Origin of the sequence: Burkholderia sp. Bp8992 (assembly GCF_003853705.1) — a bacterium.
Classification (GTDB): Bacteria; Pseudomonadota; Gammaproteobacteria; order Burkholderiales; family Burkholderiaceae; genus Burkholderia.
Genome location: NZ_QTQI01000002.1, coordinates 400,427 through 458,097 on the forward strand (window position 1 = coordinate 400,427; position 57,671 = coordinate 458,097).

Sequence of the window (57,671 nt, forward strand, 5' to 3'; positions counted from 1 at the left end):
TGTAGCTCGAGTGAAGATGAAGCATGTCTGTATCCCTTTTATTGTCCGCGCCGCGTGCAGCCGCAAGCACGGAACTCGTTATCGCGATGCGCGCCCGGACGTTGACAGTGGTTGCGGCCCACAACCCTGATTCCGACTGGTCATCGGCTTGTTATCGCCGGATCGAGTCGACGTCCCGTTTCGACGCGCGAATTCGAATAAGCGATTTACGTGCCAATACCCGTCCATCCTTAATATATGAATCACGCCTGATTTAGATCACCCGAATATTCGGCCTCGCCACATAAAAAACGTCTCATTTCCGGACACTCTGCCGGCGACGGACACAGCGCGTGATTTGACTGATCAATTCAGATGTAAGGAATCAGGGCAATGGAATCGGAACCATGAGGCTTATCGTTCAAATACTTACAGCCGTTTTTCAATTGTTTCCGTGATGTCCCGGGCCGCACTTCCCCGCGTGGCCGCGCCGCACACGCTCGTTTGAAACTGTCTCAAATTTGAATCGGCACACGCGCTTCCCGTTCTGTAACCCAGCGCACACATCGCTCCCACACCATTGATTCTCAAGGAAATTCAGGCGAGCCCCGTTTATTTGTCAAATAATGTTCAATGTTCGCCCGATGATTTTCACGTACGATGCGCAGCGCCATCCGATTGATTCCCGATCCACCTTGAATGTCCGATCCGGACAGCATTCCGTTTCCGAATGATTAATTTGACGCGAATGAATCATTAAATTCACGTGACGTTTCCGCTCTGGCAAAATCGTCAAACTTTGTGAAATGACGTAATGTGAAAACGATCGAACTAAATCGCGTGCTAGCCTTTTTGCCGCATTGTCATTCGATTTTCGATGAACACAAGTCCGCACGATCGTGCTAATTCCCGTTTACCCGGGATCGCCGCGACGACGCGCGACCGCCACCCTACGAGGATGTGCCGTGACTCTCCAGGCCAACGACGCCGTCGCCTATGCGAACGGCATGATCGAGCTTTCCCACAGCTTCGATGCCAACCGGTTTCTCGCGGCCATCGACCGCGACGAACTTGCCACGCTGGCGCCCCAGCTTCAGCTCGTCCACCTGAAATCGGGGCAAGTGCTGTGCGAACCCGGCGAGATGCTCACCGCGGTGTACCTGCCCGTCACGACGGCGATCTCGCTGCAGTACGTGTCGTCCGGCGGCATGACGCTGGAAGTTGCGGAGATCGGCAGCGAGAGCGTGGTCTGCGACGACGTGATCGGCGGCAGCGGCCGGATGCCGTGCCGTGCGGTGGCCTGTCGCGACGGCTTCGTCTACCGGCTCGACCGGCGCGTATTTTCCGCCGCGTTCGACGCATCGCCGGTGATCCGCCATCTCGTGTTCGTCTGCGTGCGGCTGCTGATGGCGCAGGTGGCGCAGATCACGTTCTGCAGTCGGCATCACGTGCTGAAACATCAGTTATGCAGATGGTTCCTGCTGGCGTACGACCGCACGCGCAGCATCGAGATCCAGGTGACGCACAGCATGCTCGCGCAGATGCTCGGCGTGCGCCGCGAAACCGTCACGGATGCCGCGGGCGAGATCCAGAAGCTCGGCCTGATCCGTCAATACCGCAGCTCGATCGAGCTCGCCGACCTCGCCGGCCTCGAAAAGATGTCGTGCGGCTGCCGCGCGATCGTGCGCGACGAAATGAAGCGCATTCTCTCCGCCGATTCGGGCGTGCCGGCCGCATCGCGCGCGTGATCGACGCAGCGGCCCGGCGCGGTGCTTCGGCACCGCGAGCACGCCGGGTCAGCGGTTTGTAGGGTGGCGAACAGAACGCCGTGCCTGCCAATGGTCTACTGATGCCGGACTGCCGGGGGGACGTCAGCGCACATCGCGCGTCTGCCCGAGCGGACGACACCACGCACGCCGGAGCAGCACGTGAAAAACGAAATCAGAACCATCCTCAAGCACGTCGCCCACCTCGAAGCCGCGATCGATTCGATCGGTGACGGGGACGACCTCTACGAAGCGGGCCTCTCCTCGCTCGACACGATCCAGCTGATGCTCGCGATCGAGAAGCAGTTCGACATCGAGATTCCCGACGAGATGCTGAACCGCAACCTGTTCCGCAGCATCGACGCACTCGCGGCCACGATCGCCACACTGCAACGCACCGAGCACTCCGCATGAGCGCGCTGCTTCCCGAACTCGCGGCCGACAGCGAATCGCATCGGCTCGACGAGGCCGCGCTCGCCGTCGCACAGATCGCCGCTCAGCATGCGGATGCGGTCGATCGCGACGCGCGCTGCCCCGTCGAGGCGATCGAGGCGATGCGCGCGCGCCGGCTGCTCGGCGCGATGGTGCCGACGCATCTCGGCGGCGCGGGCGCGTCGCTGGAAGACATCGCGTCGGCCTGCTCGATCCTCGGCCAGGCCTGCGCGTCGTCGGCCATGGTGTTCGCGATGCACCAGATCCAGGTCGCCTGCATCGTCGACCATGCCGCCGACCAGGGCTGGCACAAGCTGTTCCTGCAGCAGCTCGTGCGCCACCAGTGGCTGCTCGCGTCGGCCACGTCGGAAGACGGCGTCGGCGGCAACCTGCGCGCGAGCCAGTGCGCGCTCGAAACCGACGGCGGCGGGTTCCGGCTGCGCAAATCCGCGCCGACGATCTCGTACGGCGACTACGCGGACGGCATCCTCGCGACCGCGCGGCGCGACGCCGACGCACCGGCTTCCGAGCAGGTGCTCGTCACGCTGCTGCGCGACGGCTACACGCTCACGCGTCGCGGCGAATGGGACACGCTCGGGATGCGCGGCACCTGCAGCAACGGTTTCGTGCTCGATGCGCAAGGCGCCGCCGTCCAGTGCCTGCCGGTGCCGTTCGCGAAGATCGCCGAAGAAACGATGGTGCCGGTCTCGCACATCCTGTGGGCCGCGGTATGGATCGGCGTGGCCGGCGACGCGTTTCATCGCGCGCACCAGTTTTTCCGCGCACAGGCACGCCAGACCGACGGCGCACCGTCGCCCGCGGCGCGACGCATCGCCGAATCGCTCGCGCTGATGCAGGCGATGCAGGCCCGTGTCGACGCCGTGCTGCGCCTCCATGCGAACGCGTCGTCGAGCTCGTGGTCGGCCGGCATGGCCCGGGCCGCCGAAATCAACACGCTGAAGACCTACGTGTCGACGACCGCGCTCGAAGTCGCGCACCAGGCGATGATGATCTGCGGGATGGCCGGCTACAAGCAAGGCACGCCGTTCAGCATCGGCCGCCACCTGCGCGACCTGCTCGCGGCGCCGCTGATGATCAGCAACGACCGCATTGCCGCCAATACTGCGAGCCTGCTGCTCGCGCTGCGTCCTGCCACGCTGGAGAAACATTCGTGAACGACCGCCTCGCCGTGCCCTCCGCCGCCTCCCCTCCCGCCGACGCGCCGCTCGACCGCGCAGGCGTCAACCCGCTGCGCGACGAACTGATCGACGCGGGCCTGCTGGTCTCGACCGGCATCCAGGGCCTGTTCGGCCGCAGCGAGCGATTCGAGCGCGTGGTCGAAGCGCTCGACGCATTCGTCACGCGGCTCGGTGCCGACCAGCAGGCCGAAGTGCTGCGCTTCCCGCCGGCGATGAGCCGCACCGAGTTCGAGCGCAGCGAATACATGAAGAGCTTCCCGCAACTCGCCGGCAGCGTGCATGCGTTCTGCGGCGACGAACGCCAGCACCAGCGCGTGCTGCAATGCCTCGATCGCGGCGACGACTGGACCGAAAGCCAGAAGCCGACCTACGTGGTGATGACGCCGGCCGCGTGCTACCCCGTCTATCCGGTCGTCGCACGCGCGGGCGCGCTGCCCGCCGACGGCCGGATCGTCGACGTGTTCTCGTACTGCTTCCGTCACGAGCCGTCGCTCGACCCGACCCGCATGCAGCTGTTCAGGATGCGCGAGTACGTGCGGATCGGCACGCCCGAACAGATCGTCGCGTTCCGCGAAACGTGGATCGAGCGCGGCACGCGGATGATCGAGGCGTTGCACCTGCCGAATGCGATCGATCTCGCGAACGATCCGTTCTTCGGGCGCGGCGGCAAGATCGTCGCGAACAGCCAGCGCGAGCAGAACCTGAAGTTCGAGCTGCTGATCCCGATCGAGCACGACGGCCGCCAGACCGCATGCCTGAGCTTCAACTACCACATGGACCATTTCGGCCTGCTGTGGAACATCCGCACCGCGACGGACGACGTCGCGCACACCGGCTGCGTCGGCTTCGGCCTCGAACGGCTCACGCTCGCGCTGTTCCGCCATCACGGCTTCGACATCGATGCGTGGCCGCAAGCCGTGCGCGACGTACTGTGGGGCACGCGATGAGATTCGTCTCTCGCGACGGTGAAGACGCGTCGTTCGAGGAGGTGCGCCACCGCGCACGCCACTACCGGCCGCACCCGCTGCACAGTCAGGAGATGGTCTGGAAGCAGACCAACTGCTACGTCGACATGTGGCTCGAGGTGCTCCGCTGGTGGGGCCTGAATCCGTACGCGGCGCTGCCGTTTACGATCGCGCTCGATTTCGAGGGCGACCAGTTCACCTTCTTCAAGTTTCCGCACGACGAACTGGAGCGGCTCTACGGGATCGTCGTGCAGGAACACTCGATCTACGAGCCGCTCGACCGGCACATCGAGACGCAGGTCGCGCGCGGCCACCTGATGATCGTCGAGGTCGACGCGTGGTTCCTGCCCGACACGCGCGGCAGCAGCTACCGCACGCAACACACGAAGACGACGATCGGCATCGACGCCATCGACCGCGTGAAGCACCAGATCGGCTATTTCCACAACAGCGGCTACTACGTGGCCGAGGATTTCGACTACAACGGGCTCGTCGGCGGCAGTTCGCCGATGACGCTGCCGCCGTATGTCGAATGCGCGAAGCGGCGGTTTACGCCGCTCGACGAGCGCGCACTTTGCGACGCGTCGCTCGCCGCGCTGCAGCGTCACCTGCGGCGCCTGCCGGTCGTCAATCCGATCGCCGCCTTCCGGCGGCAGTTGCAGATCGACGCGCGCACCCTCGCCGATGCGCCGCTCGAGCACTTCCATGCGTACTCGTTCAATTCGGTGCGGCAGCTCGGCGCGAATTTCGAATTGTTCGGCCATTACGCGCGCTGGCTGCAGGCCAGCGGCTGCGTCGGGCCGTTCGCCGAGATCCGCGCCGCGTGCGATCGCATCGCGTCCGAAGCGATGGTGCTGGAATTCCGGCTCGCGCGTGCCTGTGCGCGCGGCAAGGAAGAACGCGGCGACTCGACGCTCGAGGCGATCGAGGCCGCGTATGCCGACCTCGTCGCCTGCGCGCGGCAGATCGGCTCGCCGCTGCGGCATGTCGCGCCGGCGCGCAGCGACGCGGCGCCAGTGCCGGCCATGCGGTGACGCGCGCGCGCGCCCTGCCCGCGTGGTCGATGCTCGCGACGGCCGCAGGCGCCGTACGGGAACCGCGCGACCTTCCGGCCGATGACGGCGGCTGGATCGCGGCGCCCGTGCCCGGCACGGTTGCGCAGGCGCTCGCGCTGGCCGGCCGGCTCGGCGACGCGCCGTCGCTCGACGAGCGCGACCACTGGTACACGATCGCACTGCGCGGGCACGGGCCGCGCGTGCTGCGCTTCCACGGCCTCGCGACGCTCGCGCAAGCCTGGCTCGACGACACGCCGATCCTCCGCTCCGACAGCATGTTCGTCGCGCACGACGTGCCCGTCTCGCTCGACGGCACGCACCGGTTGACGCTCTGCTTCCGTGCGCTCGCGCCGCACCTGCGCGACGCGCGCGCGCCGCGGCGGGCGCGCTGGCGTACGCGGCTCGCCGAGCCGGCCGCGCTGCGCACGGTCCGCTCGTCGCTGTTCGGACACATGCCGGGCTGGTTCCCGCCTTACGTCCCGGCCGGCCCGTGGCGGCCGGTCGACGTGCTCGATCCGGCCGACGGCCCCGTCCTGGCCGAATCCCGCCTGCAGGCGCGCGTCGAAGGCGACACGGGCTGGCTCGACGCGGAACTGACGTTCGCCGCGCCGCTGCCCGCGAACCTCGCCGCGCGGCTTTCATGCGGAGAACATCAAGCGACGCTCGAACGCGCCGGCGCCGACCGGCTGCGCGCGAGCGTCGCGGTCCCCAACGTGCGCCGCTGGTGGCCGCATACGCACGGCGAGCCCGCACTCTACGAGATCACGCTGCATATCGGCGACGAACGGCGGCCGCTCGGCTCGACCGGCTTCCGCACGATCGAGGTCGACGGCGGCGCCGACGGCAAGGGTTTCGGATTGCGCATCAACGGCGTACCGGTGTTCGCGCGCGGCGCCTGCTGGAGCAGCGCCGCCCCGCTCGCGCTGCACGCGGACGACACGACCTACGGCCGCCTGCTCGGGCTCGCACGCGACGCCGGCTTCAACATGGTCCGCGTCGGCGGCACGATGACCTACGAGTCCGACGCGTTCCACGCGTGGTGCGACCGGCTCGGACTGCTGGTCTGGCAGGACTTCATGTTCGCGAACTTCGACTACGCGCTCGACGATCCCGCGTTCGCCGACGACATCGATCGCGAAGCCGATCAGTTGCTTGCACGCCTCGGCGCCTCGCCTTCGCTTGCGGTGCTGTGCGGCGGGAGCGAGATCGCGCAACAGGCCGCGATGTCGGGGCTCGGGCCGAAGCAGCGCTTCCTCGAGCTGACGGCCGAGCGGCTGGCCGGCCATGCGGCCGCGCGCCGCCCCGACGTGCCGTACGTACCCGATTCGCCCGACGGCGGCGTGCTGCCGTTCACGCCGCGCGAACGCGTGTCGCACTACTACGGCGTCGGCGCGTACCTGCGTCCGCTCGACGACGCGCGGCGCGCGGATGTGCGTTTCGCGAGCGAATGCCTCGCATTCGCGAACCTGCCGTGCGATGCGACGCTCGCGGCGCTCGGCTGGCCCGGCGTGCATGAGCCGCGCTGGAAAGCCGCCGTGCCGCGCGACCCCGGCACGTCGTGGGATTTCGAGGATATCCGCGACCACTATCTGCAGACGCTGTACGACGTCGCGCCCGACCGGCTGCGGCGCGAGGATCCGGCCCGCTACTTCGAGCTGTCGCGTGCGGCGATCGCGGACCTGATGCGCGAGACGTTCTCCGAATGGCGTCGTAGCGGCTCGCGCTGCGCCGGTGCGCTCGTATGGCAGTTCCAGGACGTGATGCCCGGTGCCGGATGGGGGATGATCGACGCCGCGCACCGGCCGAAATCGGCGTGGTACGCGCTGCGCCAGGTGCTGCAGCCGGTCCAGGTGCTGCTCGTCGACGAAGGCCTGAACGGGCTCGACGTGCACGTGGTCAACGAACGCCCGGTGCCGCTGTCGGCGGCGGTCGAGCTGGTCGCGCTGCGCGACGGCCGCACGCCGGTCGCGCGGGCCGGTTGCCCGGTGCGGATCGCCGCGCACGACGCGATACGGATCGGATCGGGCGACCTGCTCGGCCGCTTCTTCGACTGGACCTATGCGTACCGCTTCGGGCCCTGCGAACACGACACCGTCGTCGCGACATTGCGCGCCGACGACGGCACGCTGTTGTCGCAGGCGTTCCATTTCCCGTGCCGCACGCATCCGGCCGTGCTGGCGCGCCGCGAACTCGGGATCGAGGCGTGCGTGTCGCGCGCCGGTAACACGTGGCACGTCGACATCGACACGCGGCACGTCGCGCGCCACGTGCAGATCGACGCGCCGGGCTTCGTGCCGCGCGACGACTGGTTCCACCTCGCGCCCGGCACGCCGGCGCGTGTCGCGCTCGTTCCGTTGACCGCCTCCGGCAACAACCCGGCGACCGACGCCAACGTGCCGCCGGTGGTGGACATCCGTGCAGTGAATGCCGCGCGCGCGGTGCGCGCCACGCAGGCCGATTGACGTGACGCTCGCGGCCGCTTCAGGCCGCGAGCGTGTTCCACCCAGTCTCGATCCAGTCGCTCAGTCGGATGAACCCGTGCCGCGCGGCCGCTCGATGCCGTACGCCTCCATCCAGCGATACAGCGTCGCGCGCGACACGCCCAGCTCGCGCGCGGACGCCGCGACGCGGCCGCGCGTGCGCAGCAACGCGGTTTCGATCGCCTCGCGCTCGATCGACTTGCGGATGTCGGCCACCGACGGCGACGCCGCATCGAGGCAGTATTCGAGTTCGAGATCGCGCGCGGTGATCAGGCGCCCTTCCGTCATCACGACCGCACGGCGCACGCGGTTGATCAGCTCGCGGACATTGCCCGGCCAGTCGTGCTTGTACAGTGCAGTAATCGCATCGGTCGAGAACCCGCGCACGCGATGGCGCGCGTCGCCGCGGAAACGCTCGAGCATGTGGTGCGCGAGCAGTTCGATGTCCTTGCCGCGTGCCCGCAGCGGCGGCTGGTCGATGCGCATCACGCACAGACGGTGGAACAGGTCGGCACGAAAACGGCCTTCCTCCATCGCGTCGCGCAGGTCGACGTGCGTGGCCGACACGATCCGGACATCGACGGGCACCGGATCGCTGCCGCCGAGACGATGAATCGAGCGTTCCTGCAGAAACCGCAGCAGGCTCGCCTGGCTCTCGTGCGGCAGGTCGCCGATTTCGTCGAGCAGCAGCGTGCCGCCGTTCGCGGCTTCGACGTAGCCGATCTTGCGCGCGTTCGCGCCGGTAAATGCGCCGCGCTCGTAGCCGAACAACTCGGATTGCAGCAGGTGCGGCGGAATCGCGCCGCAGTTGACCGCGACAAACGGGCCGCTGCGCCGCTCCGAATGGCGATGGATCGCGACGGCCGTCAGTTCCTTGCCGGTGCCCGTTTCGCCGAACACGAATACCGGTGCGTCGGTGCGCGCGAACCGCCGCACCGTATCGAACAGCCGCAGCATCGCGCTGCACGTGCCGACGATGCCCTTCTCCTCCGATTCGAGCTGTTCGCGGTCGCGTGCGAACAGGCATTCCATGCCATACGCATGGCCGACCGTATCGGCGATCCGCTGATGCGACGCGGGCAACGTGACGTAGTCGAAGCAATAGTCGCGCAACAGCGCACGCACGTTCGGCGACGCGGTCTGGCCGACGTCGACGAGCGCGACCCACACGACGTCGCGCATCGACGCGCAGGTCGACGCGATGCTGCCGATCGCATCGGCATGGCCGCCGCTGAGATCGAGAATGCCGCAGGTGATTTCGCCGGACGTGTCGCGCAACTCGTTCGCATGCGCGACGACCGACACTTTCCAGTCGCGGCGCGACAGTTCCTTTCGCAGCATCACGGACGGCGACTGCGTCCAGTAAATCAGCGGACGCTGCCCGTTACCGCTCTCCGCGCCGGCGCTCTTATCGCGCGTTATTGGCATATTCATAACGAACCATCACTTTCTCCACTCCGCGCCCCGTTCGCGTGCGCTGCGGCCGGTGGCGCATGGCCGCCTTTCCGCGCTGCGTTGCCGCAGCCTTGGCGAAGATCGAATCTGCACACGGCGAGAACCCCCGGAGGTCGAGCCGGATGTCATCCGGCCTCGTTGTCATCGAACTCGAACGGAACGCGCGGCTGCGGGAGCCACGACATTCCGGCTTTGAAGCGACCCGCCGTCAGGCGGGGCACGTCGGCAAACGGAACATCCGTCCGCATGTGCGTCGCGTCGTACACGACAGTCGCGCCCGATGCCGAACCGAACGGCGGTCAACCTGCTCGCAGATTGACCGCCGCATTTCATCCGTTCTTGAATTTACACCCCGTTTCGAGATGGTCTTGTTACCAAAAGATAATCCTGAATCAACCGGTTACGCAGCCCGTCGGTGCGCGCGACACATGTTTGGCCACTGAGATTTGATTATCACCGAGCATTCCCGTCAATCAGTGGCAAATACTACTTTTCCGCAAGATAACCACGATCGATTGCGTGCAATTTTCACCGAAATCCGGGAAAAAGACCGGCACCGCATGCCGCGCGCCGCATAATCGGGCGCGCCGCCGGCCGGCTGCACCGTCTTGGGACGGCATGCCGGCCGTCCGACCGTTACACGCCGTAATCAACCGGCGCGAATACCGGTCAGGTTCGCAGCGCCGCCCGGCCCTGCCGGACCGGCCGATCGCGCATGCCGTCTGCGGCCGGCGCCTCGTCGTCCGGTGTAAAGCCGGCGGGACCGGCCATCTCCTCCTGCAACGCGGCATAGCCGTCCATCACGAAGCGGGTGAACTCGTCCCGAAAGCGCGCCGAACCAAAGCGTTCGGCGTTCGCGCGACACGCGTGCGGATCGATCGACCCGCGCGGCAGCGCTTCGAAACGGGCCAGCGCGTCGAGCAGCGCGTCGACCGTCTGCGCGCGATAGAACAGGCCCGTTGCACCGGCGGCCGGCCATGCGCGCACCGATTCGCGCACGCCGCCCTTCCCGTACGCGATCACGGGCGTGCCGCACGCCTGTGCTTCGACCGGCGAAATGCCGAAATCCTCTTCCGCCGCGAACACGAATGCGCGCGCACGCTGCAGGTGGTCGTGCAGCACGTCGAACGGCTGGTAGCCGAGCAGTGTGACGTTCGGCCCGGCCAGCGCGCGGATCTTCGCCATCTCCGGTCCGTCCCCGATCACGACGAGGCGGCGTTCGGGCGTACGCGAGAACGCGTCGACGATCAGGTCGATCCGCTTGTACGGCACGAGCCGCGATGCAGTCAGGTAGAACGCTTCCTTGTCCGGGCGCAGCGACAGGTGGTCGACATCGACCGGCGGATAGATCACCGTCGCATCGCGCCGGTAAGTCTTGCGGATCCGGCGTGCGATGAAGTTCGAATTCGCGGCCACACGATCAACGCCGTTCGCCGAGCGCGCATCCCAGTTGCGGATGTAATGCAGCAGCGCCCGCGCGATCGCCGATTTCGGCCCGCGTGCGAGCCCGGCTTCGTTCAGGTACTGGTGCTGCAGGTCCCAGGCATAGCGCACCGGCGAATGCACGTAGCTGGCGTGGAACTGGTCCGGGCCGCTCAGCACGCCCTTCGCGACCGCATACGAGCTCGACAGCACGACATCGTATGCCGACAGGTCGAACTGTTCGATCGCAAGCGGAAACAACGGCAGGTAGCTGCGGTAGCGCGTGCGCGCGAACGGCAGCTTCTGGATGAAGGACGTGCGCACCGCCCGGCCGCGCAGGCAGTCACGATCCTCGAGGAAATCGACGAGGCTGTAGACATCGGCCTGCGGAAAGCAGTCGATCATGTGGGCCAGCACGCGCTCGGCGCCGCCAGGCACGACCAGCCAGTCGTGAACGATCGCAATCTTCAAGTACCGCTCCCGATTCTTCATTGACGTTCGATATGAGTGAGCCGCGCAACGCGGCCACCATGCGGTGCCAATTATCGGGAAGCACCGGCGCGGCCGTTGTGTGCTACCGCACATTGCGCCGTTGTCGGTGCACCGCGACCGTCGCACCGCGCGCAGGCCCACAAACCGGAGCGTGAGTGCGCTTTCGAACAGACCGGCGCGCACGGCATCCGCATCATGATCATCGCCGCACCGCACAGGACGAATGCGTCCGTGCGGCATGGCGTGCTGAAGGTTTCACACGAGGACCGCATCATGGAATGGCATTGTTGTGAATTCGAACATCTGAGCGCCGTCGATCTCTATGCAATCCTGCGCGCGCGCAACGCCGTGCTGGTCGTCGAGGATGCGCATACCCATCTCGACATCGACGGCAAGGACGCAGGCGCATTGCACGTCTATGCAACCACGCGCGACGGCGATACGGCGGAAGTCGCGGCCTACGCGCGGATCCTGCCCGGCGACGACATCGACCCGGACGTCGTGATCGACAAGGTACTGACGAGCGAAGCGTGCCGCGACGGCGATACGCTCGAGCACCTGCTCGAACGTGCATTGACCGCCGCGCTGGCCGCATGGCCCGACGCCGCGCTGCGCATGCACGTCCCCGAGCCGCGCCAGGCGTTCTACAAACGTTTCGGATTCCGCAAGGCATACGGACCGTATCTCGAGCAGGGCGCGCCGTTCGTCGGCATGATCCGGCCGGCCGACCGCGCCGCCGGCGCGCTGCGCCAGCTGCTGTCCCGGACCGTTTCGACGGCCCGCTCGCGAAATGAAGACGCACGCGCCGACGCACGCGTACACAACCGGCTGCCCGCCGATACCGGAGCCAACCGATGACCCGCACCCTACGCCCGGTTCCCGAACCCGACCTGCCGCGCATCCTGCCGGTCATCCTCGCCGGCGGTTCCGGCACGCGTCTCTGGCCGCTGTCGCGCGAACAGTATCCGAAGCAGCTGATCGAGCTGACGTCGAACGAATCGCCGCTGTCCGCGACCGCGCGGCGCCTGAACGGCATCGCGAACGCCGCGCTGGGCGACACGCTGTTGCTGGTTTGCGGCGAACAGCATCGCTTCATGAGCGCCGCGCAAGTGGTCGACCGCGCGGCGCCCGCGCGCATCCTGCTCGAACCGGCCGCGCGCAACACCGCACCGGCGCTCACGCTCGCCGCGCTCGATGCCAGCGTGCTCGAGGACGACCCCGTGCTCGCAGTGATGCCGGCCGACCACGTGATCGCCGACGTCGGCGCGTTCCAGGACGCGATCGCCCGCGCGGCACGTTACGCGCAGGAAGGCGCGATCGTCACGCTCGGCGTGCTGCCGCGCCGCGCGGAAACGGGCTACGGCTATATCCGGGTCGGCGAGCCGCGTACGAGCCGCCACGGCGGACAAGGCGGCTATTCGATCGGACGCTTCGTCGAGAAACCCGACGCCGCGCTCGCCGAGCGCTACCTGCAGTCGGGCGATTACTGGTGGAACAGCGGCATTTTCGTCACGCGCGCATCGGTCTGGCTCAAGGCGATTCGCGCACTGGCGCCCGAGATTCATGCGGCCTGCGAGTCGGCATGGCGCGCGGGCGTTGCCGAGGACCCGTTCTTCCGGATCGATGCGGCGGCCTTCGACGCCTGCCCTTCCGACTCGATCGACTACGCGGTCATGGAGCGCCTCGCCGACAGCAGCGATCTCGGCATCGAAGGCATCGTGGTGCCGCTGTCGGCCGGCTGGTCGGACGTCGGCACGTGGGATGCGATCTGGGAAATCATGCCGAAGGACGATCACGGCAACGTCGCGCGCGGCCCGATCGTGTTCGAGGACACGCAGGACAGCCTGGTGCGTTCGGAAGGCCGCCTCATCGCGTGCGTCGGGATGAAGGATGTCGTCGTGATCGAGACGCCCGACGCGGTGCTCGTCGCGAACAAGCACGACGTGCAGCGCGTGAAGAACATCGTCGCGCGCCTGAAAAGCGACCGGCGACCGCAGGCGAGCGAGCACCGCAAGGTGCAGCGTCCGTGGGGCCATTACGATTCGATCGATCTCGGCGAGCGGTTCCAGGTGAAGCGGATCGTCGTCGAGCCGGGCAAGCGGCTGTCGCTGCAGATGCACTATCACCGGGCCGAGCACTGGATCGTCGTGCGCGGCACCGCGAAGGTGACGCGCGGCAACGAAACCTTCCTGCTCAGCGAGAACGAGTCGACGTATATCGCGGTCGGCGAAGTCCATCGTCTCGAGAATCCCGGCCGGATTCCGCTGGAGATCATCGAGGTGCAATCGGGCAACTATCTCGGCGAAGACGATATCGTGCGCTTCGACGATCAGTACGGGCGCGAGGTCGAGGCACTGCCTTTGCAGCAGGCATAGCGGTGCGGGATACCGTGCGCCCGGCCCGCCGTGCGCGCGAACACCGCGATGGCGATATCGAACGACCGGCGCGTCTCGCCTTCAGTCGATATCGCGCCGCGACCGGCCGGACTGCCTGACGAATTCGCGTACCTGCGGCAACGACGAGACACCCGCACCCACCACGTCCGGTGCGACTGACCGCGATTGGAGCACGGCCGCGCACGGCCCGGCTTTCGCGTCGACGGCGGCGCAATCCTGCCGGGGGCCGACTCGCACCGTCATGCCGTGGACCTCCGACAAGGAATTGTCCACGAGCTGGACGCCCGACACGTTTCCCCACAAGCGAATGCCGTCGAACCGCGCGTGCGACACACGGTTGCCGATCACGGCCACGCGCGTCACCGAGCCCGACCACGTGCTGACCTCGATCGCGGCCTGCTGAGTGAGCGGACGCGGGTCGGTCCGGCCGGCCGCGGTCTGGATGGCCGATACCACGTTGTGCTCGACCCGGACGTCGGACACGCCGTAGGTCCGGTAGCTGTCTTCCTGCGCAACGAGGATCCCCGCACTCACCTGCACGTCACGCACGGTGTTGTTCGAGATCGTCACCTCCGCGCCGCCGACCACCGTGATCCCGCGCCCCCACGTGTTGCCTTCGAGCACGTTGCCGGTAATCAGCACGTTGCGCGTCAGCGCCCCGTCGGCCAGGTAGCTCACCACGGCGATCATGTCGTCGCCGGCCCCGCGGACGACATTGCCCTGAACCAGTACATTGCGCGCGCCGTGCGTGATGTGAATGCCGTCGGCGAGTGTCGACAGCACCTGGTTGCCGACGATCGCGACGTCCGCTCCGCCGAACACGAATATGCCCGCGCTGGCGCCGCCGTCGATGACGTTGTCGAGCACCTGCACGTCACGCCCCGTCACCTCGACCTTGGTCGATTCCGGCGTGTCGAGACGCGTCGCGCCGGTTCCCGTGAGATGAAACCCGGCGAGCGTCGACCCGTCGCCCCGCATCTCGATCGTCTGATTGCCGGGAACGGTCGCAATCAGCGTCGCGCCGACACCCGACAGCACGACATGCCGCTGCCGCACGACCAGCGAACGGCCGACGACATACCGTCCCGGCATGAACACCAGCCGCTGGCCCGGCTGCAGCACGTCCAGCGCCCGCTGCAGTTCGTCCGCCTGATCGGCTGCATCGGGGTCGGGATGAACGTACGCAGCCGGTAGATCCACGTGAATCGCACTCGTTCCGGAAGTGCCGGATACTGCCGCGGCGAACCCCGGCCACGCCAGGCAGCCAGCCATCATCATGCCGGCGATACCGGCGCATACGCGACACAGGCACGGCGATCTGTGCATATCGAATCACTTCCAGGGAGCAACCCGGCGCACGCATCAGCCGGTCGCATCGCCGGACGCGAGCACACCACGCCCCCGACGCGACGTGAGCGTACGCGCAAGCTTCACGAACGGTGCTTCACACAGTCGGTAGCCGGCCCACGACAACGGGATCAAAGGCACCATCGGTACGATCATGTAAAGACCGAGCGGCCATCCGGCGATGTGGAAACGCTGACACAGCCAGTACGCCGCAAACAGCGGAAGACTGTGCAACAGGTACACCGAGTAACTGATCTTGCCGATCCATGACAGCAGGCGGATGCGAAGCTTCAGCACGGTCGCGAGCATCGCGAACGTCGCGATGCCGATCATGTAGGCAAGCGAAATCGGAAGGTGAAACGTGTTGTGATGCCGCCAATCATCGATGGCCCCCGCCAGCGCAACGCCGACGACCGGCACCGTTGCATAAGCGACCGCCGCCCGGTAAGTGACGGAGAGCCGAGACAGCGCACCGCCTCTGGCCAGTCCGACATGCAGCAGTCGCGTGGGGTTGTCGTACGCCTGGCGAAAGCATGCGCCCCAGAACATGATGCCAAGATGATATGGCATGGTCTTGTACTGACTGAGAAGATCAGCCGGGAACAGGTGCAATTTGAGCGTCAACACGAACAATCCGCATAACCCGACAGTGACCAGGCACAGGTGGAGCATCCGGTGAAGCGCCCCGCACCAGAACAAAATCAGGCACAACCCGTAAAAATACAACTCCGTTTCCAGCGTCCAGCCATGCGGCAGGATCAGGCTTTCCCCAAAGGCAACCGGGATCATGGTCACATTTGCCAGAATGCCACGCAGGTCCATCGTTTTATCGAACAAATACCAATGAACAAAATACCCTGCGGGCAGCGCCAGCCAATAGGCCGGATACAGTCGAAGAAATCGACGAACGAGGAACCGCTTCGTGCCCGCGCCGATCTCGCCGTGCAGGCTGGTTGGAATCAGCATGCCGCTGATCGCGAAGAAAATGACCACCCCGATTCTTCCGAAATTCACGGAGCGCTGCAGCGTGTCCAGCACCTGCTGTGAACCGGCAAGAGGGACGAACCGTTCTGCATAGTGCGTCCATATGACCAGTATCACCGCAACGGCACGCATGGCGTCGATATGCTGAAACCGCTCGGAACTCATCGCGTTTGACATGACTGGAATGGTGAAGACTCAAGGCACAAGGCGGCTGGCCGGGTTCATTTGGGATCCGAATGCCTCGCATCGACCCAGTACCACCAGGCGAGTGCGAGAACTGCATAAAAAGCCGTACGCGAGCCGAACATCATCCAGTATTCACCTTGCTGAACGGCGAAGGTTGCATATGAAAAGACCTTCGCCATCAGCCATAGCATCACGACCCCGCCGCGCATCGCCACCAGAATCTGCAGCGCACCGAGCGCGCCGTACACCAGGCCGGTCATCGCGATGAAGAGAGCGCCTCCGGCATAGCCGAACCAGTACACGGGCACGGCCATGTTCCCCATCGTGAAGGTCACGTCGTCGAACATGTAGGCCCTGAGCACGCTCGGCTCGGTGTACGACTTCATCAAGTCACGCAAGCCGCTCGGTTCGGAATCGTCGAAAAATGTCGGCATGGTCCAGGAACCGAGCGAGTTCACGAAGCGCCAGAAGGCGTCCGTGCCACCCAGCCTCGGCGCCGTGAACAGGTGTGCATCGTTGTCGACCACGTACCACGGCTGGCCCTGAAGCAGAAAGCGCGACGAAAGCATGTCGGCAACTTCGAGCCCCTGCCCGCGGTAGGAGTACACAATGGAAACGGCACCCAGCAACAGCGCCAGTCCCGCACCGATACCCAGAAAGCGGACAACCGGCTTGCCGTTCATCGCATGAATCGAAATGAACGGCGCCAGCGAGCACAACCCGATGTGCAGCACTGCCATGAATTGCTCGCCATGCATCACGTTGAGCGCCAGGTCGACAGCCATCGTCAGGATCGCCGCCGCTCGGATGCGCTTGTCGGGACTGGTGGCAATGGTGCCCAGCAGAAAACCCATGAAGGACTGATTGTTCAGGAACAGGTTGAACATCGTCCCGTTCGATGAATCATTCCGCAGCGCGTATCGATTGATGCCGGAAAACAACGAGAACCCGGACGTCAGACCCGCGATCACGCCGATCGCGATGATCGTGGCCGCGAGCCCGAACCCGATCACGATACTGATCGGTTGAAACGTGATCCGTGCCTTGATCGGCTCGCGCGCCGGGCGTTCGTCCAGAAACCGATCGAAGGCAACGAACGCACAGACGACGAAAATCAGATAGAACGAAAGGAGCCGGCTGAACGCCCCTGTCGCGTCACCGATGACGTCGGTTTCCGTCAGATAGCCGCCGTCCTCCAATCCCACGCCTGCAAGGAATGCGGTCATGCCGATCGCCAGTACGTAAAGCATCGAAATGGCAAACACCGGGCGCGATTTGACCAGGGCGACGAGCCCCAGTGTTGCCAGCAGAAACGTGCACAAGGCGCTCGACTCCTTCATGCCGAGCGCCGGCATCACCGCGTTGAACAGCAATGCGAGCGTGAACAGCGTCAACCCGATCAAGCTGTTCGCGGAAACAAAGCCTCCCGTGCCGCCCAATGCTCCCGTCGTTCTATCCATCGTGCCGCAACCCGAAATTCGCGCCATCCGTCATGCACCCGTACCCGGCGGCGCATGGCTGATCATCACGGGCGCTCAGGACCATGGCAAACCGCGTCCGGGAAGGCCGGATCAACCATGACCCGACGAACGGCGTGGCTCGTGCCGTATCCGTATCGACTTGAGGTGTTCGTTTCGCCATGATCCGATAATTCATTTTCTGCGCTCCGCTCTGCTCAACATCACGCAACGTTTCTGAGCAGTTCCTTTCTTACGCGCGTCCATGCCCTGAACCACAACGTATCGGATGCGACGTAGCGAGGATCGGCCTGCGCCCGGGTTTCCTTCGCGTGTCGGTTCCCGTTCGCGTAATAGCCGTGGCGCAACGGTGAAAGCGCGAAGCCGTTAAACACCAGGCCATCCACGTTCGCACCGACCTTGTTCAGGTTCTCGATCGCGTCCGCCACATCGACGTAGCTGACCGAACCTTGACGCGCCACCATCAACGTGATGTCGGCGAACCTCGACAACATGGCGACGTATGCTGCCGGACGAACCGGCGGCGCATCCACGATGATCACGTCATATTCGCCGCGCAGCGAGGCGAGCAGCGCCCCCAGCTTCTCGGTGCCGTACAGGTTCGGCACGCGATCGACCTGTTTTCCGGCAGACAGCATGTCGAGATTTTCCTGAACGCGCGCGATCGCCTTCCTGAGATCGATCGAGCCTTTCAGCACATCCGACAAACCCTTCTCGTATTTCGCCGGCACGCGTCGGTCGATGCTCCCTTGGCCCGCATCGGCGCGCACAAGCAGGGTCTTCAGGCCGCTGGCCGCAAACAGACCAGCAATATTGGCGGAGATCATCGACTTGCCCTGCCCCGGTTCGGGCGACGTCATCAGGACAGTCGTCGCCTTGCCCCGATCCGCGCTCATCCTGCAACGCAACAGCATGGCCAGATTCGCCATCGCCTCGGCGAGCGGCGTATCCGGGTGCTCGCTCACCGCCATGAAAGCCGACCTGTCGCTCGGGTCGGCCTCGATCTGCCGCGGCGACGACGGTAGTACACCGAGCATCGGCACGCCGGCCATCGCTTCCAGATACTTCGGATCACGAACACGCCTGAAAAACAATGCAAAGCCTTGTGCCACGGCAACGCCCAATATCAGCCCGACCACTGCACCCAGCACGATCACGAGCATGCGCTTCGGCCGAATCGGCTTGTCGCTCACATCGGCCTTGTCGATGATCGATGCATTACCGACCGTGCCCGCTTTCGCGATCTGCAACTGCTGCGTGTTGTTCAGCAAGCCGACATAGAGCTGGTTATTGACTTCGACGTCTCGCGCCAGACGCAAATAGGTCTGCTGCTGCGACGGCAAGTGCGCCACCTTGCTTTTCAATTCGGCCGCCTGCTGATCGAGCGTCTTCAGCTTGTTGACCACGGCCGCGATCTGAGGCTGTCCGGCTACATATTTGGACGACAAGTCCTGATACTCGAGCTTGGCTTCGAGCCGCGACTTGTCCACCAGCGCCAATTGGTCAATGAGCAGCCTGACGTCGCCCTGCGAATCGATCGAACCTTGCGAGTTGCGAAACGTGTTCAGCGCCTGCTCCGCCTGCTCCAGCCGTGCCTTCACCGCCGGCAGTTGCGCTTCAAGGAACGCCAGGCTGCGTTCCGCGTCGTCTGAACGCCGTCTCGCGTTGATATCCAGATAGGCCGCGGCTATCGCATTGAGCAGCCGCGCGGCAAACACAGGATCGGGATCCTCGAGACTGAGCTGCATGATGCCCGACTGGCGTTTCGTTTCAGCGCCGGCCAGCTTGGTCAGGACGGCGTCGAGTCGAACGGACGTGGCAACCCGCCGTACCCGGAACTCCGTACCGGGGCGCGCCACGATCCGCGACACCTCCACGCGATAGCCGTTGCCTTCGCTCGGCTGGCCGATGACGCCCTTCAACACCGTTTGGCCATCGCTGTCCTTCAACAGGAAACGGTTGCCCTCGAGATAATCAAACTCCAGTTTTTTGCCAAGCTGTGCATCCGGGACGTCGAATTTGCTGAATTCGACTCGTTCACCGCCCCACGCCCAGAACGGCGTATTGAACAACGGCTTGACGAGACCATCCGCATCCTTCGACAGGATCGAACCAAGAAAACCACCGACGAGCGGAATCCGATTACTGACTGAAACTTCCGCCTGCGCGACGGTTTTCTCGATCGCCTGGGTGACGACCGTGCGCGAGCGAGCGATATCGATTTCGCCGATGACGGCGGAGTTCTGAATATCGAGCGCATTCGAAATCTCCGAAAGCGAACCCAGCGCGCTATGCTTGTTTTCCTGGACCTGTATCAATGTGTCAACAGAATAAATCGGTGTCGCCGACATCGCATACACGATCGCCAACAGCAGGCACCCCAGAAAAACAGAAATAAATGCATTTCGATAATAAAACACATTTTCCAGCAATTCGGTCAGCGTAAAGCGAGTCGCGTCGCGGGAAATATTTCCCGCGCCGTCTCGGTACTCATTAGATGAACGCTTATCCAATGCCATGCATAAACTCCCAAATTGCCACCTTGCCAGGTTTCTCGTGGCGCCGCGTGCTCGTGGTCACGCGTGCCGCGCGACACCCTTGCCAGGCCGGGCCATCGTGGGCGCCTGCCCTGCATCCGACTGCAGGTCGGTAAAAAGTGCGCCACTGAACCCTTGCCCCAGGAACCCCAATGATTCTGTTTGTCCGGGCCACTATGCGATAAATACCCGACGCGCTAAGTGCGATGGCTTACATTAACAGGCACTGATGGCGCGAATCTCTCGGTTGCCCATCTGTCTCGTGCTATGTTAAGTGCCCGTCGCTTCCCCTTTCGACAATCCATGACAATTGCGGGCTTGATGGCGCAGCCGGACGCATGACCGCCGATATCAGGATGTCGAGACGAGAAACGCCAGAAACTCGAAGGCACGGCAAGTATTAAATTAATTTGAATTGTTTCTAAATACGGGTCATATCCGGCCGGCAGACCAGCCGGTTTACCATGCTGAATGACGACATGAACAACCACCAGCTGTTCGATACGCTCGCGCTGAAAAAGAACGACCATGCAGCGCGTCGAATGCGCGCCGCGCTGTCCGTGGCGATTTCCACCCTGCTTTCGGCGTGCGCGTTCGCGCCGGGCCAGCACATGGCAGACCAGGCTGCATTGCCGGTCACGACCGCCGACAATGGCGACGTGACCAGTGACATGAAGGTGCCGGTCAAGCAGATCGATCTGACGCTGATCAACCAGATTCACACGGAGCAGAAGCAGCGCACCTCGTCGCCGATTCCGGGCAATCTGCTCGGCAAGCCGAGTGGCTACAAGCTCGGCCCGGGCGACGTGCTGCAAATCACGGTGTGGGATCACCCCGAATTCGCTGCCGCTGTCGGCCAGCCCACGCAGAACACGAAATCGTCCGACGCAGCACCCGGTTTCGTGGTCGATAGCGACGGCAACGTGCAGTTCCCGTACGTGACGCGGCCGATCCGCGCGGCCGGGAAGACTTCGGCGCAGGTCCAGCGGGAACTCGATGCCGAACTCAGGAAAGTGTTTATCAAACCGCAAGTGACCGTTCGCGTCGCATCGTTCCGCGCCGAGCAAGTGTACGTAGACGGCGAAGTGCGCGCCCCCGGTTCGCAGGCGATCAACGACATTCCGATGACCCTGGTCGAAGCGGTCAATCGCGCGGGCGGCTTCGCGCCGAGCGCGGATCAGAGTCGCGTGACGATCAGTCGCAACGGCACGACTTATCCCGTAAACGTCGCGCAGATGATGAAGACGGGCAAGAGTCCCGCCGCCATCATGCTGCAGCCGGGGGACCTGTTGCATGTGGGTGCGCGCGATGACAATCCCGTCTATGTCATGGGAGAAGTGAACAAGCCGACGGCCGTGCCGCCCCAACGCGATGGCTCGCTCACATTGAGTGCGGCGCTTTCGGAGGCCGGCCAGCTCAACCAGCAGACGTCGAACGCCCAACAGGTTTTCGTGCTGCGCAAGGCCGCCGACAGCGAGCCGGTCATCTATCACCTCGACATGAAGTCGCCCGTCTCGATGCTGCTCGCGAATCAGTTCCCGCTCGCGTCGAAGGATATCGTGTATGTCGACAACACCGGGCTGGTCCGCGCGAGCCGCGTGCTGAACCTGCTGCTGCCCGCCATCAGCGCGGGGTTGACCGGGGCGCTCATCACCAAGTAAGCGGCTTGTCGGAGGGACGGCAACGGCGACGCCTGTCGACTCGCATCGCACAATGGCTGCCGTTCGGAAGGATGGCGAATCCGTTGCATCACGCTTCCATCGCCGCCTCCTCGCCGGCGGCGCACGAATCGCCTCAGCCCGAACGTGCCGACAGGTTGATCAGACCGACCCGCTCACGACAGAGGACATACGCGAGCGCGACGGCGACGGCCGTTTCGGCGAGCAACACCGCGATCGCCGCGCCGCGCTCCGCGAACAGCATGGCAAGCGGCGGCAGCAGCGTCACGTTCAGCACACCGGACGAGATCAGGATGATGCTGAAGGCGCGCTTCATGCCCATCGGCAGCATGGTTTGAACACCGAACAGATCCGTCATGCATGCCATGAACGGCACCAGTGCCAGGCAACGCAGCACGCCGACCGTCGGCGCAAACGAGCTGCCGTACAGGATCCGGACGACGAGCGGTGCGCATGCGTAGATCGTTGCCGACATGGCCAGCACCAACGCGCCCTGCAGCACGATCAGCTTTCGCAGGAATGCAAACGCGTCGTCACGCGCGTGATGCATCAGATACGTGACGTGCGGATAGGTTGCGGCTCTCAGCGGTTGCAGCAGGCCGACCGCAGCCCGGATCAACTTGTCGCCAGCGGAAAAATAACCGGCGGCGACACTGCCCGAGACGATGCTCAGCAGGATGGTATTGGTCGATGCATAGAACGAGATCGACGTCGATGCCAGAAACACCTGCGAGCCGCCTTTGAGCGCGGCGGCGATGTCGGCGAACCGCACGCGGACGCTGTCGATCTCGCGGCGGAGGAACAGGTAGGCAAGCAACGTCACTCCGCACAGCAACGGCACCGCCGCGTTGATGGCAACCGCGTGCAGGAGATCGTCCGGCGTGCGCACCCACAAGAAGAAGGCAACGACACTGCATGCACGGTACACGACCACCGTGACGCTGTAGACGCTCAGCTTCTGGATGCCCTGAAAGTACCAGCCCGGCGTCAGCGCGGCACCGACCGCCATCCCGAACCCGATCAGCAGCGCCGTGCGCTCCGCCGCGAAATGCGGGATGAGCAGGGTCAGCGCGACGAGCACGGCGAAGCCGGCGACCGTGATCGCCCACTGGGCACACACCGTTGCCCAGAAAATCCGTGATCGCTCCACCCTGCCGTCCGCCAGCGCGACACGCGGCGTTGCGGTCAGGTCGAAGCTGTAATTGGCCAGATTGATGAAATACGTTGTCACCGCCAGCACGAACGACAACCGCCCGTATTGCAGGGGGCCGAGCACGCGCGTCAGCAGCGGCAACGTGACGAGCGGCACGACGTACGTCGAGATTTGCAATGCGAACAACAACGTAAAATTTTTTCGGACAGCGGTCATCGTGCTTTACGGGCTGAGAGGAAACAGTGTGCCAACTGTCAATGTGCCCACGTTCGCGGTACATCCGTGCCGATGCCAAGTACGGCACACAGCGACGACGCGTAGCATTCGACCGAGTAACGCGACCAGTCGTAGTGACGATTGTCGCTATCGAGGTGCGCGCGCAGTTCGGTGAGCGCACGCGCGAAGCCTTCGGCCGTGCTCCGGTAGAGGATCTTGTTACCGATCTCGTCACCAAAGGTCGACAGGCTTCCGATGTCGTGCACGAGCGCCGGCAGGCCGAGCATCGCCGCCTCCACGATCACGAGGGGGGCGTTTTCCACCCAGATCGACGGTAACACGAGGGCATCGTGCGTCGGCAGCGCGGCGAACAACGTTGCATGATCGAGGCGCCCGGCAAAGCGCAGCCTCCCCGATTCGACGAGCATCGCGTAACGTTTTTCCAGGTCGGCCCGCTCGGCCCCGTCGCCGTAAACGGTAAGCGACGCAATCGCATCGCCGGCCGATTCGCTCATGAGCGCGAGAAACCGGCCGAGGCCTTTGTCCGCATCCACACGTCCGACGAACGCGAGATCAAGGCGATCGCTCCGGACGGGCTTGGGCGGACGAGGAACCAGCGTCGAGTCGATCGGGTTCGGCACCAGTGTGGCGGGAGTTCGGCCGCACTGCGCGATGAGATCTCGCATGAACGGGCTCGGGCAGAGGATCTCGTCGAACAGGCCAAGCGGATCGAAAAGCGCATCGACCGCATGCCAATGCAATTTCTTCGCGACGTCGTGAAGAATTCCGCGCGGGCTGGCCTTCAGCGCGACGCGCCGGCTGCGATGCAGCAGGTCGATCGACAACGGTTGCGCGCGTCCGCGGGGATAGACAAGCAGGCTCGGGTTGTAGAACAAAAGATGGTAATCGTGCGCGGTCATGAACAGGCCACATCCCGAGTGCCGCTTGTAGCGCGCGAGCACCGGCAGAATCGCGCTCGACAGTCGGTTGTGGTAGTTGTGCACGAGGATTCGTTGCGGTCGAAACCGATCGAGCAGCGCAACGAGCGCACGCGCGGCCGCAGGTGACCACGCACTTGCACGCCCGCCGCCTTCGACATCGGGTAGTGCACGCTCGTCGAAGGTTTCGACGACAACGCCGTCGCGGGCACGCAGCACGTCGACGGACACACGGTACACTTCCTCGGCACCGCCCTTGCGAGCGAAGTCGTTGATCACCAGCACACGCATCACGATCGGCCTCGGCGAACGCAATGCCGCGAGCGCGAGGCCGCGTCATCGCCTGCACGGCAGGGCCCGATCATTGCACGCGCGTTTCGCGAACCGGCGTCATCCCGTGTCGCATGCACCCGATCGTGCGCCACCCGCTCGCGGTGACGCAGATTCCACTTCCGATGTTCCCGGCACTCTGGCTTCATTGTCATTCCTGAACGGAGTCGCGATGGCGCCTGCGAAAAGGCAACCCCATGAAAATTCGACACTGTCAGGATAAGGCGACCGAAGCGGCGGAACTGTTCGCCCGGTTACGTTAGTCGGAGACTCCGGCAAAACCGCCGCCGGCGTGCTCCCTGGTGCCTCGCTGCCGAGGCGCCCGCACGGGAGAGACGCCACGATCGCCACCCGGCCGGGCCCGCGCGCGACGTCTGCCCGAACGTCATGAATGCGCGTGCTCCGGCTGCGCGGGTGCCGCGAATTCGGCCGGCGCGTACCAGCCGGCAAGCATTTCGGTACAACGCGTGACGACGTACTGCGCAGCGGCGTTGCCGTGCAACGAGTGATCGAGCGCGTCCTGCATATCGACGGATACGTTCGGCCAATGCGCGAACGCACGGGATGCGGGGCCGAAATGCCGGACGAGCGAGTCGACGCCCGCATCGAATGTGCCGTAGACGAGATGGGTACGGATGCCGCGCGCCGACATGTCTCGCAGCAATCCCCGAGGCGTCTCGCAACCCGGACACCAGCCGAAATGCTCGCCGACACGCTTGATGGGCACGGTCATGACGCCCGTGACGAAACGGAACGCGGCACGCAGGACCGGCCGCAGATCGCGCCCTTCGAGCATCAGCCGACGCAGCTTGTGGCGGCTGCGCAGCGACGCCCAATAGCCGCGCATCGAATTGGTCTGGTTATTGACGGCATTCGCGAGTGTTTCTCCCCGTGGCCATATGAAAACCGGAAGATTGACCGCAATCACGCCGGCGAAATGCTCGCGCGCAGCGGCATGAAGCGACGCGTACGCTCCGGAGCAAATCCCGAACGCCACGATCTCGCGATGTCCCTGTTCCTTCAGCCAGTCGGCTGCGGATGCAATATCGTCAATCACCTGGTCCGAGTACGGAACGTCCGACTGATCGTCTCTCGCACGCGGGCCGCTGTCGCCGACGCCGCTCGAATCGACGCGCAGGCTGCTGATACCCGATGCAGCGAGCGACCGGGCAAGTCGAACCGCAAACCGGCCGTCGGCAACATGCGGATTGGCCGCCGTATTGGTGATCAACAGCGTCGGCGCGGCAGCACGCCGGGTGCTGCCGGCCGGTTCGCACAACACGCCGACCAGCCGCCCTGGCCCCACGGAGATCACTCGCTCGATGCAGCCCTCGCCCGACAGGGTCATGGCTGACTCGGCACCCCGCACGGGAGCGCGCACGGCCGCATCGGAACCATCGTCGACCCAGTTCGCGATCGTATCGAGCAATCCTTCGGGCAGCCGCGACCAGACAGGCTCCCGCATGAGGCCGCCCCAGTCGGGACAGGTCCGCGTATCGACCGGCACACCGCGTGCCTGGAGCGCGTCCGACAGCGCAGGACCGTCGCCGTACGGCGTATCGACGAGCAGCGCGCGCGCCGGCAACGCCTGGAGTTGTCCGGCAGACTCACACAAGTTGATGCCCCGCAGTGCCGCGACGAGATCGTCGGGATACGCGTGCCCGAGCACGTGGAGAGGCCGTTCGTCTCGAACCGCCTCCCGCACGGCCGGCGGCACGTTGTCGAGCCAGCGTTGCGCGACGAGAGAAAGCTCGCGCAGGTAGCCGCGGCCGCGCACCACCGGCGCCAGCGCGACGAAGCGCGTGAATCCGGGGATGCCGTCCGCGGCGAGGAGCGCCAATGCGGCGCCGGCGCGCACGCCGACGAGCGTCAGCGTGTCCGACGCGACACGCTCGCGCAGCGCATCGGCGGCATGCCGAACGCTCTCGAGCATGTGGTTGAAGCGGTCGGCGTCATGTTCGTCGCCCAGCGAGTCGCCACTCGCGGGATAGTGGAATCGCAGCACCGGAAAGCCGCGCTCGGCGAGATGCTCGGCGAGCGCGCGTACGAGTTTGTGAAGCCAGAGCGCCTCGTGACCGAGCGGCTCGCAAATCACGATGCCATGTGGGCGATGGCCCGCGTGAAACCAGCCGACACATCCGTTGAACTGAATGGGTGTCATGATCCGGTCCTTTCGCCATACACCTGATGGTTCGTCGCGCCGCTGGATGCCTGCCGCATGCCGCGAAGCAGGCATCCGGGCACCGGAGACGGCTGCGCGTGCGTCCGGGTGAGCGTTAACTCGCGGCCGGAACGAGGCTGCATGTACGCCTGGCCGAATAAACCGAATCGGGAACGACTGACGTTGCGACGATGCGAGCCGGCTCCCCGTAACCGGCTCCGTCCTTGCGTATCGATTTGGGTTCCCACGGAAACGCCTGTATGTGAAAACACCCGCGTGACCGTCCGGGTCCGGCGAGTGCCTGTCGAGGATCGCCTGACCTGCAAGCGCCTCTGAGTTGAGATTGGTCTTGGTAATTTATTAGTTCGGACGACGTTACATTTCTGTTCGTTCCCCCGGATCAGCTTGACAGGCCAGACACGACAACCTGCTCGGATAGCGGCGATTAAGCCATCCAATCCCGACGCGTTCCGTACGTCACATTACATTTTCACAACACACCGTCTCGGACTTGCGGCGCCGCTTCCACGCAAGGCTCGCATTACCGGTCGCGCACGGTCGCCCCAACCGACCGCTCGGCACGCGTGAGCCATATTGGCGTTCGTCCGTCGACGTGCAGATCTGCGCCCGGTCGCGAACCCGCCCGGTCGATTGTCCCTGGCGGCATCATCGGCACTCGATCGCCATGGCGCTGTCGAGCCGGTCGTACTCCGGCGCGACAATGCGCGCCGGAGTACACGATTGAACACCGTCCGGCACCGTACGTATGTGAGGAACCTCACTCAACTCGTCACACGAATATCGGTCCGCCGCATCAGGCTCCGCACAACCGCTATTGCCCCAGTCTTGGAATCATCACGACCGTCGGGGCAGCGCTATAGGTGACCGTCATCGCATCGCCTGGCTTCAGATCGATGAGACCGTTCGTCAAGCCGGCGGCATAGGCCGCCTGCCCGTTTCGCGACACGGCGATCGACGATACGGTACCGCCGGTAACAGACATGCTGACCCCGCTGAGGTTGCGGTTCGCGAACGTCCATGGCGAAGGACCGACCGTCTGCGCGACCGGGTTGAGCTGCACCCCAAGACCGACAAATCCGTTCTGAGCGATGTTGTCCTCGCCCCACGCAGTAGAACTCCACGAACTCGAGGAAATCAGCGTGTCGATCGCCCGCGGATAATTGACGGGCTGAGCCATGTAATTGCCACGAACTTTGAGAGATGCGCCGGCGACAAGCGTTCCGATCGTTATGAAACGGGCGAGTCCATTGCAGCAGCCGATGTTTTCTCCGACGTTGTCGCTGATCTCCGTGACATTCGCGCAAGAGCCATCCACGTATATCCCGTCCTTTGATATGCCGGATAGCTGGTTTTTCGAAACGATGCAATTGCGAGTGTTGTACAAGGCAATTCCGGACACCGCGCTCAATCCCCCAGTCCCTGTGAACGTGATGGACGCGCCGTTTGCGATTCCGGTTCCAGTAATGTTGTTCGACAGAGTGACTGTCGGACCGTTGCCATTACCCGACACCGCGGTTACATACGTGCCTGTCGGAATGTTCGCTCCGGATACCCCCTGGCCGACTGCACAGCCACGCGCCGACGGATAAGGCGTAAACGTCAGCGTGTTGGTCCCTGCCGCCGACGCGGCCGAGGTCACGATGGTCTGCGACGCCATGCAGACCATCGGCGTGAATACGATGGCGGCACCATTTGCGACGGTGCCCGTCACGCCCTTGCTGAGCGTCACTGAAGTCGCCGTCACACCGGTCACGAAGGTTCCAGCCGCGATGTTGGGACCGCTGACGGTCTGCCCGATCGAGACGCCGGTCGTTTCATCGCCTGGCGATCCGAAACCGTAGAGATCGTTGCAAGTCACGCCCGTCGTCGTGGAGAACGTGAGCACGGTGGCGCCGCTCGCAGCAGAAGCCGTCGACGAAATCGTCGCCCCGAACAGGCCGACGCCCGAAAAGATCACGGCCGCACCACTGGGAACGGTCGCTTTCCTGTCCAGCGTGACCGTCGAAGTGCCCGCCGATACAACCATACCGATCTGTACGCTCGTCGATCCATTGAAATACCACGCGGTCATGCCGACCGCGACACCAGGCGTATTGGCAAAGTTCAGTGTCATCGATGCCGACGTCGCACCGATCGTCGTCAACGGGAATCCGTTCTTGTTGTTGGGATCCCATGCATTGCTGATCGTGTTCTGCGAGATGTTAACGTGAATGTTGTTTCCAGCTGGTTGCCACAGTCCGATCGGCGTTCCCGCAGCGTTCTTGATCGTGTTGTTGACGATCGTGATATGCGAGTTGTTGAATCCGGCAGTTGCGGTCACGACCAATGCCCCATAGCCGATCGGTCCATTCGGCGAATTGACGATTGCACCGATATTCGATTGAACGCCGCACGTATCCAGAACGTTGTTCGCGATCGTCACATTGTCGTTGCCGTACGACTGGTAAACACTCGTCAACTCCGATGCGACATATATGCCGGCCGCCATCGGGTTGTAGATCTGGTTGTCGGTCACCGTGATGTCTTGCGCCCCGACGATCGCTACGCCACGCGCATATTTGGTTCCGACGACCCGGTTGTTTGCGATCGTGACACGGCGGGGCCGGACGCCCTCGTTGAAATAACCCACCACCGCAAACGCGTCGTCGCCGCCGTTGATCACTTCGTTGTTCGTAATCGTGATATCAGCGCTTGCCTTCGTCACATGAATGCCGTCATGCCAGATGTTGAGCAGCGTATTGCCGAACACCTTGCCGTTGACACAACTGCGCATCAGCGCGCCGCCGCCGGCCGAATTATTGAACTTGCATCCCGAGATTTCGAACTGGCTGCAGCCCTGCAAGTTGATCGAACCGGCGTTCTCGTCGGGGTAATACGCGGTCGCATTCACTGAAAAGAATTGCAGATTCCGGATTTTGAAATTACTGGCGCCGCTCCAGTAGATCACCGAATTCTGTCCTTGCGACGTCGTGCATTGCAGGATCGAGTCCCACCCGGCTCCGACGATCGATGCCGTTGCCGTCAGCGTATTGCTGTACAGGTAAGTCCCCGGCGGGAAATACAGCGGGATCCCGGCATTGAGCGCCACCTGGAGTGCCGCCGTATCGTCAGTCACGCCGTCACCCTTCACCCCGAACCGCCTCACGCTCATCGGGAGGTCGACCAGTTCCTGCAGCAGTGGCCGGGCGGTCAGACCCGTCGCGTTACCCACAACGTATGTAGCCGGAAATTCTGCTGTCATTCAAGCGCTCCATATCGCCGCGATTCAATCGCGATGCAAAGAAGTCAAAAAATGGGGGAATCCGAATGGAATGGGCGAGCACGATCGTTTGTGCTCGCCCATTCCAGAATAGAGGCGACAATCTCGACAAACAGTGCGTGAAATGACCTAAGCCAGGTTCGATGCGCACGCAACAACCTGGAACGCATGCCTCGCCGTATCGCCCTCGAGAACGTGGCGCGCAGGCACTTCTTACACTGCTGCACAGCCGCAATCGGGAACGTTGACCACCTTTCCACCTCGCCGCCCCACCTCATCAAAAAAAGATCGTACGTATCGGTAGAAACACCGATGCTGTAGTCAAACTACATTCGTACGATTGGTCGCTGCGGAGAATCGCTACATCCGAATCGACCGTGCAGGACGGTCCGCGTCGCCGTCCTCGATGTTCGATCGGGCCCAACCGGCCGTAACGATTCCCCGCCTGGCCTGGCGTGCCGACGCGCAACCACCCTGCAGCGCCAGCCGAATACCTCCGGTGCGAATCCACCGGTCGTGCGCAGCTCCAGACATCATCCGAACAACCGGCAATACGATCATGGAGAACAACATGCGAGACAAACTCTGGCCGGCCGTCGTGCTGGCAGCGACCCTCTGCACCACCGCCTACGCCGGCGACGCCGATTTCAATTCGCAGGGCGACGCGACCGAGTCATTCGCGTCGGCCGCCGCGCAACGACGCGCCGACCTGCTCGTGCGCAAGATGACGCTCGACGAGAAGCTTCAGTTCATTCATTCGCAATACGAAATGTCCAAGGTGCCGGGCGGCGGCGCCGGCTACATCCAGGGCGTGCCGCGGCTCGGCATTCCCGATCTCAACATGGTCGATTCCGCGACCGGCTCCGGCAGCACGTCGCAGGCCAGCACGACGTTCCCCGCGACGATCGCCGTCGCCGCGAGCTGGGATCGCAGGCTGTCGTACGACTTCGGCAAGCAGGTCGCGATCCAGTTGCGCGCGCAAGGGTTCGGCATGGGTCTCGGCGGTGGCACCAACCTTGCGCGCGAGCCACGCGGCGGCCGCCTGTTCGAGTATCTCGGCGAAGACCCGCTGCTCGCCGGCGACCTGCTCGCCGAACGCACGCTCGCCACGCAGCGGCAAAAGGTCATCGCGACGATCAAGCACTACGCCGGCAACGAACAGGAGCACGGCCGGATGGGCGGCAACACGCAGATCGACGAGCGCACGCTGCGCGAGCTTTACCTGCTGCCGTTCGAGATCGCCGCGAAGCGCGGTCGACCCGGCAGCGTGATGTGCAGCTACAACCGCTTGAACGGCGCGTATGCGTGTGAAAACAATCACCTGCTGAACGACGTGCTGAAAAACGAATGGGGCTTCCAGGGCCAGGTGCAGTCGGACTGGGGCGCCACGCACAGCACCGCGGCCGCGATCAACGCGGGGCTCGACGAGGAAGAAGACGTCGGGCCGAGCGTGTACCTGACGCCGGCGGCGGTCAAGCAGGCGATCGCGAACGGCTCCGTGTCGACCGCGCGCCTCGACGACATGGTGCGCCGCAAGCTCGCCGTGATGATCCGCGTCGGCGTGATGGACGATCCGGCCAAGGGCGGCGGCACGATCGATTTCGCCGCTGCGAACCGGTTCGCGCAGGCGGCCTCCGAGCAGTCGATCGTCCTGCTGAAGAACGACGGCAACCAGTTGCCGCTGGCCGCGTCGGCGCTGTCGCGTATCGCCGTGATCGGCGGTCACGCGGACACGGCCGTGCTGTCCGGCGGCGGCTCCGGCAACACGCGCGATCCGGTCTCGGGTTCGTTCGCGGGCTGCGGCGGCCTGACGTTCGGGTCGTCGACGGGCTGCAGCTGGTGGCGCAATCCTTGGCTGAAGGTCGACGTGCCGATCGTCGCGGCGATCCGCGCGCTCGCGCCGGCCGCGCAGGTCACGTACGCGGGCAACAGCGACCAGCAGTCGCCGTTCCGCGCGTACACGCAGCAGGAGATCGACCAGGCCGCGGCGCTCGCGGGCCGCTCGGATGTCGCGATCGTCGTGGTCGCGCAGCCGGCCGGCGAGGATTTCGGCGACCTGCAGAGCCTGAGCCTTGCGAACCCGTCGAACCAGGATGCGCTCGTCGAAGCCGTCGCGCGTGCGAATCCGCACACGATCGTCGTCGTCCAGAGCGGCAATCCGGTGCTGATGCCGTGGAAGGACAACGTGTCCGCCATCGTCGAGGCGTGGTATCCGGGCGAAGCCGGAGGCAAGGCGATCGCGAACGTGCTGTTCGGCGCGGTCAATCCGTCGGGCAAGCTGCCCGTCACGTTCCCGGCGCGCGATCAGGATTCGCCGACCTGGGGGCAAAACGGTGCGTTCGACAACGATCCCGTCTACGCGGAAAAGCTGAACATGGGCTATCGCTGGTATGACGCGCGCAACATCAAGCCGATGTTCGAGTTCGGCCACGGGTTGTCGTATACCCACTTCGCGTATTCGGGGCTGTCGGTGTCGAAGCAATGGGACGGCACGCTGAGCGTCGCCTTCACCGTGCGCAACGACGGGCGCGTCGCCGGCGCGGAAACGCCGCAGGTCTATCTCGGCGTGCCGTACAAGGACGAACCGCCGAAGCGGCTGGTCGGCTGGGAAAAGATCCGGCTGAATCCGGGCGAGGCGCGGCATGTGCGCGTGAACGTATCGCCGCGCATGCAGAGCGTGTGGGACACGTCGCGTAACGGCTGGCGGGTCGTATCGGGCGGGACGGTGTATGTCGGTGCGTCGTCGCGCGATATCCGGCTGCAAGGCAACTGATCGCCGCCGGACCAGCGGGGAGCCGCGCGCCGCGTGCCCGGCTTCCCCGTGCCTGCCGATCATCCGAACGGCGCTACCGGAGCAGCAGCGCCAGCACCGTCGCGAGCGCGGCCATCACGACGATCGCCGCCGCCACGCCGGCCAGATGCGCGGCAACCACCAGGCCGGCCGGCAATCGCGATGCGATGCCGGCCATCACGCACCGCCCGCTTCCAGCGTGTCGAGCAGCGGCCGCGCCAGATGCAGGATCTGGTACACCGTGCCGGCCGCGCCGTCGTCCCGTTCGTGATCCGTGACGAGCGCACGCGTCAGCCGCCAGCGCAGCGGATCGAGACTGACGGCAGCCGCCACCACCCCCTGCCGTGCCGCGACTTCGCGATTACGCGCAATCTCTCGTGCAAGCGTCGCGTCGAGATCGGCATCCGCCGGAATATCGAGGGTTTCCAGACGCGCAAAGCGTCCCGTCGCTGCCGCGCCCTTGCGCGCATCGAGCGCGACCTGCGCGTCGATCGGCGCGCGCCCGAAGCTGTCCGTCACGACCCGATAGCGGCCGTCCGTCACGAAGCGGGCGAACGCCTGCTCGCTGCGCCACAGGTAGAACGACGCATAACCGTTTTCCGTCGCGCCGAAACGGCCTGCTTCGCGAAGCAGGAACCCCTTGAACAGCAATTCCGGCGTGTCGTCCCACAGCCTGCCGCGCTCGCGCACGCGATTCCGGATGATCTCGAGGTCGTAGTCCGCCGGCAGGCGGTGCACGTAGTACGCGGTCAGCATGATCGACTCCTGGCGAAAGAAACGGCGGGACATCACGACGGCTTGGGAACAGCGTAGAAGACCTTGAATCATTTGAAAAGACGATGGCATCATATTTCAATGATTCGTTTTTAAAATGGATGAGTGCGCGATGAAAACGCTCGACATCGAAGCCGTGCAGGCGTTCGTGCTGACCGCCGACCTCAAGAGCTTCACCCGGGCCGCCGAGGCAATGGACACGACGCAGTCGGCGGTGAGCCTGAAGATCAAGCGGCTCGAAGACGGTCTCGGCCGCCGCCTGCTGGAACGCACGCCGCGGCAGGTGCGCCTGTCGGCCGACGGCGCCGCGTTCCTGGAGCCGGCACGCGAACTGGTCGCCGCTCACCACGGTGCGGTCGGCGCATTCGGCACGGGGCAGCGGCGGCTGGTGATCGGCGTCAGCCACCATGTCGTCGGCGCCGATCTCCCGATGCTGCTGCGGCGCATGAGCGAAGCGGAACCGGCGCTCGTGCTCGAGATCCGCGTCGCGGCGTCACGCGACGTGCTCGATGCATTCGACCGCGGCCAGCTCGACGCGGCCGTCGCGCTGCAGCACGACAGCCGGCGGCTCGACGGCGAAACCATCCTGTCGGAGTCGTTCGGCTGGATGGCGGCGGCGGATTTCGAGTACCATCCGCCGCAACCGCTGCGGCTGGCCACGCAAGCCGAGCCGTGCAGCGTGCGCCGCATGGCGGTCGGCGCGCTGGACGAAGCCGGTGTCGCGTGGACGGAAGTCTTTGTCGGCGGCGGTGTCGCGACGATCGGCGCGGCGGTGTCCGCGGGGCTCGCCGTCGCGGCGCTCGGGCATCGCGTGGCGCCCGCCGGCACGGTCGACGTGGGCACGCAATACGGGCTGCCGCCATTGCCGGCGCGCGACGTGGTGCTTTACTCGAACCAGACCGATGCGCAGGCGAGGCAAGCATTGCGCACGCTGGGCGCGGCGCTGCGGGCGTCGGTCGGCGTGCGCTGACGCCGGGCGCGGTATGCTTCGACAGGCGCCGCGCATCCGCGACCGCCGAGACAGACAACATCCGGAATACGGGCAGGCGATTGCATCGAGCATGCTTGCCCCTGACGATCGACGTGACTTACACCCTATCCGCACCCCGTACGACCGAACTCGAGATCCGCAAGAGCCGCTTCATCGGGTTCGCGATCCCCGTCGACGACCGCGACGCCGCGATGCAGGTGCTGCAGCGCCTGCGCGACGAGCACCCGACGGCCACCCATGTGTGCTGGGCATTGCTGGCCGGCGGCCAGTCGGGCATGTCGGACGACGGCGAGCCGTCGGGCACGGCTGGCCGCCCCATTCTCGAAGTGCTGCGTCATCACGATCTCGACGGCGTGCTCGGCGCGGTCGTGCGTTACTACGGCGGTGTGAAGCTCGGTGCGGGTGGCCTGGTGCGCGCCTATACGGACGCGATCGCCTCGGCGCTGCTCGATGCGGAGCGTGTCGAGCGGATTCGCCAGACGCGCCTCGCGATCGAGATCGGCTACCCCGAGGAGGCGCGCGTGCGCCGCTGGATCGAACAGGCCGCGTACGAACTGGTGGACAGCGCGTACGGGATGACGGTGAAGCTGGTGATCAAGCTGCCGGAAACCGCCGAGGCCGATGCGAGAACCGCGCTGTTCGACCTGACGCAGGGGCGCGCGGGTTTCCCGGCGCTTTGACGCGCGGGCAAGGCACCCGCCTTCCCCGCTGTGCCCGATCAAGCCTGACGCATTCCGGCGTCAGTAAGTATCCGGCACGATCATGTCGTCCGGCGTCGGCCGGCGGATGTAATCCTCGTGATGCTCGCGCGGCGGCAGGTCGATCGACGGGTGCGGCACCTCGTGATACGGCACCTGGCTCAGCAGGTGGTGGATGCAGTTCAGCCGCGCGCGCTTCTTGTCGACGGCCTGCACGACCCACCACGGCGCTTCCGGAATGTGCGTGCGTTGCAGCATCTCTTCCTTCGCGGCCGTATAGGCCTCCCAGCGGCGGCGGCTTTCGAGGTCCATCGGGCTCAGCTTCCACTGCTTCAGCGGATCCTGGATCCGGGCCTGGAAGCGCACTTCCTGCTCGTGATCGGTGATCGAGAACCAGTACTTGACGATCTGGATGCCGCTGCGCACGAGCATCTTCTCGAACTCGGGCACCGACCGGAAGAACTCCTCGTACTCGTCGTCGGTGCAGAAATTCATCACGCGCTCGACGCCCGCGCGGTTGTACCAGCTGCGGTCGAACAGCACGATCTCGCCGCCTGCCGGCAGATGCGCGACGTAGCGCTGGAAGTACCATTGCGTGCGCTCGCGGTTGTTCGGCGCAGGCAGCGCAGCGACACGACACACGCGCGGGTTCAGACGCTGCGTGATGCGCTTGATCGCGCCGCCCTTGCCGGCCGCGTCGCGCCCTTCGAAAATGACGACGAGCCGATGCCCGGTGCTCACGACCCAGTCCTGCAGCTTCACGAGCTCGCCCTGCAGCCGGAACAGCTCGCGGAAATATTCCTTGCGCGCCTCGCGGCGCTCTTGCGAAAACAGCAATGCGTCGCCGTCGTCGAAGCGCCGGTCGTCGAGTTCCATCTCGAGCTCTTCGTCGTACGCGTCGACGAGATCCTCTTCGAAACGGCGCTGGCGCGCTTCCATCGAGTTCGTATCGAGGTTGTCGGTCTCGGTGCGGGTATCGTTGTCGCCCATGGGGCCTCCTTCCGTCATTGACGCAGCCAAACTCCACCATTATCCCAGTGTCGCGCGTCAAATTCATGAAAACGGGCGGCCACGCCCGTCAGAAGCGGAAGTTCAGCAGCACGCTGGCCAGCACGGGGTTCGCCGAAATGTCGAACGTGTTCGATGCGAGGGTCCGGTTCGGCTGGCTGATGTCGAGCGTGATCCTGGTCCGCAGCGGGACGTAGGTGACCATCCCGGTGAGCCAGAGCCGGCGCGTGATCTGGTAGCTCGCGCCGACGGTGAACACCGGCTCCCACACGCTCTTCACCTTCGCGGACACGTTGGTCTTCCCCGACAGCAGCAGGTCGCCGCCGGCATCCCAGATTCGCTGGAACAACGCCGGGTCGAGCAGCAGCGACTGCAGGCTGCCGATGTCCGCGCCCGCCGCGAGCAGCCCGCCGAGCGACGCCAGCTTGCGCTGGAACACGGGGTTCAGGTTCGTGTTCGTGAAGCGCGTGTAGCTGATGCCGATGCCCGCGAACGGGCGGAAACGATCGTCCCGCTCGCCCAGGTAGTACTTGAACACGACGGAGCCGAGCCACGCGCGCGTGGTCGCGAGCGGGTTGCTTTGCGTGTTCGCGAGATCGATCAGCGGAAAGCGCCCGTGGACGCCGGCAAAGATGCGATCGAGCGGCAGCGCGATGCTGCCGTGCCCGCGCAACGTCAGCACCGGCGGAATGCCGCCTCCGAGTTCGGCCGCCCAGTTCTCCGAGAAAAAGTGAGTGAACGTGAACGCCAGCGTGTTCGTATTGCTGAGCGACAGGCTCGAACCCTGGTTCTGGAAGCTGTTCAGTCCGAGCGCGTCGGTGCGCGTCGTCACCGGCGTCGACCGGCCGGTCGTCGCGATGAAGTGCCAGCCGAGGCCGACCATGTTGCGGTCGTCGCCCGCCAGTTGCTCGAGCAACGGCGGCGCTTGCGCGGCCGGCAGGTCGGGCAGCCGCGAAGGATCGACCGGATGCAGTTCGTACGGCATCCGGTCCGCGTGGACGACGCCGCCGGCCGGGGCACCATCTGCCGGTGCGTCATGCGGCGCGGCCGAATCGCAGCCGCCGGCCGCATCGTTGTCGTCGAAGCCGATACCGTCCACGCCATCGTCGCGCGCTGCCGCGCACGCGCGCCCCGCTCCGCCGGTTCGCTGCCCGAGCGTGATCTTGCGTGCGGTCAGCGGGACGGCGTCGGGTGGCGCCGCGTCGGCCGAAGCGCCGTTGCGCCCGCCGCGTGCCGGCCCCGCGTCGGTCGCCCACGCGCTCGCATCGAACCCGTCCGCGTCGCCGCCCTGCCAGAAGCCGATGCCGTCGGCGCCGGCTTGCCAGCGCGGTTCCGCGTCGCCGTCCGGCTGCGGCGCACCGTGCGCGGCGGCCGCGCATGCGAACAGCGTCGCGCCGAGCCAGCGCGACAGCGGACGCGCGGAACCCGGCCGCGCGCGGCGGCGGCACGTGTCGCGATTCGCCATCGGCTCAGGCCGGCACGCCGAACAGGCGCTGGCGGATCCGGTACAGCGGCTCGAACAGCCATTCGAGCAGGCTGCGCCGCTCCAGCACGACGTCGGCCTTCAGCATCATCCCGGCCCGCAGCGACAACGGTCGCCCTTCGAACGACGGTGTGCGATCGGCGAGTTCGACCCAGGTCTTGAAGTAGGTCTGCGGCGCGGCCGCGTCGCCGGGCAGGTTCAGTTCCTTCGCCGAGAACGCAACGGGCGAGATCGACAGCACCTTGCCGCGATAGGTGCCGAACTTCTCGACCGGATAGCTTGCGTACGCAACCTTCACTTCCTGCCCCTTCTTCACGAAGCCGGCCTTCGACGACGGAATGTAGACCTCGGCGATCAGCCCGTCGGCCTTCGCGGGCAGGATCTCGACGACGCGCGTGCCGGGCGGGTCGATCACGCCGCCCTGCACGACATCGAGCCGCACGATCTGCCCGTCGGCCGGCGCGTACAGCACCTGGTTCACGTTCTCGTCGATGTTGTATTCCTTTGCATTCAGTTCTTCCTGCTTGATCTTCAGCTCGGCGTTCGCGCCGTCGTACTTGCTCTGCATCGTGTCGAGATCGCCGCGCAGCTTCATCGCGTTCTTCGCCAGCTCGGCACGGCGCAGCAGCAGGTCCTGGTACGCCTGCCCGGCCTGCAGGTACTGCGTGTTGACCTGGTTGTACTGCTCGAGCGTCACGACCTGCTCGTCGAGCAGCTGCTTCACGCGTGCGCGCCGTTCGCCGTATTCGTCGACGATGCGCTTCTGGTCCTGGATCTGCCGGTCGATCAGCCCGCGGCTCTCGCCCTGCGCGGCGATCTGCTGGTTGATCTGCTGCACCGACGACCGGTATTCGAGCTGCGCCGCGTCGATCTGTTGCTTCACCTCGACGCGCTGCCGGTCGAGCGCCATGCGCATCCCCTGCACGTTGTTCGCCTGGCTGACGAAGCTCGTGTCGCGCGTCACCGCGAGCAGCCGCTGGCCGGCCTTCACGTGCTGGTCCTTGCCGACGTAGATGTCGCGCACGGCCCAGCCCGGCGGCGCACTGACGCCGATCAGCCCGGAGCGCGGCGTCAGCATCCCCGACACGCTCTCGGTATTCGCGTAGCTCAGTTCGACGAGCGCGGTGACGAACATCGCGAACATCGCCAGCGACAGGTAGCAGAAGAACCGCATCGACACCGGCACGTCGACGACGCCGCGGATCACGGTGCCGAAGGTCGTGCCGCGCGCGAGCTTGCGCGACGGCTTCTGTTCTCGGAGGGCGGAGTTCCAGGTCGGCATGGGGCAGGCTCGTCAGGAGCGACGCCGCGCGGCCGCATCGAGCAGCGGCGCCGGCATCAGGTAAGGCGTGAAGTGTTCCCAGAAATGCCATTGCTCCGGCTGGCGCACGAGCGCCTGTTCGAGCCGGTCGACGATGCGCTGGTGCGTCGCGCGCACCGGCGACGCGTCGTCGTCCGCGCCGAGCATCGGCGCGAGCGGGCTGGCCGCAAGCTCGGTGAAATGCACCGCGCAGCGATCGCGGAACGGCACGCCCGTCGCGTACGCAACGAGCAGCGGAATCCCCTGCTCGACCGCAAGCTTCACGCCGCCGCCGGCCATCCGCACCCAGCGCCCGCCGAGCCGGCAGCGGTTGGTCTTGCCGAACTTGCCGTGCAGGTCGGAGAACAGCAGGAACACGGGCGCCTCGCGCCGCAGGCTCGTGATCAGCCGCCGCAGGTGCACGCGCTCCTCGATGTCGATGAACTCGACCTCGCCGGCACCGTATTCGGCAACGAGCCGCAGCGCATCGTCGAAGAACGCGCCGGGCGCATCGCGGTGCAGGATCACCATCAGCTTGCGGTCGTCCGGAATCATGAAGCGCAGCTTCGTGACGAACAGCATCAGGTTGCCGAAGTGCAGCCCCGCGAGCATCAGCGGGCCGCCGCGTGCGAGCGCCGCGCGCAACTGGTCGTCGCCTTCGCACGCCATGCCGTCGATCATCGACTTCATCGATTCGAGGCTGTGCGTGCGCAGCTTGAGCCCGGCGAATTCGGCCTCGAACAGCTCGCGCACGATCGCGGCCGACACTTCGCGCACGCGCCGCGGATCGTCGTTCAGGTGCGCGCTCAGCATGTATTCGACCGCGCGTTCGACCGATTCGCGAATGCGCGGAAAGCAGCGCAGGCACGCGCCCGAGCACCAGCGCATCAGCCGCAGCCCGCGCGCGGGCGACGTGCGCAAAGCGACCGCACGCACCGCGCGGCGCACGAGGAACGCGTACGAGAACGGATTGAGCAGGAAGAGTCGCCCGAGCATCACCGCATCTCCTCGTTCGCGCGCCATGCGTCAGTCGCATCGATCAGGATGCCTTCGTTCATCTGGTAGATGCGGTCGACCATCGACAGGATCGACGCGTCGTGCGTGACGAGCACGATCGTGCACGGCAGCGTCAGCACGTTGCGGCAGATCTCGTGCGTCGTCGCCTGGTCGAGGTTCGACGAAAACTCGTCGAGGATCAGCAGGCGCGGCTCGCAATACAGCGCCCGCGCGATCAGCAGCCGCTGCATCTGGCCGGCCGACAGGAATTTCTGCGTATCGCCAAGCGGCGTGTCGTAGCGGTGGTCGAGCCGCTCGATCTCGTCGTGGATGCAGGCCAGCTTCGCCGCGTCGAACATCGCGCCGATCCGCGGCGCCGGCGCGAAGTTCGTGATGTTGTCGCGGATCGTCCCGCGAAACAACTGGTCGGACTGCGTGACGGCCGCGAGATGCTTGCGGTACTGCCGCAGGTTGACTTCCGCGAGATCGACGCCGCCGACGAACAGCGTGCCGCGATCCGGCCGCACGAGCCCGCAGATCAGGTTCAGCAGCGTCGTCTTGCCGCTGCCGGTGCGGCCGACGATCGCGATCTTGCCGCCGGCCGGCACGTCGAGCGCGATGTCGCGCAGGATCGGGCGATTGCCGCCCTTCGGCGTGTACGACAGTGCGCGGATCGACAGCGCGCCGTCGAACCCGTCGACCGGCCGCACGACCGCGTCCGGCGCGGGCTCCTCGGTCTCGGTCTGCAGCACGTCGGCGACGCGGTCCATGTGAACCTGCAGCACCTTGCGGCGCACGTAGAGCTGGATCGAGTCGATGAACTTGTCCGCGAACAGGTTCTTGTACTGGATGAACGCGTAGATCACGCCGATCGTGCTCTGGCCGTGCATCACGAGCCACGCGCCGTAGGTCACGATCACCAGTTGCTCGACATGCACGATTCCCTTCGAGATCGCATCGAACAGCAGTTGCAGCCGCTCCTGCTGGCGCATCGCCTGCAGCTTCTGCGTGAACGCGTTGACCCACAGGCTGCTGCGCGCGGTCTCGGCCGACAGCAGCTTGATCGAATGCGCGGAGCGGATGTTCTCGATCAGCAGCGCATCGGCCTCGGCGCCGCGCGTGAGGATCTGCGACATCGCGTCCTGCAGTTGCGGCTGGATCGCGAGCCGGCTCAGCGCGAACAGCACCATCCCGGCCAGGCTGATGCCGGCCAGCACCGGGCTGTAGTACAGCATCAGCACGAGCGTCAGCGTGCAGGTGACGACGTTCAGCAGCCCGCCGACCAGCCCGTCGACGAGAAAGCGCCCGACCTCCGACACCGACGACACGCGCGAAATCGAATCGCCGGTGTTGTGGAACAGGAAATAGCCGATCGGCAGCCGCGCGAGATGGCCGACCATGTTCGCCGACAGCTGCTGCGACACGATGTTGCGCAGGTAGCTCTTGATGTTGCCGACGAGGTTCGCGTACAGCGTGTCGAACAGGAACACGATCGCGAACAGGATCGTCAGCAGGTACAGGATGTCGACGTCGGTCTTCTTCAGCGCCTCGTCGATCGTCAGTTGCACGTACGATGGGCCGAGCAGCAGCAGGAGCTGCGCGGCGACGCCGCCCGCGATGCCGATCGCGAGGCTCTTGCGGATGCCCGTCAGCCCTTCGAGGTAGTCGCGCAGCCGGATCCGGTCGGCCTGCCCCGCCCGCGTGAAGCCGATGTCCGGATTCAGTTCGAGCGCATAGCCGGTGATGTGCGTGAGCGCCTGCGCGAGCGGCAGCTTCGTCTCGCCGAGCGCGGGATCGACGATGTGCACGCTGCCGTAGCCGACCTTCGTCAGCACGACATAGTGATTCATCCCCCAGTGCAGGATGCACGGCGTCTTGAGCGCGTCGAGTTCGCCCGCGTCGAACTGCAGCCCGCGGGCGCGCAGCCCGAGATCGTTCGAGATCTCCATCAGGTCGAAGAACGACAGCCCGGAATCGATCCGGACCGGATAGCGGTTGCGCAGCGTGCGCAACGTCGTTTCGCGCCCGTGCCACGACGCGATCATCGCGAGGCAGGCCAGGCCGCACTCCGTCACCTCGTCCTGCAGGACCGGACGGACTTTACGCGTATTGAAGAGCATGGTCGGGCACCCGGGGCGCGACGACGCGCCGCCCGGGCCTGCCGGTGCGGGCCCGTGACGGGTCGTGCGCGAGTCGCATGGGCGCAGCCGGCGCGCGGCCGGCCGCGACGGAAGATCGGTGTTGCCGGTTGCTTGGCAGGCCGCTCAGCGCGACGAGCCGAGCGACATCCGGAACTGTTCGACGGCGTGGGCCTGGTACTGGGTCATCAGGCCCTGCAGCGTGGTCCCGATCGACTGGTTGACGAGATCGACCGTATAGGCGGCCGAATTGGAGTAAAGCGACGCGCCGCCGCGAATCTGGCGGGCCTGTTCTTCCGTGATGTCTCGCATTTGTCGTGGCCTTTATATTTTCGGAATGCCTTCAGCCGTCAGCCAATTGCAAACTCGATGGCCGTTTGCTTTATTACGGAGATAATCCGGCACTCCCGCCTCCCGATAATCGCCCGAATCCGAAATAATTCATTTCGGAGTCGCTTTATTACCACTGCGGCGATCGATTCTTTTCCTTCTTTTCGCAGCATTTCGCGCGGGGGGCGCCTCCCCGCGCACGGCGGTTACTTGCCGGTGTTATTGAACGTCTTCGGGTTCTGCAGGTAATTGCCGAGGCTCGGCAGGAACTGGCCGAGCGCGGTCACCACCGGCGCGGCGTCAACGGCGAGGCTACCCAGCGAGCTGATCGCACCGCCGCCATGCACATTCCTGACCTGTTCCGTCGTCATGACCTTCATCATTCTCTCCTCGTAAAAAATAAAGATGATGCAAAGAACCTTCATTGAAAGACAAACGGCTTTTAATCCCGAGCGACTTGTTAATCTAATAATCACTGCGATTACGAGCCGAAATCAGGCTATCATGCGGACGCATCGGAATTCAATGGAGGACACACTCTTACAGGTGTGTTTTTCGTTGTGTGACGGGTAATGGACATTCATGCTGTTTGAATTTCAATTTCAAAACGTTTAAATCCCGCCGCAAGGCATTGCGGCACGGGCAGGAGACGGAGACGGCCATGTTTGAAACGAGATGCGCGAATCGCGGATCGGCGACGCGGAATGCGGGTATTTCCCTATCAAGATTTTCAACTAGGTGGAATCCCCGACTTGCAACCGTGACAGTGTTCGCTGTAACGATAGCCAGCGGGTCGATCAACGCGCAGGCGTTCTGCCTCGACACGGCCTACCAGTACGCGTCCGTGCACGATCCGCGCTACCTGCAGGCGCGCAGCGAATACGATGCGGCCCGCCAGAAATTCCCCGAAGCGCGCGCGCAGATGCTGCCGCAGGCCGCCGCGCAACTCGAATGGGGGCGCTACGGCACGCACGCGAACCTGTTCGGCATCGACGTCAGCGGGTCGAGCAACGCCGCGTACGGTTCCGCGCAAGTCACGCAGGCGTTGTTCAACGTGCCCTACCTGTACGACATGCGGCGCGCGACCGAATACGAGGAATCAGCAAAGCAGAAGCTCGAGGTCGCGAAGCAGGACCTGATCCTGCGCGTCGCGAACGCGTGCTTCGACCTGCTGAGCGCGCGCGAGAAACTGCAGTCGGCCGACGATGAAGTCAGCGCGCTCACGCGGCTCGAAAGCGACACGCGGCGCATGGCGCAGCTCGGGATGAAGACGATCGGCGACACGGCCGAGATCGAGGCGCGTCGCAGCCTCGCGGAATCCGACGAGGCACTTGCCCAGACCGACGTCGACGCGCGTCGCGCACGCTACGAGACGCTGCTCGGTTCGACGATCGACTTCGCGCGCTGGCCGCGGCTCGCGATGCGCGGGTCGTCGCCGCGCATTCCGTCGGGCGAATACGCGCCGCAGGACAACCCCGCGTACCGGCAGGCGTATCGCGATGTCCAGGTCGCGCGGCTTGCGGCGAAACGCGTCAGCGCCGAGCACTTGCCGACCGTCGACCTGTTCGCATCGTATTCGCGCGGGCTCAATCCGAACCTGCGCGGGCTCACCGATCGTTCGGACTTCCATCAGAGCGCGGTCGGCGTGCAGGTGACGATCCCGATCTTCTCCGGCGGCAGCGTGTACTACCGGCAGGTGGAGGCCGAGCACGTGACCGAGCAATACCGCAACCGGCTGCGCGAGGTCGAGGAACAACTGGGCACTGATCATCGCGAGGCGCTGTCTGCGCTGGAATCGGTCGGCAAGCGCATCCGCGCGCTGCAGCAGTCGCTGCAGGCCGCCCGGCTCGCGTACGATTCGTCGATGAAGGCGCATCAGGTCGGCTACAGCACGACCTACGAAACGCTGAACCTGCGGCGCGACATCTCGGGCATCCGGCAGAAGCTGTTCGACAGCTATCTCGATGCGCTGAAGCTGCAACTGAAACTGAAAAGCGTGCTCGGCACGCTCGACGAACAGTCGCTGATCGCGGTGGACAGCTTCCTCGAAAGCAATGCGGCGAACGACCGCGGTTGAACGCGATGCCCGCTCGTCGCTTGCCGCATCCGTTGCTCGAGCGCTGACGCCGGCCGGTTCGCCGCGCGTCAGTCGGGCGGCGGCAGCACGACCGTGTCCTCCGGCCCGAGCACGCGGCCGTCCTGCGAACGCAGCTCCAGCTTCCTGACCGGCAGCCCGGTCTTCCGGTCGACGAGCAGCACGTGCGCCTCGTCCGGTTCGAAGAAAAAATCCTCGCCCCACTGCCGCAATGCGACCAGCAGCGGAAACAGCCCGCGCCCCTTCTCGGTCAGCACGTATTCGTGATGTGCGCCGCCGTCGGCGGCCGGCACGATGTCCATGATTCCGTGCGCGACCAGGTTGCGCAGGCGGGCGGCCAGGATGTTCTTCGCGAGGCCGAGGTTCTTCTGGAATTCGCCGAAGCGGCGCAGCCCGTCGAACGCGTCGCGGACGATCAGCAGCGACCACCAGTCGCCGATCGCGTCCAGCGGGCGGGCGACGCCGCAGGGGGAATCTTCGTGCGTGGTTCGTCGGTTCATCGATGCATGGAGCAATGCCGCGCCCGGCGGGTGAACGGCGGTCGTGTCCGGTGAAATGAATGGTTGCAATATAAAACCTGGATAGCAAAAGATCAATTGGGCGAACCCGACTGTTCGGGATCGATGAACGGTGCGAAGGTTTCGGCCCAGATTGGCATGTGGCGCATACCGTTATGACGATAAATTTCCTAATCAGCTCGTTCGAGCGCGTCGCTACGCGTGAGTGACGCCGCCCGCCGGCAGCCAGCCGGATCACTCTTTCGGTTGCAACTTGAAACCTTCTATCCTACGCTTCCATTCGGTTTCAACTTGAAACCAGACTATCCGACTACCTGAAGGAGCGTTCGATGATCCGGTCCGATGCCACGTTCGACGGCACCTTTCCTTTCGCCCCGCATTTCGACGACGCATCCGGCTTCCGGATGCACTACGTGGACGAAGGCCCCCGCGACGGTGAAACCGTCCTGTGCCTGCATGGCGAGCCCACGTGGGGCTATCTGTTCCGCCATCTGGTGACGGCGCTGAGTCCGACGCACCGAGTCGTCGTGCCCGATCACATGGGATTCGGCAAAAGCGCGACGCCGCAGGACCGCAGCTACTGGCTGCAGGATCACATCGACAATCTCGAGCGCTTCGTGCTCGCGCGCGGCCTCGATCGCCTCACGCTCGTGATGCACGATTTCGGCGGCCCGGTCGGCATGGGGCTCGCCGCGCGTCATCCGGACCGGATCCGGCGCATCGTGTCGGCGAACGGGCCGACGCCGTTCGGCCAGCCCGACCTCGTCGAGCGGCTGACCGCGAACGGCCGCGATGCGCCGTGGTTCCAGTGGATCATGCGCGCGGCGGCCGACGACACGCTCGAAACGGTACTCGGGCAGCTCGGTTTCAACATCCTGAGCACGCTGAAGCTGAACGGTTTCGAAAACCACGCAGTCGTCACCGATACGTGGATCGACGCGTACGGTGCGCCGTTCGCGCAACCGGCGGATTGCCTGGGTGCGATCGGATGGGCGCGCGGCCATGCGGCCGGCGCGCACCGGTTCGAGGCGCCCGATGCGGCGGCACTGCGCGCGATACGCGACAAACCCGCGCTCGCGATCTGGGGAGACGCCGACCGGACGCTCGGCGCCGAACACTTCCTGCCGCTCTTTACCGCACTGTTTCCGTCGGCGCCGGTCGAGCGGCTGGCGGGCGTCGGACACTACTGCTTCGAAGATGCGCCCGACGCCATTGCGGAGCGAATCGCCGGCTTCATCCGGACGACCGGCTAGAAAAATCGGCAGCCGGATCGACACGCCCGGCTGCCGAACGACGTGCGCGCCGCTTTCGCGAACGCGAACACGCACGCATCACGTCACGTCACGTCATCGAATGATCCGCGTCACACCCCGCCCACGCGGATCGGCCATCGCTTCCGGCGTCTTGCCGTCGATCTTGATGACCTGGATGTCGCCGCTGAAATCCTGCCCCTTCAGCGTATAGCCGCGCGCCTCGATCTGCTTCGCGAGTTCGCCTTCGATCGGGTGGTACGGCTCCCAGAAGATCGTGTTCGGCGGCAGCAGCTGGTGATGGAAGCGCATCGCGCCGACCGCTTCCTTCAACGGCATCCTGAAGTCGTAGATGTTGTTGATCACCTGGAAGATCGACGTGAAGATCCGCGAGCCGCCCGGCGTGCCGATCACGAGCGACACCTTGCCGCCCTTCGTCATGATCGTCGGCGACATCGACGACAGCGGGCGCTTCTTCGGTTCGATCGCGTTCGCGTCGCTGCCGACCACGCCGAACATGTTCGCGACGCCCGGCTTCGCGGAGAAGTCGTCCATCTCGTCGTTCAGCACGATGCCCGTGCCGTCGGCGATCACGCCCGAGCCGAAGTAGCCGTTGATCGTGTACGTGTTCGACACCGCGTTGCCCCACTTGTCGACGACCGAGAAGTGCGTCGTTTCGGCCTTCTCCGGCATCGTCGTGCCGAGGCCCGGCTGCACGCTCTTCGTGTCGGCGATCTGGGTCGGGCTCACTTCGGCCGCGCGCTTCGCGATGTACGCGTCGTCGGTCAGTTGCGCGATCGGCACTTTGTAGAAGTCCGGGTCGCCTAGATACTGCGCGCGATCGGCGAACACGCGTTTCTCGATTTCGGCGACGAGGTGAATGTATTGCGGCGAGTTGAGCTTCACGCCCTCGAAGTCTGGCTTGAGGACAGCCTTCATCTTCAGCAGCTGCACGAGGCCGATGCCGCCCGAGCTCGGAGGCGGCGCGGTGATCACGTCATAGCCGTTCCACTTCGCCTGCACCGGTTGGCGCCATACCGCGCGGTACTGCGCGAGATCCTCGGTCGTGATCAGCCCGTTGCCGTCGCCGGTCTTCATCGACGCGGCGATCAGCTCGGCCGTCTTGCCCTTGTAGAAGCCTTCCGCGCCGTCGTTCGCGATCCGCGTGAGCACGTCGGCGAGGTCGGGCTGCTTGAAGTTCGCGCCGGCCTTCAGCCCCGAGAAATACTTGTCGAAGTTGGTCTTGCCGCCGAACTCCTTGGATGCATCGACGCCGCGCTGCGCGAGCTGCTCGTCGACGACGAAGCCGTCGCGCGCATAGTGGATCGCCGGCGCGAGCACCTGCTTCCACTTCAGCTTGCCGAAGCGCTTCTGCGCTTCCCACATGCCCGCGACGGTGCCCGGCACGCCAGCCGCGCGCGGGCCGTACAGGCTCATGTCCTTGATGACGTTGCCGTCCTTGTCGAGGTACATGTCCTTCGTCGCGGCGAGCGGCGCGCGCTCGCGATAGTCGATGAAGTACGGCTTGCCGTCCTTGTAGATCGTCATGAAGCCGCCGCCGCCGATGTTGCCGGCCTCCGGATACGTGACGGCGAGCGTGAATGCGATCGCGACGGCCGCGTCGATCGCGTTGCCGCCTTCCTTGAAGATCCGCTCCGCGGCATCCGCGCTGTACTTGTCGGCCACGGCAACCGCCGAGCTCGTCAGGATGGCCGGCTGCGGCCCTTTCGCGTACGCAGGCGCGTTCGGCAGGAACCCGATGCCGGCCACCGTCGCGAGCACGGCAGCCGATGTCTTGAAGCGATTCAGCGTAGTCATTGCATGTCCCCCATGTGGATCTTCTTCAGGCAGGAAAAGCACCTGATCCGCTTATAGCCGCTGGCACCTCGTCAGCCACATGAGGATTTCGTAGTAAATCGGGTAATTCGGCATGAAACTGCACCGCATATTACGAATTGACCCGGATTGCGCGCGGTTGATCACTCAGCGGGCCGATGGCGTATGCGCGGTCACGTTGCAGCGCCGCGACGTGCAAACGCATCGATCGAAACCACATGCAATACACGCCATCACGCAGCGCACAAAACCGAAAGTTGCGAACCTCGCGACATGCCGCGCAGCACGCGCAAAAAAATCTGCAAACGCCCCTCCCGCAGCGCGATTCGATCTGCGAAGATAGCGCCCCTTTCGCACGGCATCACCGTTTCGACCACGTGCCGCTTCACGTTTCTTCGTCTCGCTCGCTATGGCATCACACAATGCGCATCACGCGTCCGGCTTCGCGGCCGGCGTCGCCGCCGCCGTCCTCGTCGCACAAACCGGCGCCACCGGCCCGTGGCACATCGGCATGCTCGCCGCGTTCGTGGCGGGCGTCGCGGGCGGCACCGCGCCCGACTGGCTCGAAGTCGCGTGGTGGAGCCGCAAGCGCCGCCTGTGGATCACGCATCGCACCGTCACGCACTGGGGCATCGGCTGGATCGCGCTGCTCGCGCTCGGCTGGCACGGACTCATCCATCATCCGCATCCGCTGTGGGCCGCACCGCTGTTCGGCTTCGCCTGCGGCGGCGTGATGCACCTGCTGGCCGACTGGCCGAACCCGCTCGGCGTGCCGTGGATCTGGCGGCGCCACTCGCTCAACCTGTGGAACAGCGGGCATTGCGACCTGATCGTCGTGGCCGCAGCATGGGGCGGCACGCTGTGGCTCGCGCAGTCGCTGTGGTCGCGCGCGCCGCTGCTCGAACACTGGCTCGGCTGGCTGCATCGCGTCTAGTTGCAATTCGACGCAATTCGGCACACCGAATTGCACGCAACTTTCGGTTCGTTGAAAGCGCGGTGCGCGCCCCCATCTGAATCTGGATCGTCAGCATGCATGCCCGGCACGCACGCGCGACGTCTGGCACACTGACGATTCGATTCATGCACGGTTCGTCCGCGCACTCGCACCCCATTTCAACGTTTCGATGGACGTCACAGCTACCCGCCCTGCAACCCGCGCGCTCGACGTGTTCCACCCGGCCGTCGCCGCGTGGTTCCGTCGCACGTTCGCCGCGCCGACCGGCGCGCAGGCGCTCGCGTGGCCGCACATCAAGGCCGGCCGGTCGACGCTCGTCGCCGCGCCGACCGGCTCCGGCAAGACGCTCACCGCGTTCCTGTGCGCGCTCGACGATCTGGTGCGCGATGCGCTGGCGCACGACGGCACGCTGCCCGACGCGACGCTGGTCGTCTACGTGTCGCCGCTGAAGGCGCTGTCGAACGACATCCACGTGAACCTCGACGCGCCGCTCGCCGGCATCGCCGAATCGCTCGCGCAACTCGGCCTGCCGGTGCCGGCGATCCGCACGGCCGTGCGCACCGGCGACACCACGCAAGCGGAGCGCGCCGCGCTGCGCAAGCGCGCGCCGCACATCCTCGTCACGACGCCCGAATCGCTGTACGTGCTGCTGTCGTCCACGTCGGGGCGGCAGATGCTGTCGAACGTGCGCTCGGTCATCGTCGACGAAATCCATGCGCTCGCGTCGTCCAAGCGCGGCAGCCATCTCGCGCTGTCGCTCGAACGCCTCGACGCGCTGGCCGGCCACGCGTTGCCGCGCATCGGGTTGTCGGCCACGCAAAAGCCGATCGACGCGGTTGCGCGCTTCCTGGTCGGCGGCCCGGCCGACGCACCGCGCGACTGCACGATCGTCGACACGGGCCACACGCGCAAGCGCGACCTCGCGCTCGAACTGCCGAACGTGCCGCTCGAACCCGTGATGGCGACCGACGTGTGGGAACAGGTGTACGACCGCATCGCCGGGCTCGCGGCCGCGCATCGCACGACGCTCGTGTTCGTCAACACGCGGCGCACCGCCGAGCGCATGGCGCGCCATCTCGCCGACCGGCTCGGCAAGGACGCGATCGCCGCGCATCACGGCAGCCTCGCGAAGGAACACCGTTTCGACGCCGAGCAACGCCTGAAGCGCGGCGAACTGAAGCTGCTCGTCGCTACGGCGTCGCTCGAACTCGGCATCGACATCGGCGACGTCGATCTCGTCTGCCAGGTCGGCTCGCCGCGCGGGATCGCGCCGTTCCTGCAGCGGGTCGGCCGCTCGGGACACCATGTCGGCGGCGTGCCGAAAGGCCGGCTGTTTCCGCTGTCGCGCGACGAGCTCGTCGAATGCGCGGCGCTGCTCGATTGCGTGCAGCGTGGCGAACTCGACGCGCTGCGCATTCCCGAAGCGCCGCTCGACGTGCTCGCGCAGCAGATCGTCGCCGAAGTCGCGTGCACGGAATGGCAGGAAGACGCGCTGTACGCGCGCTTCACGCACGCGGCACCGTACGCACGGCTGACACGCGAACGCTTCGACGAAGTGATGAAGATGCTCGCCGAAGGCTTCACGAGCCGGCGCGGCGTGCGCGGCGCGTACCTGCATCGCGATGTGGTCGGCGGCACCGTGCGCGGGCGCCGCAACGCGATGATGACCGCGACGACGTCCGGCGGCACGATCCCCGACATGGCCGACTATGCGGTGCTGCTCGAACCGCAGGGCATTCAGGTCGGCACCGTCAACGAGGATTTCGCGATCGAGAGCCTGGCCGGCGACGTGTTCCAGCTCGGCAACCAGTCGTACCGGATCATTCGTGTGGAAACGGGCCGCGTGCGTGTCGAGGACGCGCAGGGGCAATCGCCGAGCATTCCGTTCTGGCTCGGCGAGGGGCTCGGGCGCAGCGACGAACTGTCGGCGGCGGTCGGCCGGCTGCGCGCACGGCTCGACGGGCTGTTCGCCGACGGCGAACGGCAGGCAGCCGCCGGTGCCGGTTCCAGTTCCGGCGGACGCAAACGTGCGGGCGGCAACGCAGAAGCCGAAGCGAATGCCGCAGCCGGCACCACGCTCGCCCCCGCCGACAGCCGCCTCGCACCCGCATTGCGCTGGCTGGTCGACGATCTGCGCCTGTCCCCGGACGCCGCGCGCCAGATCGTCGACTACCTCGCCCGCACGCGCGCCGCGCTCGGCGCGCTGCCGACGCAGGACACGCTCGTGATGGAGCGCTTCTTCGACGAGTCGGGCGGCACGCAGCTCGTGATCCATTCGCCGTTCGGCAGCCGCATCAACCGCGCATGGGGGCTCGCGCTGCGCAAGCGCTTCTGCCGCAGCTTCAACTTCGAGCTGCAGGCCGCCGCGACCGACGACGCGATCATCCTGTCGCTGTCGCTCGCGCACAGCTTCGCGCTCGACGAAGTGTGGCGCTACCTGCGTTCGGCCAGCGCCGAGCACGTGCTGGTCCAGGCGCTGCTCGACGCGCCGATGTTCGGCGTGCGCTGGCGCTGGAACGCGACGACCGCGCTCGCGCTCCCGCGCTTCACCGGCGGCCGGCGCACCGCGCCGCAATTGCAGCGGATGAAGAGCGAGGATCTGCTCGCGACCGTGTTCCCCGACCAGGTCGCGTGCCTCGAGAACATCGTCGGCGAACGCGAGATTCCGCATCATCCGCTCGTCGACCAGACGCTCGACGACTGCCTGCACGACGCGATGGATACCGACGGCTGGCTCGCGCTGCTGCGCCGGATCGAAAGCGGCGCGATCGAGCTCGTCGCGCGCGACCTGCCCGCGCCGTCGCCGCTCGCGGCCGAGATTCTGAACGCGAAGCCCTACGCATTCCTCGACGATGCGCCGCTCGAGGAGCGCCGCACGCAGGCCGTACAGTCGCGCCGCTGGAGCGATCCCGAGTCGGCCGACGATCTCGGCGCACTCGACGCCGATGCGATCGACGCCGTGCGCGACGAAGCATGGCCGCTCGTACGCGACGCCGACGAAATGCACGATGCGCTGCTCACGCTCGCCTGCATCGCCGACAGCGAAACCCAGGCCCACGCAGGCTGGCCCGAGCAGCTCGCAGAACTTGCGGAACGGCGCCGCGCGACGCAACTCGTCGTGCCCAACGGCGCCGCGCTGTGGGTACCGGTCGAACGGCTCGTATGCCTGCGTACGCTGCATCCGGACGCACGCACGATGCCGGCGCTCAAGGTGCCGGCCGCGTGCGCGCAGCCGTGGGAAGCCGATGCAGCGCTCGTCGACGTGATCCGCGCGCGGCTCACCGGCTTCGGGCCGCTCACGCTCGACGCGATCGCGACACCGCTCGGCCTGCCGACCGCGTCGATCGCGACGGCGCTCGCGGCACTGGAGCGCGAAGGCTACGTGATGCGCGGCCGCTTCACGCCGGGCGCGACGACCGACGAATGGTGCGAACGCCACCTGCTCGCGCGCATTCACCGCTACACGGTGAAGCGGCTGCGCCGCGAGATCGAGCCGGTCGAGCGAGCCGATTTCATGCGCTTCCTGTTCCACTGGCAGCACCTGACGCCCGACACGCGCGGCACCGGCCGCGATGCACTCGCGGCCGTGGTCGAGCAGCTCGAAGGCTACGAGGCCGCGGCGAGTGCATGGGAAGACGCGCTGCTGCCCGCGCGGCTCACCGACTACATGGCCGGCGGCCTCGACGAGCTGTGCCGCTCGGGCAAGCTGGTCTGGACGCGCATCGGCGCACCTGCCCGGGCGGCCGGCACGCCCGTGAAAACGACGCCGATCGTACTGCTGCCGCGCCGCCATCTTTCCGCATGGCAGGCGCTGCGCGATCCCGATGCGCAACCGGCGCTGTCCGCGCGCGCCACACAGGTACGCGATGCGCTCGCCGCGCACGGCGCGATGTTCTTCGATGCGCTGCTCGACGACCTGCACATGCTGCCCGTCGAGCTCGAGCAGGCGCTCGGCGAACTCGTATCGGCCGGCCTCGTGAACGCGGACAGCTACGCGGGCTTGCGCGCGTTGCTGAAACCGGCCGTCAAGCGCAGCGCGACCTATGCACCGCGCACGCGACGCGGCGGCGCATTGATCGGCGGGATGGACGACGCGGGCCGCTGGGCGCTCGTACAGCGTCACGCGCCGCCGGTCGATGCGGCCGCGTCGAAACGCGGCCTGGCCGCGACCGATCCCGACGCGCTCGAACACATCGCATGGACGCTGCTGCGCCGCTACGGCGTCGTGTTCTGGCGGCTGCTCGAACGCGAAGCCGACTGGCTGCCGAGCTGGCGCGAGCTCGTGCGCGTGCTGCAACGGCTCGAAGCACGCGGCGAGATTCGCGGCGGACGCTTCGTCGCCGGGCTCGCGGGCGAACAGTTCGCGCTGCCCGAAGCCATCCCGATCCTGCGCGAACTCAGGCGGCAACCGGGCGACGGGCAGTACGTGTGCGTGACGGGCGCCGACCCGCTGAACCTCGCCGGCACGCTGCTGCCCGGCGACAAGGTGCCGGCGCTCGCCGGCAATCGCGTGCTGTTCCGCGACGGCGTGCCCGTCGCATCGCTGGTATCCGGTACGTTCCACTACGCGCCGGACCTGTCGCCCGCCGCCCGCGAGGATGCGCGCCTGCGGCTCGCGCGTTACTGCTGACATCGGCTGACACGCGCACTGCACGGACTACTGATCGCCGTGCCGCGCTGCCGCGATCGTTCGGGTAGCATCGAACGATCGACCGCACGGGCTCCCGCTCGTCACCCTGCACAACAAGACTTCCGGAGACTGCCGCACATGGCCTCGCATGCCGATTCTCCCGCCGCTCATCACGCGGGTTCGTTGACCATTTTCCAAGGCGCTGCGCTGTATATCGGCGCCGTGCTCGGCACGGGCGTGATCGCGTTGCCCGCGCTCGCCGCCGAGGTCGCGGGCCCGGCCTCGCTGCTTGCGTGGGCGGCACTCGTCGTGCTGTCGGGGCCGCTTGCCGCCACCTTCGCCGCACTCGGCGCACGCTATCCCGACTCGGGCGGTGTCTCGACCTACGCACGGCGCGCATTCGGACCGAAGGCCGCGGCGATCGTCGGCTGGTGCTTCTACTTTGCGGTGCCGGCCGGTGCACCGGCCGCCGCGATGTTCGGCGGCGCCTACGTCGCGGCCGTCACGGGTGGCGGACATACGACAGTCATCGTCACGGCCGCCGCGCTGATCGCGACCGTGTCGGCCGCGAACGCATTCGGCGTCACCGTTTCGGGCCGCATGCAGCTCGTGTTGTCGGCACTGCTCGTCACGCTGCTGCTCGCCGCAGTGCTCACGTCCGCGCCGCATGCGCGCACCGGGAACCTGCATCCGTTTGCCCCGCATGGCTGGCTCGCGGTGGGCCAGGCCGCTGCGCTGCTCGTGTGGAGCTTTGCCGGCTGGGAAGCGATCACGCATCTTGCCGCGGAATTCCGCCGGCCTGCCCATGACATGCCGCGCTCCGCCGGTATTGCGGTCGTTGTCGTCGGGTTCCTGTACCTGTCGGTGGCCGCTGCGAGCGTGATGGTGCTCGGGCCGTCCGCCGGCGCATCGGGTGCGCCGCTCGCCGAACTGATCGCGGGCGGCATCGGCAGCCACGCTCAGGTGCTGGCAGCCGCGGCCGCGCTGCTGCTCACGCTCGGTACGATGAATGCGTATTTCGCGGGCGCAGCCAAGCTCGGTGCAGCGCTCGGGCGCGACGGCGCGCTGCCCGCGTGGCTCGCGCAAGGCAGCCAGGTCGGCGGCGTGCCGCGCCGCAGCCTCGGCGTGATCGCCGTGCTCGCAGCCGTCGCGCTGGCCGCGACGACGCTCTCGGACGTTGGCCCGAAGCCGCTCGTGCTCGTCACGTCCGGATGTTTCGTGATGGTGTACGGGCTCGGCGCGGCAGCTGCGTTGAAGTTGTTGCCGCGCGGAGGGATCGCGTACCGCTGCGCGTGGGTTTCGCTGGTTGCAGTCGCCGGGCTGTTCCTGACGACCGGCTGGTATTTCCTGTGCCCGCTGCTGATCGCGGGCGCTGCACTGTTTTATCTGCAGGTGACCGCGTCACGCAAATGACCCGCCGTGTGCGAGCAGGCCGACGCGTGCCTGCTCGCATCGCTGCGCGTGCGAAGCGCCGGTCCGCAGGATGCCGGGTGCGATGCCTGCGCGCCGGTCAGGCCGGCACCAGTGCGAAGCTGAGCCGCTTGCCAAGTGCGGCAGCCGCGCTCGCGAGCGTCGCCAGCGTGAGGCTCGTGTCGGTTTCGTCGAGCAGCCGGTTGAGCGCGGCGCGGCTGGTTTTCATCCGCGCGGCCATCGCGGTTTTCGTGATGTGCTGCGCCTTCATTTCCTCGCCGATCTGCCACGCGATCACGCGCTTGATCGCGGTGGCGGTGGCCGCCTCGAGATTGCCTTCCGCTTCGAGGAAGGCATCGAAATCGCTGCCGATATGCGGGTTGTTCGTGGTCGTCATGTCGTACTCCAGTGCATGGCGTTGCCGGTCGCCCGACGCATCGGGGGCGATGCGTTCCGGCACAACCGGGAAAATTCAAATGGCATGCGTCAGCGCTTTCAGGCGCGCGACGGTGACGGAGATATCGTCCTGCGGCGTGGCCCGCGACTGTTTGAAGAAGCCGTGCAGCAGGACCATCGTGCCGCCGGACACCGTAAACAGCACGCGGGCGCTCCGCCCCGGCAGCATCACGCGGATCTCCCATAGATCCTTCGCCATCTTCCGGACCAGCGGCATGCCGAGCGGCCAGCCGAGTTGAACGGTCTTGATCTCTTCGCCGATCGCCCTTCGCTCCGCTTGCCCGAGCGAGCCGAGCCATTCGCGCACCGGCTCGTTGCCGCGGGCCGTGCGGAAGAACCGCACGCCGAGCGTGGCCTGGATCTGCTGTCTCGCCATCGTCTTGTCACCAATCGTACCAAAAACGGTACGATATGCCAAGCACCACGAAGATCGCTACTGGCCGGATGGCCAATCCGGCAGCGGGAAAACGGCTCGGGTCGTGCGGCGCGTGCAGCCCGACGGATCAACCGTCGCTGCGAGCCGGTTTGCGCGCCGCGCGTGGCGCCCGGTGCGCGTGCGCGTCGCCGAACCGCGACCGCGCGATGTCGCGCACGGCGTCGATCAGCGTCCGTGCGACCGGCGAGGGTTGCGCATCGGTGCGCAGTACGAGCCCGACCGGTTCGTCGGTGCCCGCGGACGGCAGCGGCAGGCGCGCGAGCGCACCGGCCGACAGGTCGTATTCGGCCGCATAAAGCGGCACGAACCAGACCGCGTCGTTCTCGAGCGCCAGCGCGCGTGCGACCGACACCGACAGCACCTCGATGAACGAATCCAGCGGCGGCACGCCGCATGCACCGAGCAGTTGCTCGGCCGACTGGCGGATCAGCGTGCCGAACGGCGGCAGCACGACCGGATAGCGCGCGAGCTCGGCGGCCGGCGCGGCGCTCGCCAGCAGCGGATGCCCGGCGCGCACGACCGCAACGAGCGGCTCGCTGTACAACTGCTCGAATGCGAGACCGATCATCCGCTCCGGCTCCGACAGCCGCCCGATCGCGCACTCGATCGCGCCGGACTTCAGGCGCTCGAGCAGATCGGCGTTCGCGGCCGTCGCGATCCGCACGACGACGCGCGGCCAGCGCTCGGCCAGCGCCTTCATCAACGCAGGCGCGAGCGACGCCGCCACCGTCGGCAGCATGCCGATTTCCAGCGTCGCGGCAGCGGCCCCGCCTTCGCGCGCGAGCAGCCCGACGCCCTGCCGCAGCGCCAGTACGCACGCATTCGCATGCGGCATGAACAGTTGCGCCTCGCGGGTCGGCTGCGCGCCCTGCCGGCCGCGCTCGAACAGCTTCACGCCGAGAATCGACTCCAGTTCGGCGATCGTCTTCGACACGGCCGGCTGCGTGATCGACAGGCTTTCGGCCGCCTTCTGCACGCCGCCCAGCTGCGCGACCGCGAGAAAGCACTGCAGGTGCCGGAACTTGACCCGGCCGTCGGCGATTCGATTATTCATAACGAGCGGTTATGCAGATGACGACAAAACGCCATTTTGCATAACTTTCCGGAAAGCCCCAAGCACGCGGTGCGATGTCACGCGACGCGCCGCAGCGCCTGGAAACCGGACGGCTCCCAGATCCGCTTGGCGATCAGCAAGCCCGTCCCGTGCTTCTGCCCGAGCGGCGCGGACGACGACTCCGCATGCAGCGCGGCCGCCTTGCTGCGCAACCGGCGCAACTCGAGTTCGAGTTCCGCGGCGGCGGCCTCGGTCAGCATCCCTTGCGAGAACGTCATCGTCTCGCCGGCGCCGTCGAAGCGGCTGTCGAGGAAATCGCCGAGCGCATGCGCATGGAAGTAACGGCGGATCGGCCCGCCCGGCAGCCAGTCGAAATCGCGCGCGACGCGCACGCGAATCCGGTCGCCCGGCAGCAGCGCGACGACGTTCATCCGGTCGAGCATCAGCAGGTATTTCACGCACTCGGCCTTCGTCACCTGATAGGCCGACACGATGTCCTGCACGGTCCAGTAGTTGATCGCGCAGACGGCCACGAGCAGCAGTTTCTCGTCCGACACGAGCAGCGCCTCCTGCTGTTCGGTCAGCACGTGCA

44 protein-coding genes (2 of these 44 running past the window's edge) are annotated in these 57,671 nt (G+C 65.7%); 18 read left to right on the top strand and 26 right to left on the bottom strand.

Going from position 1 to position 57,671, the window contains the following annotated elements; genetic code table 11:
• Positions 1-25, bottom strand: the beginning of a protein-coding gene (locus DIE03_RS04645) for a Crp/Fnr family transcriptional regulator (protein ID WP_124447937.1). 758 nt of this gene lie to the left of the window's left edge; only the first 25 of its 783 coding nucleotides appear in the window; the start codon lies at positions 23-25; its stop codon lies beyond the left edge, outside the window.
• Positions 26-944: 919 nt separating this feature from the next.
• Here DIE03_RS04645 and DIE03_RS04650 point away from each other — a divergent pair.
• The 6 genes from DIE03_RS04650 to DIE03_RS04675 all read left to right on the top strand — a co-directional run bounded on the left by DIE03_RS04650 (position 945) and on the right by DIE03_RS04675 (position 7,858).
• Positions 945-1,727 (top strand): Crp/Fnr family transcriptional regulator, encoded by a 783-nt coding sequence (locus DIE03_RS04650; RefSeq protein WP_185658096.1) that lies wholly within the window; start codon positions 945-947, stop codon positions 1,725-1,727.
• Positions 1,728-1,907: 180 nt separating this feature from the next.
• Positions 1,908-2,159, top strand: coding sequence for an acyl carrier protein (locus tag DIE03_RS04655; protein WP_124447939.1), 252 nt, complete (start codon positions 1,908-1,910; stop codon positions 2,157-2,159).
• Positions 2,156-3,352, top strand: a complete 1,197-nt coding sequence (locus DIE03_RS04660; protein ID WP_124447941.1) for an acyl-CoA dehydrogenase family protein — start codon at positions 2,156-2,158, stop codon at positions 3,350-3,352. Before DIE03_RS04655 ends, DIE03_RS04660 begins: the two co-directional genes overlap by 4 nt.
• Positions 3,349-4,323 carry an amino acid--[acyl-carrier-protein] ligase gene (locus tag DIE03_RS04665; protein ID WP_124447943.1) on the top strand — a complete coding sequence of 325 codons (975 nt, stop codon included), beginning with the start codon at positions 3,349-3,351 and terminating at the stop codon, positions 4,321-4,323. The genes DIE03_RS04660 and DIE03_RS04665 overlap by 4 nt, the downstream gene beginning before the upstream one ends.
• Positions 4,320-5,375, top strand: a complete 1,056-nt coding sequence (locus DIE03_RS04670) for a DUF1839 family protein (RefSeq protein ID WP_124447945.1) — start codon at positions 4,320-4,322, stop codon at positions 5,373-5,375. The genes DIE03_RS04665 and DIE03_RS04670 overlap by 4 nt, the downstream gene beginning before the upstream one ends.
• Positions 5,372-7,858 (top strand): glycoside hydrolase family 2 protein, encoded by a 2,487-nt coding sequence (locus tag DIE03_RS04675; RefSeq protein WP_124447947.1) that lies wholly within the window; start codon positions 5,372-5,374, stop codon positions 7,856-7,858. The genes DIE03_RS04670 and DIE03_RS04675 overlap by 4 nt, the downstream gene beginning before the upstream one ends.
• Positions 7,859-7,918: 60 nt before the next feature.
• Here DIE03_RS04675 and DIE03_RS04680 read toward each other — a convergent pair whose 3' ends face one another.
• Positions 7,919-9,310 carry a sigma-54 dependent transcriptional regulator gene (locus tag DIE03_RS04680; protein ID WP_185658097.1) on the bottom strand — a complete coding sequence of 464 codons (1,392 nt, stop codon included), beginning with the start codon at positions 9,308-9,310 and terminating at the stop codon, positions 7,919-7,921.
• A gap of 690 nt (positions 9,311-10,000) precedes the next feature.
• Positions 10,001-11,224, bottom strand: coding sequence for a glycosyltransferase family 4 protein (locus DIE03_RS04690; RefSeq protein WP_260434795.1), 1,224 nt, complete (start codon positions 11,222-11,224; stop codon positions 10,001-10,003).
• Between the two features lie 216 nt (positions 11,225-11,440).
• On the opposite strand from DIE03_RS04690, the gene DIE03_RS04695 reads away from it, so the two are divergent.
• Positions 11,441-12,103 (top strand): GNAT family N-acetyltransferase, encoded by a 663-nt coding sequence (locus DIE03_RS04695; protein WP_124447953.1) that lies wholly within the window; start codon positions 11,441-11,443, stop codon positions 12,101-12,103.
• On the top strand, positions 12,100-13,620 hold the full coding sequence (locus DIE03_RS04700) for a mannose-1-phosphate guanylyltransferase/mannose-6-phosphate isomerase (RefSeq protein WP_124447955.1): 1,521 nt from the start codon (positions 12,100-12,102) through the stop codon (positions 13,618-13,620). Before DIE03_RS04695 ends, DIE03_RS04700 begins: the two co-directional genes overlap by 4 nt.
• An 81-nt stretch (positions 13,621-13,701) precedes the next feature.
• Here the strand turns inward: DIE03_RS04700 and DIE03_RS04705 are convergent, their stop codons facing one another.
• From DIE03_RS04705 to DIE03_RS04720, 4 genes are all read right to left on the bottom strand, one after another.
• Positions 13,702-14,967 (bottom strand): right-handed parallel beta-helix repeat-containing protein, encoded by a 1,266-nt coding sequence (locus DIE03_RS04705; protein WP_124447957.1) that lies wholly within the window; start codon positions 14,965-14,967, stop codon positions 13,702-13,704.
• Positions 14,968-15,003: 36 nt separating this feature from the next.
• The gene (locus DIE03_RS04710; protein WP_124447959.1) at positions 15,004-16,149 is read right to left on the bottom strand and encodes an acyltransferase; all 1,146 of its coding nucleotides are present in this window, start codon (positions 16,147-16,149) and stop codon (positions 15,004-15,006) included.
• A 44-nt stretch (positions 16,150-16,193) separates the two neighbouring features.
• Positions 16,194-17,618: a DUF6418 domain-containing protein gene (locus DIE03_RS04715; protein WP_124447961.1), complete on the bottom strand. Its 1,425-nt coding sequence runs from the start codon at positions 17,616-17,618 to the stop codon at positions 16,194-16,196.
• A 221-nt stretch (positions 17,619-17,839) separates the two neighbouring features.
• Positions 17,840-20,155, bottom strand: a complete 2,316-nt coding sequence (locus tag DIE03_RS04720) for a GNVR domain-containing protein (protein WP_124447963.1) — start codon at positions 20,153-20,155, stop codon at positions 17,840-17,842.
• Positions 20,156-20,652: 497 nt separating this feature from the next.
• Between DIE03_RS04720 and DIE03_RS04725 the strand changes: the two genes are divergently transcribed.
• Positions 20,653-21,834 carry a polysaccharide biosynthesis/export family protein gene (locus DIE03_RS04725; protein ID WP_124447965.1) on the top strand — a complete coding sequence of 394 codons (1,182 nt, stop codon included), beginning with the start codon at positions 20,653-20,655 and terminating at the stop codon, positions 21,832-21,834.
• A gap of 133 nt (positions 21,835-21,967) precedes the next feature.
• On the opposite strand, the gene DIE03_RS04730 is transcribed toward DIE03_RS04725, so the two are convergent.
• The 3 genes from DIE03_RS04730 to DIE03_RS04740 form a co-directional block, all read right to left on the bottom strand.
• Positions 21,968-23,221: a flippase gene (locus tag DIE03_RS04730; protein WP_124447967.1), complete on the bottom strand. Its 1,254-nt coding sequence runs from the start codon at positions 23,219-23,221 to the stop codon at positions 21,968-21,970.
• Positions 23,222-23,259: 38 nt separating this feature from the next.
• Positions 23,260-24,450: a glycosyltransferase gene (locus tag DIE03_RS04735; protein WP_124448148.1), complete on the bottom strand. Its 1,191-nt coding sequence runs from the start codon at positions 24,448-24,450 to the stop codon at positions 23,260-23,262.
• A 424-nt stretch (positions 24,451-24,874) separates the two neighbouring features.
• The gene (locus DIE03_RS04740) at positions 24,875-26,494 is read right to left on the bottom strand and encodes an alpha/beta hydrolase (protein ID WP_260434798.1); all 1,620 of its coding nucleotides are present in this window, start codon (positions 26,492-26,494) and stop codon (positions 24,875-24,877) included.
• Here DIE03_RS04740 and DIE03_RS38640 point away from each other — a divergent pair.
• A complete protein-coding gene (locus DIE03_RS38640) occupies positions 26,402-26,677 on the top strand; it encodes a hypothetical protein (protein ID WP_260434799.1) in 276 nt (91 codons plus the stop codon). The genes DIE03_RS04740 and DIE03_RS38640 overlap by 93 nt on opposite strands.
• 805 nt (positions 26,678-27,482) lie before the next feature.
• Here the strand turns inward: DIE03_RS38640 and DIE03_RS04745 are convergent.
• Positions 27,483-29,912, bottom strand: a complete 2,430-nt coding sequence (locus tag DIE03_RS04745; RefSeq protein ID WP_124447971.1) for a glycosyl hydrolase family 28-related protein — start codon at positions 29,910-29,912, stop codon at positions 27,483-27,485.
• Between the two features lie 589 nt (positions 29,913-30,501).
• Here DIE03_RS04745 and DIE03_RS04755 point away from each other — a divergent pair.
• Positions 30,502-32,703, top strand: a complete 2,202-nt coding sequence (locus DIE03_RS04755) for a glycoside hydrolase family 3 C-terminal domain-containing protein (protein WP_124447975.1) — start codon at positions 30,502-30,504, stop codon at positions 32,701-32,703.
• Positions 32,704-32,776: 73 nt separating this feature from the next.
• On the opposite strand, the gene DIE03_RS38645 is transcribed toward DIE03_RS04755, so the two are convergent.
• Positions 32,777-32,899, bottom strand: a complete 123-nt coding sequence (locus DIE03_RS38645; RefSeq protein WP_260434796.1) for a hypothetical protein — start codon at positions 32,897-32,899, stop codon at positions 32,777-32,779.
• Positions 32,899-33,477 carry a DUF4865 family protein gene (locus DIE03_RS04760; protein ID WP_185658099.1) on the bottom strand — a complete coding sequence of 193 codons (579 nt, stop codon included), beginning with the start codon at positions 33,475-33,477 and terminating at the stop codon, positions 32,899-32,901. The genes DIE03_RS38645 and DIE03_RS04760 overlap by 1 nt, the downstream gene beginning before the upstream one ends.
• A gap of 130 nt (positions 33,478-33,607) precedes the next feature.
• Here DIE03_RS04760 and DIE03_RS04765 point away from each other — a divergent pair, with 130 nt between their 5' ends.
• Both DIE03_RS04765 and DIE03_RS04770 read left to right on the top strand, forming a co-directional pair.
• Complete coding sequence (locus DIE03_RS04765) at positions 33,608-34,465, top strand: LysR family transcriptional regulator (RefSeq protein ID WP_124447979.1); 858 nt, start codon at positions 33,608-33,610, stop codon at positions 34,463-34,465.
• A 113-nt stretch (positions 34,466-34,578) separates the two neighbouring features.
• Positions 34,579-35,166: a YigZ family protein gene (locus DIE03_RS04770; RefSeq protein WP_124447981.1), complete on the top strand. Its 588-nt coding sequence runs from the start codon at positions 34,579-34,581 to the stop codon at positions 35,164-35,166.
• 60 nt (positions 35,167-35,226) lie between these two features.
• On the opposite strand, the gene ppk2 is transcribed toward DIE03_RS04770, so the two are convergent.
• The 7 genes from ppk2 to DIE03_RS38125 all read right to left on the bottom strand — a co-directional run bounded on the left by ppk2 (position 35,227) and on the right by DIE03_RS38125 (position 42,822).
• The gene (gene ppk2 / locus DIE03_RS04775) at positions 35,227-36,174 is read right to left on the bottom strand and encodes a polyphosphate kinase 2 (RefSeq protein WP_124447983.1); all 948 of its coding nucleotides are present in this window, start codon (positions 36,172-36,174) and stop codon (positions 35,227-35,229) included.
• Between the two features lie 88 nt (positions 36,175-36,262).
• On the bottom strand, positions 36,263-37,657 hold the full coding sequence (locus DIE03_RS04780) for an OmpW family protein (protein WP_124447985.1): 1,395 nt from the start codon (positions 37,655-37,657) through the stop codon (positions 36,263-36,265).
• A gap of 4 nt (positions 37,658-37,661) precedes the next feature.
• Positions 37,662-38,957 (bottom strand): HlyD family secretion protein, encoded by a 1,296-nt coding sequence (locus DIE03_RS04785; RefSeq protein WP_124447987.1) that lies wholly within the window; start codon positions 38,955-38,957, stop codon positions 37,662-37,664.
• Between the two features lie 12 nt (positions 38,958-38,969).
• Positions 38,970-39,974: a hypothetical protein gene (locus DIE03_RS04790; protein ID WP_185658100.1), complete on the bottom strand. Its 1,005-nt coding sequence runs from the start codon at positions 39,972-39,974 to the stop codon at positions 38,970-38,972.
• A complete protein-coding gene (locus DIE03_RS04795; protein WP_124447991.1) occupies positions 39,971-42,091 on the bottom strand; it encodes a peptidase domain-containing ABC transporter in 2,121 nt (706 codons plus the stop codon). The genes DIE03_RS04790 and DIE03_RS04795 overlap by 4 nt, the downstream gene beginning before the upstream one ends.
• A gap of 144 nt (positions 42,092-42,235) precedes the next feature.
• Positions 42,236-42,421, bottom strand: coding sequence for a hypothetical protein (locus DIE03_RS04800; RefSeq protein WP_006479215.1), 186 nt, complete (start codon positions 42,419-42,421; stop codon positions 42,236-42,238).
• Positions 42,422-42,645: 224 nt separating this feature from the next.
• Positions 42,646-42,822: a hypothetical protein gene (locus DIE03_RS38125; protein WP_006479216.1), complete on the bottom strand. Its 177-nt coding sequence runs from the start codon at positions 42,820-42,822 to the stop codon at positions 42,646-42,648.
• Positions 42,823-43,100: 278 nt separating this feature from the next.
• Between DIE03_RS38125 and DIE03_RS04805 the strand changes: the two genes are divergently transcribed.
• Positions 43,101-44,516 carry a TolC family protein gene (locus tag DIE03_RS04805; RefSeq protein WP_124447993.1) on the top strand — a complete coding sequence of 472 codons (1,416 nt, stop codon included), beginning with the start codon at positions 43,101-43,103 and terminating at the stop codon, positions 44,514-44,516.
• A gap of 68 nt (positions 44,517-44,584) precedes the next feature.
• On the opposite strand, the gene DIE03_RS04810 is transcribed toward DIE03_RS04805, so the two are convergent.
• Complete coding sequence (locus DIE03_RS04810) at positions 44,585-45,034, bottom strand: helix-turn-helix domain-containing protein (protein ID WP_089453165.1); 450 nt, start codon at positions 45,032-45,034, stop codon at positions 44,585-44,587.
• A 347-nt stretch (positions 45,035-45,381) separates the two neighbouring features.
• Here DIE03_RS04810 and DIE03_RS04815 point away from each other — a divergent pair, with 347 nt between their 5' ends.
• Positions 45,382-46,305 carry an alpha/beta fold hydrolase gene (locus tag DIE03_RS04815; RefSeq protein ID WP_124447995.1) on the top strand — a complete coding sequence of 308 codons (924 nt, stop codon included), beginning with the start codon at positions 45,382-45,384 and terminating at the stop codon, positions 46,303-46,305.
• Between the two features lie 93 nt (positions 46,306-46,398).
• On the opposite strand, the gene ggt is transcribed toward DIE03_RS04815, so the two are convergent.
• Entirely contained in the window at positions 46,399-48,120 is a 1,722-nt protein-coding gene (gene ggt / locus DIE03_RS04820) for a gamma-glutamyltransferase (RefSeq protein WP_124447997.1), read from the bottom strand.
• Positions 48,121-48,547: 427 nt separating this feature from the next.
• On the opposite strand from ggt, the gene DIE03_RS04825 reads away from it, so the two are divergent.
• The 3 genes from DIE03_RS04825 (at position 48,548) to DIE03_RS04835 (ending at position 55,136) form a co-directional block, all read left to right on the top strand.
• A complete protein-coding gene (locus tag DIE03_RS04825) occupies positions 48,548-49,072 on the top strand; it encodes a metal-dependent hydrolase (RefSeq protein ID WP_124447998.1) in 525 nt (174 codons plus the stop codon).
• A gap of 190 nt (positions 49,073-49,262) precedes the next feature.
• Positions 49,263-53,723, top strand: coding sequence for a DEAD/DEAH box helicase (locus DIE03_RS04830; protein ID WP_124448000.1), 4,461 nt, complete (start codon positions 49,263-49,265; stop codon positions 53,721-53,723).
• Between the two features lie 138 nt (positions 53,724-53,861).
• Positions 53,862-55,136, top strand: coding sequence for an APC family permease (locus tag DIE03_RS04835; RefSeq protein WP_124448002.1), 1,275 nt, complete (start codon positions 53,862-53,864; stop codon positions 55,134-55,136).
• A gap of 97 nt (positions 55,137-55,233) precedes the next feature.
• Here the strand turns inward: DIE03_RS04835 and DIE03_RS04840 are convergent, their stop codons facing one another.
• The 4 genes from DIE03_RS04840 to DIE03_RS04855 all read right to left on the bottom strand — a co-directional run.
• A complete protein-coding gene (locus DIE03_RS04840; protein WP_124448004.1) occupies positions 55,234-55,530 on the bottom strand; it encodes an XRE family transcriptional regulator in 297 nt (98 codons plus the stop codon).
• Positions 55,531-55,605: 75 nt separating this feature from the next.
• Positions 55,606-55,965 (bottom strand): type II toxin-antitoxin system RelE/ParE family toxin, encoded by a 360-nt coding sequence (locus DIE03_RS04845; RefSeq protein ID WP_124448006.1) that lies wholly within the window; start codon positions 55,963-55,965, stop codon positions 55,606-55,608.
• A gap of 127 nt (positions 55,966-56,092) precedes the next feature.
• Positions 56,093-57,079, bottom strand: coding sequence for a pca operon transcription factor PcaQ (gene pcaQ / locus DIE03_RS04850; protein ID WP_124448008.1), 987 nt, complete (start codon positions 57,077-57,079; stop codon positions 56,093-56,095).
• Between the two features lie 77 nt (positions 57,080-57,156).
• On the bottom strand, positions 57,157-57,671 hold the 3' portion of the coding sequence (locus tag DIE03_RS04855; RefSeq protein ID WP_124448010.1) for a helix-turn-helix domain-containing protein. It continues 223 nt past the right edge of the window; only the last 515 of its 738 coding nucleotides appear in the window; its start codon lies off the right edge, out of view; the stop codon is at positions 57,157-57,159.

What these genes read in the sequence shown, in the direction of transcription:
- DIE03_RS04660 (WP_124447941.1), top strand. Translation starts at nt 2,156, where the DNA reads ATGAGCGCGCTGCTTCCCGAACTCGCGGCCGACAGCGAATCGCATCGG.
- DIE03_RS04670 (WP_124447945.1), top strand. Translation starts at nt 4,320, where the DNA reads ATGAGATTCGTCTCTCGCGACGGTGAAGACGCGTCGTTCGAGGAGGTG.
- DIE03_RS04680 (WP_185658097.1), bottom strand. Translation starts at nt 9,310, where the DNA reads ATGAATATGCCAATAACGCGCGATAAGAGCGCCGGCGCGGAGAGCGGT.
- DIE03_RS04695 (WP_124447953.1), top strand. Translation starts at nt 11,441, where the DNA reads ATGATCATCGCCGCACCGCACAGGACGAATGCGTCCGTGCGGCATGGC.
- DIE03_RS04700 (WP_124447955.1), top strand. Translation starts at nt 12,100, where the DNA reads ATGACCCGCACCCTACGCCCGGTTCCCGAACCCGACCTGCCGCGCATC.
- DIE03_RS04705 (WP_124447957.1), bottom strand. Translation starts at nt 14,967, where the DNA reads ATGCACAGATCGCCGTGCCTGTGTCGCGTATGCGCCGGTATCGCCGGC.
- DIE03_RS04710 (WP_124447959.1), bottom strand. Translation starts at nt 16,149, where the DNA reads ATGTCAAACGCGATGAGTTCCGAGCGGTTTCAGCATATCGACGCCATG.
- DIE03_RS04715 (WP_124447961.1), bottom strand. Translation starts at nt 17,618, where the DNA reads ATGGATAGAACGACGGGAGCATTGGGCGGCACGGGAGGCTTTGTTTCC.
- DIE03_RS04720 (WP_124447963.1), bottom strand. Translation starts at nt 20,155, where the DNA reads ATGGCATTGGATAAGCGTTCATCTAATGAGTACCGAGACGGCGCGGGA.
- DIE03_RS04725 (WP_124447965.1), top strand. Translation starts at nt 20,653, where the DNA reads ATGAACAACCACCAGCTGTTCGATACGCTCGCGCTGAAAAAGAACGAC.
- DIE03_RS04730 (WP_124447967.1), bottom strand. Translation starts at nt 23,221, where the DNA reads ATGACCGCTGTCCGAAAAAATTTTACGTTGTTGTTCGCATTGCAAATC.
- DIE03_RS04735 (WP_124448148.1), bottom strand. Translation starts at nt 24,450, where the DNA reads ATGCGTGTGCTGGTGATCAACGACTTCGCTCGCAAGGGCGGTGCCGAG.
- DIE03_RS38640 (WP_260434799.1), top strand. Translation starts at nt 26,402, where the DNA reads ATGCCGAACGCTCTCGAGCATGTGGTTGAAGCGGTCGGCGTCATGTTC.
- DIE03_RS04745 (WP_124447971.1), bottom strand. Translation starts at nt 29,912, where the DNA reads ATGACAGCAGAATTTCCGGCTACATACGTTGTGGGTAACGCGACGGGT.
- DIE03_RS04755 (WP_124447975.1), top strand. Translation starts at nt 30,502, where the DNA reads ATGCGAGACAAACTCTGGCCGGCCGTCGTGCTGGCAGCGACCCTCTGC.
- DIE03_RS38645 (WP_260434796.1), bottom strand. Translation starts at nt 32,899, where the DNA reads ATGGCCGGCATCGCATCGCGATTGCCGGCCGGCCTGGTGGTTGCCGCG.
- DIE03_RS04760 (WP_185658099.1), bottom strand. Translation starts at nt 33,477, where the DNA reads ATGCTGACCGCGTACTACGTGCACCGCCTGCCGGCGGACTACGACCTC.
- DIE03_RS04765 (WP_124447979.1), top strand. Translation starts at nt 33,608, where the DNA reads ATGAAAACGCTCGACATCGAAGCCGTGCAGGCGTTCGTGCTGACCGCC.
- ppk2 (WP_124447983.1), bottom strand. Translation starts at nt 36,174, where the DNA reads ATGGGCGACAACGATACCCGCACCGAGACCGACAACCTCGATACGAAC.
- DIE03_RS04780 (WP_124447985.1), bottom strand. Translation starts at nt 37,657, where the DNA reads ATGGCGAATCGCGACACGTGCCGCCGCCGCGCGCGGCCGGGTTCCGCG.
- DIE03_RS04785 (WP_124447987.1), bottom strand. Translation starts at nt 38,957, where the DNA reads ATGCCGACCTGGAACTCCGCCCTCCGAGAACAGAAGCCGTCGCGCAAG.
- DIE03_RS04795 (WP_124447991.1), bottom strand. Translation starts at nt 42,091, where the DNA reads ATGCTCTTCAATACGCGTAAAGTCCGTCCGGTCCTGCAGGACGAGGTG.
- DIE03_RS04800 (WP_006479215.1), bottom strand. Translation starts at nt 42,421, where the DNA reads ATGCGAGACATCACGGAAGAACAGGCCCGCCAGATTCGCGGCGGCGCG.
- DIE03_RS38125 (WP_006479216.1), bottom strand. Translation starts at nt 42,822, where the DNA reads ATGATGAAGGTCATGACGACGGAACAGGTCAGGAATGTGCATGGCGGC.
- DIE03_RS04805 (WP_124447993.1), top strand. Translation starts at nt 43,101, where the DNA reads ATGTTTGAAACGAGATGCGCGAATCGCGGATCGGCGACGCGGAATGCG.
- DIE03_RS04810 (WP_089453165.1), bottom strand. Translation starts at nt 45,034, where the DNA reads ATGAACCGACGAACCACGCACGAAGATTCCCCCTGCGGCGTCGCCCGC.
- DIE03_RS04815 (WP_124447995.1), top strand. Translation starts at nt 45,382, where the DNA reads ATGATCCGGTCCGATGCCACGTTCGACGGCACCTTTCCTTTCGCCCCG.
- ggt (WP_124447997.1), bottom strand. Translation starts at nt 48,120, where the DNA reads ATGACTACGCTGAATCGCTTCAAGACATCGGCTGCCGTGCTCGCGACG.
- DIE03_RS04825 (WP_124447998.1), top strand. Translation starts at nt 48,548, where the DNA reads ATGGCATCACACAATGCGCATCACGCGTCCGGCTTCGCGGCCGGCGTC.
- DIE03_RS04830 (WP_124448000.1), top strand. Translation starts at nt 49,263, where the DNA reads ATGGACGTCACAGCTACCCGCCCTGCAACCCGCGCGCTCGACGTGTTC.
- DIE03_RS04835 (WP_124448002.1), top strand. Translation starts at nt 53,862, where the DNA reads ATGGCCTCGCATGCCGATTCTCCCGCCGCTCATCACGCGGGTTCGTTG.
- DIE03_RS04840 (WP_124448004.1), bottom strand. Translation starts at nt 55,530, where the DNA reads ATGACGACCACGAACAACCCGCATATCGGCAGCGATTTCGATGCCTTC.
- DIE03_RS04845 (WP_124448006.1), bottom strand. Translation starts at nt 55,965, where the DNA reads ATGGCGAGACAGCAGATCCAGGCCACGCTCGGCGTGCGGTTCTTCCGC.
- pcaQ (WP_124448008.1), bottom strand. Translation starts at nt 57,079, where the DNA reads ATGAATAATCGAATCGCCGACGGCCGGGTCAAGTTCCGGCACCTGCAG.